The sequence below is a fragment of the Corynebacterium intestinale genome (assembly GCF_023574125.1).
In the GTDB taxonomy this organism is placed as follows: domain Bacteria; phylum Actinomycetota; class Actinomycetes; order Mycobacteriales; family Mycobacteriaceae; genus Corynebacterium; species Corynebacterium hesseae.
Map to the genome: position 1 here is coordinate 226,276 of NZ_JAMKFF010000001.1, position 57,671 is coordinate 283,946.

The following is a 57,671-nucleotide window of genomic DNA, read 5'->3' on the forward strand; positions in this document are numbered from 1 at the left end:
GTCCGGCGCGGATCACGAATGGCAGCACGCCGATCCCTGGCGCGTCCTGCGCATCCAAGGCGAGTTCGTGGATGGTTTCGATGCCCTGGCCAAGCTGCCCAAGGCGGTGACCGTCTTTGGTTCCGCTCGCACCCCGGAGGAGGATCCGAACTACCAGCTAGGTGTGGCCTTGGGTCGCCGCCTGGTAGAAGCCAAGTATGCCGTCATCACCGGCGGTGGCCCCGGCATCATGGAGGCGGCCAACCGCGGCGCGCACGAGGCCGGAGGGTTGTCTGTGGGCTTGGGCATCGAGCTTCCGCACGAGCAGGGCCTGAACCCCTACGTGGATCTGGGGCTTAACTTCCGCTATTTCTTCGCCCGCAAGACCATGTTCCTCAAGTACTCCCAGGCCTTCATCTGTCTTCCCGGCGGCATGGGCACCATGGATGAATTCTTCGAGGTCATGTGCATGGTCCAAACCGGCAAGGTGACCAACTATCCCATCGTGCTCATGGGTACTGAATACTGGTCCGGTCTGGTGGAGTGGATGAAGAAGACCCTGGCCGAGGGCGGGTTCATCAACCCCGAGGACCTCGATCTTTTCCTGGTTACCGACGATATCGATGAAGCCGTCGCCCACATCCTGGCCGCGCACAAGATCATGTCGGACAAGCGCCTGCGGGAGCAGGAGAGCAAGTGACCCAAGCGCACAACCTCGCGCGGGTCATGGCGATTGTGAACCGCACCCCAGACTCCTTCTACGACAAGGGCGCCACCTTCGAGCTCGACCCAGCAATCCAGCGCGCGGAGCAAGCGCTTGACGACGGCGCCTCCATCATCGACATCGGAGGCGTCAAGGCCGGCCCGGGTCAGCATGTCGACGCCGCCGAGGAAATCGAGCGCGTCGTGCCCACCATCGCGGAGCTGCACCGCCGCCGCTCAGAGGCGCTGATTTCCGTGGACACGTGGCGCGCTGAGGTAGCAGAAGCGGCTATCGCCGCCGGTGCTGGTCTGGTCAATGACACGTGGGCCGGCTGGGACCCCGAACTCATCGAGGTGGCTGGCCACCACAAGGTAGGCTACGTGTGCTCGCACACCGGTGGCGTCACCCCGCGCACCCGCCCGCACCGCGTGCACTTCGATGATGTGGTTGCCGATGTCATCAGCGAGACCACGCGGCTGGCCGAGCGAGCCGCCGACCTCGGTTGCCCGGAGGAGCTGACGTTTATCGACCCCACGCACGACTTCGGCAAAAACACCTTCCACGGCTTGGAGTTGCTGCGGCGCATCGACGAGATCGTGGCAACGGGCTGGCCGGTGCTCATGGCATTGTCGAACAAGGACTTTGTGGGTGAGACCCTCGACCGCGCCGTGGACCAGCGCGTCGCGGGCACGCTGGCAGCGACGGCATGGTCGGCGGCACGGGGCGTGGCGGCCTTTCGGGTCCATGAGGTGGCCCCGACTCTCGACGTCATCCGCATGACCGCCGCCATCCAGGGCCAGATAGCTCCCTTGGCCACGACGCGGGGGCTAGCCTAAGCCATGACCGACAGCGTTTCTGTGGTTATCCCTGCGCTCAACGAGGAGCGCACAGTCGCGCACGTGGTGCGTGCTTGCCTGGCGGATGATCCTCTAGAGGTCATCGTCATCGATGCAGACTCGAGCGATGAAACTGCGGCTGAGGCGCAGGCGGCAGGGGCTCAGGTGCTCAATTGGCGGGAGATCCTGCCTGAGGAGCCCCGCCCCGGCAAGGGCGAATCCCTCTGGCGCGGCGTGGCGGCAGTTGAGGGCGACATCGTCGTCTTCATCGATGCGGACCTAGAATCCGCCGCGTCCGGAATGGTCACAGCGCTCAGCGAGCCCTTCGTAGATCCGCACGTCCAGCTGGTCAAGGCCCGCTATGCGCGCAGCCTTCAAGGAAAGCCTACCGGTGGCGGGCGCGTGACCGAGCTGACCGCCAAGCCGCTTTTGCGACAGTTCTTCCCAGAGCTCGCACACATTGACCAACCACTCGGCGGCGAATACGCCTTAAGACGCGCGGCCGCCATGGAGCTGCCGTTCGTGGAAGGGTACGGGGTGGAAGCGGGGCTGCTGATAGACGTCGCCAAGCGCTATGGCCCCTATGCCCTCGCCGAGGTTGACCTGGGCACCCGCACCCACCGTAACCGACCATTGGAGGAGCTGGCCCCGATGGCCGATGTGGTTGCGCGCACCATCCTGTCCCGTGCTGGCGTGGTTGGGCCTGTTGCCCAAAGGCCACCATTGCTGGGTAGGATTTAGCGCATGATGTCCTGGATTCTTCTTATCGTTGTGCTCATTGCCCTCATCATCATCGGCACGTGGGCGTGGGGAAGCTTCGTGGGCCGGGGGCCTGTCATGGGCGCTCCCGACAACGCCGTGGATACCGATCGGGAGAATCTTCGGGCCCTCGAGGAGGGGCGCTTCGATGACCTGCGCTTTGACGTGGTTGTGCGCGGCTACCGCCAGGACCAAGTGGATGCCCTGTTGGCGGCAGTGGAGCGCCATTGGGGTGCCAAGGCGGCGTCATCGGGCGAACCTTCAGAACCTTCGGTCCAGGCCTAGGCCGAGCCTACAACGACGAGTCTGCCGCCGGCAGCCGAAAAAGAGCTAGACTAGAAGGACGTACAAAATACAGTCGAAGGAGACTCAATATGGCAGCGATGAAGCCCCGTACCACTGGTGGAGAGATGGAAGCGGTAGAGGAGTCCCGCAAGATCGTCATGCGCATTCCTTCTGACGGGGGTGGACGCATTGTTATTGAGCTCAGCAAAGAAGAAGCAGCGGAGTTGGGTTCACTCCTCGTAGCAGTTTCTAGCTAGTCTAGGGAGCATGCTTTCACATATCGTCGATATTCTGGCCGATCCCGCCGATGGCAGCGCCCTTGAGGGCGCGGATGATTTTTCCCGCCTCGTGTCGGAGACCGGCCATTCCTATGACGTGGCCAAGCAAGGCTACGTCACGTTGGCAGCTGGTGCGGGTCTGAAGCATCAAGGTGACGATGCCGCGATGGTCACCGCCCGTGAAACCTACCTGGCGATGGGGCATTTCGCGCCCTTCGTGGAGGCAGTCACTGGAGCGGTGCAAGATTCTTTGGAGAGTCAGGACGCGGCTCAGCAAGCAGGCCTCAATGAGGACACCGCCCCCTCGCTCCTGGAGGTAGGCGCTGGCACGGGTTACTACCTGGCGCACACGCTCGATTCGATCGAGGGCGCTCGCGGCGTGGGCTTGGATATCTCTACGCATGCGGCTAAGCATCTGGCAAAGTCGCACGAGCGCGTCGGCGCCGTGGTTGCGGATGTGTGGGAGCGCCTGCCCTTGAAGGATGATTCAATCCATGCCATCTCGGTGGTCTTCGCGCCGCGCAATCCGGCGGAGTTTCAGCGCGTTCTCGCACCCGGCGGGGAGGTCATCGTGTTGACCCCGCAGTCCGGTCACCTGGATGAGCTGCGAGAGCCGCTGGGAATTCTCGGCGTGGAAGAAGGCAAGGTGGATCGCCTCTACACGCAGGCGGAAGGGTTCCTTAAGCAGGCAGCGGATCCGGTCGATATTTCTTTCCCCATCGTCTTGGACAAGGCGTCCATCGCCGCGCAGGTAGGGATGAGCCCCTCGGCGCGCCACATTAGTCCGGAAGAGCTGGCAGAGCGCATGGCCTCCTTGCCGCAGACGTTGACTGTGACGGCCCACGCCCGTCTGGATCGTTTGCGCTCGGCCTAACTCATCGCTTGCGCTCGGCTTCTCATTGCCAGCCCTTGCTTTTCAGCCCCGGGGAACGGCCCTTCTTTCTTCGGAACGTCCCTTTTCTCTCCGGAACGACCCTTCGCGCTCACCGGCAGTGGGTCCGTCGGAAGTTTTTAGCTCCTCCGTGAGCGCGAAGGGCGGGGCGGCCTGTGATGCAACCACCCCTGGGCCTGTTTGCTCACTGTGATCTGGAGCTTGCGCTGACGCGCTGGCTATTTCGCTGAACCCTTGCCTCGAAGCCACCCATCGAATTCTCCCCTCGCGCTCACCAAGAGCCTCAATCAGCCGTCATGACCGCTCCCGGTGAGCGCGAAGGGCGGAAGGGGAGCGAGTGGAACTGATGAGGCATGCGCGAGAAATGATGACCGCGAGCGCAGCGGCGCAACGTGGCCACACAACACAGTGGGCCCGCACACAAAAGGAGGCCCGGTTACCCCGGGCCTCCTTCTATGATCGTCGTTCGATGCTCTTAAGAGAGCTTGGTGCCCTTCCTGTTCCAGGACTGCTCAATAATAGCCTCGCCCTCGGTGCTGACCTCGATAGCGGAGCAACCGCCCTCGAAGTAGACGCGGGAGCTCATAGCCACCAATCCACCGTCTACGAACACCTCAACGCTGGCACCGTCCTGAATGACGGTGAGGGTATCCGAATCGCCCTCGGCCAGCTTGGCCACTGCTGGCGCGGAATCCCTGAAGTAGTTGTCGAAAGCCTTCGACATGGAGCGGTCCAAACTGATTTCTTCGCCCGTGTGGCGGATGACCGCAGCGGCGTCACCGGAGCCATCCTTCAGCGTGACGGTCACGCTCGAGCCCGCCGGCACCTCCAATACACCTGTCCAAGACCGTGCGTAGTCCGAGAGCTTCACAGCATCCGGCAGCCCCTCCGCTGGAGTCTGATAGAGCACACCGCCCTGCAGCGTGACTGCACGTGGCAGTGACAAGCTATTAGCCCAGCCTTCAGCTTCCCACGTGGGGTGCTTGGTAGCGTCATCACCGCGGCCATTGCCATTGAGCAGGCCGAGGATGACGGCGCGGTCGTAGCGGCGCTCCTGCGGAATCGTTCCGGTCGTGGTGTTGGTGTTGCGTGGCCGGGAGAAGTCATGGCCATAGTCCACGCGCTGGAAACCTCGTGCCACGGTGAACACGGTGCCGTCGAGGCGGCCCACGATGTAGCCAGAAACGTCGCGGCCCTCGCGCTCTAAGGTGACGAAGAGGACATCGTAGATTTCCCTATCTACCTCGTCACGAAGGCGCACCAAGCGCGGTGACACCACCGGCGGGATGGGGGAGGTAGCCGGGACCTCGCCGTCTTCAAAGCCAGGGTCGCCGTCGAAGCTCAAGGGCCCAAGAAGAGTCCAAGATTCGCCATTGGGGCTGTCCAGAATTACCGGCATCGGGGCATCGGAATGACCGGTCAGCGCCAGCATCAGCCAGCCATCGTGTCCCTCTTCGCGGTCTTCCTTGGCCCAATCCGGGACCACGGAAGGCGAGCGGAAGCGGTCATAGTTGGTGTGGGCGCCCACGGCCTCCCCAAAGCGGACGACATCCGGATCGAGCGCAGAAGGGTCATCAGACACGATGCATTCATCGGCGTAGTCGGTATACCGCGCCAAGCGCACGCTGGTGCCCACCGAGGTCACCGAGGTGAAATAAAGGTTGAGGGCGTCCTTGCCCTCCGCCACTGAGCCTGCGCGTAGTGACAGCTCGCCACCGACGGGGGCGAGGACGTCGTCGCAGTCCAGCCACGCGAAGGCTGTTTCCTCGGAGGTGGAATGGCCCCAGCGCGCAGGCTGGCCAGCGTCAGGGCGGTACTGGTGGAACAAGTGCCAGGTATGACCGTCCCGAACGATTCCTGCGGGGGCGTCGAGGATCCCGCTATCGGGAACGAAGTGAAGTTCTGGGCGATGGTGCGTTTCTTTATGCGTCACGGCAGTCCTTCCTACATTAACGAGCGGTAAATGTCCACGGTCTGCTGCGCGATGGTGGCCCACGAGAAGTCCTCGATGGCGCGCTGGCGGCCCGCAGCACCGAAGCGTTGTGCCAGCTCTTTATCGGCAGCAACGCGGTTCACGGCGGCGGCAATATCGGCCTCAAAGGTCGCGTCGTCATCTGCGTCATAGTTGACCAAAACACCAGTTTCGCCGTCGACAACGACCTCGGGGATGCCGCCCACATTGGACGCCACCACGGCGGTGCCACAAGCCATTGCCTCAAGGTTGACGATTCCCAAAGGCTCATAAATTGAGGGGCAGACGAACACGTCGGCGCCGGAGTAGACCTGCTTAATCTCCTCGCGCGAGAGCATGTCCTTGACCCAGAACACGCCGTCACGCTGGGCGCGTAGCTCCTCCACGAGGGCCTCGGTCTCCGCCGCAATCTCCGGCGTATCGGGTGCGCCGGCACACAGCACAAGCTGAATGTCTTGGTCAAAGTTCTGGGCGGCTTTCAGCAGGTGCTTCACGCCCTTCTGTCGGGTGATCCGACCCACGAAGGCGGCGATGGGACGCTGCTTGTCGACGCCCAACTTATCCAGCACCGCCGACTCACCCGGTTGCCATACCTGGGTATCGATGCCGTTGAGGACCACGTGGACCTTGTCGGCGTCGATGCGGGGGTATGCATCCAAGATTGAGTCTTTCATTCCGGCCGACACCGCGATGACGGCGTCAGCGTACTCCATGGCGTTCTTTTCCGACCACGAGGAGATCTCATAGCCACCACCAAGCTGTTCGCGCTTCCACGGGCGGTGGGGTTCGAGCGAGTGTGCGGTGACCACGTGGGGGATGCCGTACAGGCGGCTGGCAAGGTGCCCACCCAGTCCCGTGTACCAGGTGTGGGAGTGAGCCACATCAATATCGGAGGCGGCGTTGGCCATGCGCAGCCCTGTGGAGAGTGTCTGCAGCGCGGCGTTAGCCTCCTTCAACGAGGGATCAACGCCATGCACAAACACATCCTTCTCGTCGCGCTCAGAACCCATGCAGTGAACTGAAACATCGATGATCTCGCGCATGAAGCGCGTGAGCTCTGCAACGTGGACGCCCGCTCCGCCATAAATCTCCGGCGGATACTCCTTAGAAAAAATTCCGGCTCTCATAATCGCCAGAATACGGATTATCCACAGCTCGCGCTAAACCTTGAGAGGCCATGTGACGCGTTGGCCCGCGGGGGAGGCGAGAGGCAATCAAAAGGGGGTAAAAACAAGCACTCTTCGACTGCGCGATCCAGAAAACGTCTATAGATTGGGTGATGTGAGAAGCCTTCCAAATGTCCTTGCCCTTGTCCTTGCCGGCGGTGAGGGAAAGCGCCTTTTTCCTCTGACGGAAGACCGCGCTAAGCCCGCCGTTCCGTTCGGCGGTTCCTATCGCCTGATCGATTTCGTGCTGTCCAATCTTGTCAACGCCGGATTCCTCAAGATCGCGGTGCTGACCCAGTACAAGTCCCATTCTCTGGACCGCCACATTTCCCAAGCGTGGAACCTGTCTGGACCCACCCCGCAGTACATCGCTTCCGTTCCGGCTCAGCAGCGTCGCGGTAAGCGCTGGTACAACGGTTCCGCCGATGCCATCCTGCAGTCGCTGAACCTGATTTATGACGAAAAGCCGGACTATGTCATCGTCTTCGGCGCCGACCACGTCTACCGCATGGACCCGGCCCAGATGGTGGAAGAGCACATCGCCACCGGTCTCGATTGCTCGGTAGCGGGTATCCGCGTCCCGCGCTCGGAGGCTTCCGCCTTTGGCTGCATTCAGGCGGATGGGATGGGCACGATCACGGAGTTCGTCGAGAAGCCTGCCAATCCTCCGGCGACCCCGGATGATCCGAACATGACCTATGCCTCCATGGGCAACTACGTCTTCACCACGCAGGCGCTTATCGACGCGTTGCTGGAAGACGAAAAGGATGAGGATTCCGCTCACGATATGGGCGGCAACATTATCCCTTACTTCGTGCAGCGCGATCAGGCGCACGTCTATGACTTCATGGCTAACGAAGTTCCCGGCTCTACGGAGCGTGACCATGGCTACTGGCGCGACGTCGGTACCATCGACTCCTTCTATGAGGCGCACATGGACATGATTTCGGTGCACCCAATCTTCAACCTGTACAACCGTTCGTGGCCTATCCACTCCACGGATGATTCCAACTTCCCGCCGGCGAAGTTTGTGCAGAACGGTATTGCGCAGTCCTCGATGGTGGCTCCGGGCTGCATCGTCTCCGGTGGTACGGTGCGCAACTCCGTCTTGGCTTCGGACGTACACGTGGCGGATGGGGCGACGGTGGAAGGCTCCGTCATCCTTCCCGGCGTGCGCATCGGTCGTGGCGCGGTAGTCCGCCATGCCATCCTGGATAAGAACGTGGTGGTCAGTGACGGCGCCATCATCGGTGTGGACCGCGAGCGCGATGAGGAGCGCTTCAAGGTCTCTGAAGGCGGAGTCGTGGTTGTGGGCAAGAATGTAAAGGTCTAAGTCGCGTTATTTCTGTCCTAAAGCGGGCGTGCGGGTGGTGTGATTGCCACCGTCGCGCCCGCTTTTGTGGTGCTTGGTGGGCTAGAGCTTTGTGATGAGCGTCAGGCCCGCGCCATAGGGCAGGCGGGTGACGGCGGCGCCGTCGAGGGAGCGAGCAAACTCGTCGGCCTCGCGGGCGGCGGCGGTGTCGCGGTCGGTGCGGGAGGGGTCGGCCACGGTGCCGTCGAGAAGCGCATTGGCCAACACCAAGGTGCCGTGCTGATGGAGCAGAGGCCACGCTGCCTTGAGAAGCGCAGGCATGTCGAGGGCGGGAACCTCGGCGTAAATCACCTGGTATGTGTCATTAGCCAAGCGGCCCATGATGTCGAGGGGGCGGGAAGGAAGGAAGCGCCCGCGGCTAGGGGAGTAGCCAGCATCGCGGAACGCCCGCTTGGCGCTGGCCTGGTGCTCGGCCTCTGGGTCAATGCAGGTCAAGATACCGTTGTCCGGCATCCCCGCCAACAGGTAAAGGCCCACGACAGAGGCAGCGGGGGTAATCGCCACCGCTTGGGGGCGGGAGGCGGTACCGGAAGAAACCGCGGCGAGCGTGCTGAGCAGCTGGCCGGTGGCCTCATCCGGCGAAGGCAGTCCGTACTCCTCCGCGTGGGCGCGGGCGGCGGCGAGCACCTCAGAGCTCTCGCTGGTGGATTCGATATAGGTTCGCATTGCGTCATAAGCCGTAGTAGTCACAATAGAAAACCATAGTGAACTCGCTGCAGCTGCGCGCCGAGAATCGCCCGCGATTGTCCTCTCCGTGTGGCACAAGAAGCGCATGTAAGAGGAGTGACGGATTCACAGGCTGCTCACAGTGCGCTGGCTGGAGTTTCGGCCCGCACTATAGAATGATGATCCTCATGACCACACAGCAGCGCAGTGTTGAGCCCGCTCAAAGCACTCGTGATTCTTCTTCCACCGTCAGCTCTTCCGAAAACGCAGAAGCCCAAAAGCTGACCGGAACCGCAGCGTTCGACGCTGGTCAGGGTGATATGCCCTCTTGGGGTGAACTCGTTGCCGAACATGCTGATGGTGTCTACCGTTTGGCCTACCGCCTCTCCGGTAACCAGCATGACGCTGAGGATCTTACGCAGGAGACTTTCATGCGTGTCTTCCGCTCCTTGAATAAATACCAGGCCGGAACCTTTGAGGGCTGGCTGCACCGCATTACCACGAACCTCTTCTTGGACATGGTCCGCCACCGCTCCAAAATTCGCATGGAGGCCTTGCCGGAGGATTATGAGCGTGTCCCCGGCACTGACATGACCCCGGAGCAGGCCTACTCGGTGGCTAACCTCGACCCGGCGTTGCAATCGGCACTGGATAACCTTGCGCCTGATTTTCGTGTTGCGGTGGTGCTCTGTGATGTCGTTGGCATGAGCTACGACGAAATCGCCGAAACTCTCGGTGTGAAGATGGGTACCGTGCGCTCTCGAATCCACCGCGGCCGCTCCCAGTTGCGCGCCGCATTGGAAAAGGAAGCGCAGACCAACGCGGACACCCGCAGCCTGCTGCGCACGCGCTAGACTGGGCAGCGTTTAGCCTTAGGACTGCGAAACTCGCAGCTAAGTGAAGGTTGAGAGTACGCGCTGAGTGGAGGTGACGTTGTGGTGAAGGAATCAGGGCATAAGAAGTCCTCGGGGGATCAGGATCATGGCCACTCCCTAGGCTTGTCCGGATTCTTTACTGAGGCCCAAGCCAAAGTCCGCGATAAAGCCAAGTCACGCGCGCAGCGCGCGGATACGATCGGCCACTTGGGGCCCGAGGCGGTCGTCGCCTTTGTCGATGGTGAAATGCCGGCCAAGTATGCCCACCGCGTGCGTGTTCATCTCGTGCACTGCGCGGAGTGCCGAGCGGACATTCACCACCAGCGCAATGCCGCCGAATGGATTCGGGAATGCAGCGTGGATTCCCACGTCAAGGCGCCGGATTCCCTCATGGCTAAACTTGCGGGTATTGCTAATCAGGGCGCTGGGCCTGGGCCGGACGCGGAGATGCCCGCCCATCGGCCTCGCCAAGACTTCCTTGACAAGGTGGAGATGGTTGTGCGCGCCATCCGGCATAACCAGCGGGGCTGACTTATAAGCCCCGAAGCCTTCCGCGTGCCCGTCGCCCTGTCACCATTAGCGAAGTAGTTAAGATAGTTTCGTGTTTTCCTCAATTGGTTGGGTAGAGATCCTTGTCATTGTGCTGCTGGGTCTGGTGATCATCGGCCCCGAGCGCCTGCCCGGTGTGATCATGGATGTCCGTGCGGCTATCTACGCCGCGCGCAAAGCAATTGCCAACGCTAAGGCGGAGCTCAACGGTGAGATGAGCGGTCTCGGCGCGGAGTTCGATGACCTTCGCGTACCTCTGAGCCAGGCGGCGGAGTGGACGCGCATGGGGCCGCGCGGGGTTATCACCAAGGCGCTTTTCGACGGCGACGATTCCGCCTGGGACGATTTCAACCCGAAAAAGATGGCTGAGGACATCAAGAAGAGCACCAGCCCGTATGAGCATGATGCGGACATGAACAACCAGCCCGCGAGGCAGGCTCCGGCGCAGCCAGCGCCGCAAGACAATACTGGCCGGCCGACCTTTGATTATTCGCAGGTCTACCCGGACCTGGGTGCGCAGCAGTCCCCGCGCGGCGGGACTACACCCACCGGCGAGGGCAGCTCCTCCTGGGAGGATGTCACCTAAGAACCGATTAGTTCTTGCGGGTCACGCCCAAGCCGAGCTTCTTGCCCACGAGGGAATCGGAGCGCACGGCAATGGAATCCGCCACCTTGGTGATGGCCTTTGTAGCGGGGGAGTCGGGCGCGGAGACAACGATGGGGGTTCCGGCGTCGCCGGCGGCGCGCAGGCTCGGATCGAGCGGGATGCTGGCCAGCAGGGGAACCTCGTGGCCCAGCAGCACGCTGAGGCGCTCGGATACCACCGTGCCGCCGCCGGAGCCGAAGATGTCCATGGTGGAGCCGTCCGGCATGACCATCGCGCCCATGTTCTCAATCACGCCGGCCACGCGCTGGCGCGTTTGCTGCGAGATGGAACCTGCGCGCTCGGCAACCTCGGCCGCGGCCGCCTGCGGGGTGGTCACAATCAGCAGCTCGGCGTTGGGGATGAGCTGGGCCACCGACAGGGCCACGTCACCAGTACCCGGCGGCAGGTCCAGCAGGAGCACATCCAAGTCACCCCAGAAGACGTCCGCGAGGAACTGCTGGAGGGCTCGGTGCAGCATGGGCCCGCGCCAGACGACGGGCGCGTTACCCTCCACGAACTGGCCAATGGAAATGTGCTTGATGCCGTGGGAGACGGGGGGAAGCAGCATTTCGTCGTCAAGCACCGTGGGGCCCGCCGTGGAACCCAGCAGGCTGGGCACGGAGTGGCCATAGATATCGGCGTCCACGATGCCCACCTTGAGGCCCTTGTTTACCAAGGCAGCCGCCAAGTTCACCGTGACGGAGGACTTACCCACGCCGCCCTTGCCGGAGGCCACCGCGAAGACGCGGGTGGTGGACTCAGGCTTGGCAAAGGGGATCTCCGGCTCGGCCTGTCCACCGCGCAGCTTCTGCTTGAGCTCCTTGCGCTGCTCATCGCTCATCGGTGTCATGGAGATGGTGATCTCTCCGACCCCGTCTAGTTCGGAAACGGCTGCGCGGGTATTGGACTCGATGGTGCTCTTCATCGGGCAGCCCGCGATGGTGAGATAGAGCTCGATATCCACGTCCGAGCCGGTGACGGTCACGGACTTCACCATGCCGAGCTCAGTGATGGGGCGACCGATTTCTGGGTCATCGACGCGGGTGAGCGCGTCGCGAACGGAAGATTCAGTAATAGCGCTAGTCATAACCCGCACCAGTCTAGTCACCCGTTGCTGAGGAGAGCCACACCGCGTCAGGGCAATGGGATGTGTAAAATTCAGCCAGATGCTGCGCCTGAAGCGCTGCAGCTGCACAGTAGTGACATGTTGTGGTTTATGTCCTGCTCCATGTCTGGTTTAAGAGAAAGAATGCGCCTTATTTTGATGCCCCGCCATACCTCACGTTCCCGAACCTTCTCCCGCGTTGCTGGGGTGGCATTGGTGGGGGTTGTGGGGGCGTCGCTCAGCGCCTGCTCGGGATATGAGCCCAAGCCAGACCCCAAGCCTGTTGCATCGGCGCCTATCACCATCATGATTGACCCGACATCCCATAAACAGCGTGTTTTGGCGGAAATCTACCGCCAGACCCTCCGCGATGAGGGGCGTGCGGCCACCGTTTCCCAGGAGCCAATGATGGTCCGGCGCGGCGGTGAACACGTCAGTGGGGTAAGCACGAACGGAAACTTCTTCGTTGGCTGTACGGGCGAATTTTTAAACGTCTACAACCCGGTGGAGGCCCGCGAGATTTCAAAGGACTATGTGGCCGCCAAGGATGAGGGGACGAAGGACGTGGATTTCCTGGAGCGCACCCACGTTGCGCTCATGGCGTCGATGCCTCCGGAGATGTCCGTGGTCGAGCCCGCCGGCGCTGAGGGCTGCCCAAACTCCAAGCCGGAACTGCCGCAAAACTACGTCGTGGTCTACCAGGACGGGCTTTTCAACCGCGATGAGAAACTAGAGATCGCGTCCTTTACCAAATTCCTGACGACACAGGACCTCGATGAGGTCGTTGAGGAGGTGGAGGAGTCTGAGGATTTCGAGGGCGCCGTGCGCGCCTGGATGGAGGCCAACCTCTCGCAGAACCTCAATGAGGAGGGCGACTCCAATTCCTCCGGCGGCTCGGATTTGGTCCACGAAAAATCCTAAGGGTTGTGCCTACCGCTTGATCGTGTGCTTCGCATGACGGTGGGCACGCTGTGCTTGGCGACGTCTCCCCGTGCCCTACATGCAGAAACCTAGTCCCGTCTCATAGGGTGGACGATTCAGCGAATTTTCAGCTTTTAAAATGCTGTGAACTGTCGTCAATAAATGGCTGGTAAGTAGGTATTTTTCCTTGCTTTTCTCCTCTTTGGTAGGTATTATTTTTAGCGATAACCTGTCTATTTCCTGTCTGTTCTCTCGAGTATTTGAGGGGAGAGCGCTTGGCAAGCCCTAAGACCAACGCTTTCCCGCGGGGGGCGAGGCAGAGTTTTGCATTGGAAAGGTCTATTGGAATGAATGCACAAAGCAGTAGCTCGTCGCGTCGTCGTTCTCCTCGCAGGGGAGTGGCCGCTCTCTCCGCTATTACTCTCGCGCTCAGTGGGCTAAGCGTCACGTCTTTTAATACTGTGTCCCCCGAGGCTGCAGCCGCAACACTGACCGGCGGCGTCCGTGACAAAGCCGGCGCAGTGGAGAAGGACAAGCAGAAGGCCTCGGATCTACCGGCCGGTTCGTGTGTGGTCAATGAGAATTCCCCAAGCGGCAGCCAGGCGGGTTTTAGCTGGCAGAATCTGGAACCGAGTTCGACAAGCCCCTCCAAGACCACGTGGGGGCTGAGCCTCGCCTTCGACAATTCACAGGACCGCACGTTCGCGGACTGGAGTTTTTCTAATTCTGGATTGATGGGAGGCGTCCTGAACGCAGGCTCGGTTGCCTCCATAGATGCCGGTAAGGATTTTCCTGTCAGTCCGCCGCTCCCAGTCACTGCGAAGGCCGATGAAAGCATCGCGATTACGGCTTCGCGTAATCAGAGAAACCTGAATCTTTACGCCGACCTGACTGAAGACGAGGTCAAGCAGTTCGCAGAAGCCGGTAAAGATGACCCGGTGCGCTACGCGTGGAAGGGCAACTATACAAAGGACCCTACTACACAGAGCCTTCGGGCCACTGAGGGGACCAATACTCAATTTACCGCTACCGTCAACCCGTGGCCGAGCGAGAACATCGAATGTAACCCCATTACGGTGTCGTGGGAGAGCTTTGAAAAGCACGTCATTGTTCCAGGGGAAGAGACCAAGGTCGGCCACATCAACGTTCCGGCTGTTGCTAATGGCGGCACGGACGATTCAATGTCGCGCATGCTTGTGGAGGCCTACGACGGCAACGGTACGTTCATTGGAACCACGGACCCTGCAGCCTCCGGCGGCGAGCAGAACCTCCGCATCGACGACAACGGTGACATTTACTTCACGTGGCCTGAGTACCGCGGTACCGACCTGGCAACTGACAAGAACGTGAACTTCTCCGTTCTGGCGAAGCCGCGTACCGTCGATCAGCTTCAAGCTGCTGTCGAGAATAACAATTTCGGAGGTGGTCAGGCCTTCGAAAGCTCCAACTCGCTGACGCGCTACAACAAGGCGAACGTCATCGACTCGAAGGCGTTCTCCCTGGACGACACCGAGTACCACTCCCCGAAGTACGACAAGACCGACGCCTCAATCATCTCCGGCGTCGATAGCGCTACCGGGCCGCTGGCTACTGAGCCGCAGAAGGTTACCTTCACCCAGACCCCGGACCTGATCAGGGACCTAGCGAAGAAGAAGGGCGAAAAGGGCTTCGAAGCCAAGGTCAAGCTGGACGAAAAGTACATTTTCGACGGCTGGACCGTCGAGATGGACGAGGACTACAACGTCACCGTCACCGCTCCAGAGGAGCCAAAGCCAGGCACCTTCGCTCGTCCGAAGGTTATTGTGGAGTACTCGAACGGCTCCACCGATGAGCTTGAGTTGCTCGTAGTCGTTGAACCGAACCACACCCAGGTCACCGACCTAGTGCGCCCAGGTATTTCGAAGGGCAAGGTGGGCCAGAACATTACGGCTCAGGTTGGTACCAAGTCCATCATGAAGGGCCATGGCCCGGTTCACCCCGCGAAGTTTGAGGTTGACCCGGATTCCGTTCCGGATGGCTGGACCGTTACCGTCGATGAGACCGGTAGGGTTACCGCGAAGGCGGACGAAACCGTCCCGCCGGGCAGCATCATCACCCCAAAGATCAAGGCCAGCTACCCGGATCAGACCACCGATGAGATTGAGACGCAGTTCCAAGCCATCGTGGACATCAAGATCCCCGACTATGACACGGTGACCAACAAGCCGACCGCAAAGGTGAGCCTCAAGCCGAAGCTCCCGGAGCGTGGTTTGAGCGGTAACACGAACGATGAAGCCCCGAAGCGCTACACGTTTGAAGGCGGCAAGACCGAGTACACCGTCACGGATGACAGCGGTACGTGGACCGTCAAGATCGATGAGAACACTGGTGAAATCACCACCACCATCCCACGGACAGCGCCCGAAGGATACATCCTGGACGTTCCGGTTCTTGCCTACTACGACAACACCGACAAGCCGCAGCATGTGAAGGGTAGTGTCGTCGTTTTAAAGAGCGACATCGCGCCTACCTACGACGTACAGGTCACGGGCCCGAACCAGTCTGTCGAGCACCATGTTGAGGATGCCCCGAAGGGATCGAAGTTCTCCTTTGGCAAGAACGATGATGGTTCGCCGATCACCGCGCAGGATGTTGACGGTTGGAAGTACACGATCGACCCGAAAACTGGTGTCGTGACCTCCACTCCGCCGGCAGATTCCAAGCCGGGTGAGCAGAAGACCATCACCGTCACGGTTGAAACCCCGGACGGCTCCACGCCAAAGGTGCCCGTTACCACCGTAGTGAAGCTGACTAATACCTGGGAGGCGGAACCGTCTTACCCGGTTGAGACGGTGTACCCCGGCGAGACGGCAACGCTTCCGGTTGCCCTGGAGAAGCCGGACAACGTCAACGTTGCAAAGGACAACCCTTACAAGTTGGGCAAGGTTCCGGCTGGGTGGACCGTCAGCATTGATGACAATGGACAGATCACCGCAACCGCACCTAAGGATGCCAAGCCAGGTGACCAAGTCAAGATTCCGGTTACTGTGACCTACGAGGATGGCTCCACGGATACCGCTTACGGTGTTGTGAACGTTGTTGACGTTCCGACGCGCGAAGTTCCGTTCGACGTTGAGTACAAGTACGACGACTCCATCCCTGCCGGCGAGTACAAGGTTGAAACCGAAGGCAAGGCGGGCTCGGAGAAGCAGAACAAGGACGGTAGCTGGGAGCGCACCAAGGCGCCGGTTAATGAGGTCGTTGTCGTCGGCACCAAGCCTGCCGAGAGCGCCAAGGACGTGACCTGGACGGTCCCGATTCCTTTCCCGACTGAGGTTCGCGAGAACCCGGACCTGAAGCCTGGTGAAACCCGTGTTGTCCAGGAAGGCGCGGACGGCGAGAAGACCTACACCGCTAAGTTCATCGCTAAGGGCGACAAGGCCGAGGTAGCTGAGGAAGAGACCACCAAGGAACCGGTCAAGCGCATCATTGAGTATGGCCCGGGTCTGGCCCCGAGCGAGCTGGTGACCAAGACCGAGAAGCCGATTCCGTTTGAGACCAAGGTTGTCTTCGATGACACCCTGGAAGAAGGCAAGCAGGTCGTCGATCAGAAGGGCGAGCTCGGCACTGAGGTTGAGACCTCCACGCAGAAGCTTGTCGACGGCAAGCCCTCTGGCGACCCAACCGTTACCACGGAGCGCACCAAGGAGCCGACCGAGCAGATCATCCGCGTCGGTACCAAGACCACCGGTGAGAACACCGAGACCTACAAGGCTGAGGCCCCGTACAAGGTTGTAGTGAAGTATGACCCGAACATGCCTGCTGGCGAGTCAAAGGTGACTACCAAGGGTGAGCCGGGTGAAAAGACGGTGACGATCAAGCGTGACATCGTCAACTCCAAGCCGGGCGATCCCAAGATCACCGAAGAGATCACCAAGCAGCCTGTCGACGAAGTCATCACCGTTGGCACTAAGCCGTCTGAGGCCTCTGAGAAGGTTACGTGGACCGCTCAGGTTCCATTCGATGTTGAGACCCGTCCGAACCCGGAGTTGAAGTCGGGTGAGATCAAGGTTGTTCAGAAGGGTGTGCCGGGTGAGAAGACCTACACCGCGGACTTCACCGCGAAGGGCGACCAGGCAACGGTGACCCCGGAGGAGAAGCAGACCAAGGCTCCTGTCAACGAGATCATCGAATATGGCCCAGCGCCCAAGGACACCTCTGTGGTGACTAAGGTTGAGAAGCCGGTTCCGTTTGAGACCGAGATTGTCTTCGATGACACCCTCGCAGAGGGTGAGCAGGTCGTCGACAAGCAAGGCGAGCTCGGTAGCGAGACCGTCACCTCCACTCAGAAGATCAAGGACGGCAAGCCGGATGGCGAGCCGACTGTGACCACTGAGCGCACCAAGGAGCCGAGCAACGCGGTGATCCGTGTTGGCACCAAGACCGAGGGCTCTGAGACCTCCGAGTACGAGGTCGATGTGCCGTTCGAGACCGAGTTCATCTTCGATGACACGATGGAAGCCGGTACCCAGGAGACTGTCCAAGAGGGCAAGCTGGGCAAGGACAAGGTCATCACGACGAAGACCATCGAGAATTCGAAGGTTACTGGTACGGAGACCACCACTGAGCGTGTTAGCGATCCAGTCAAGAAGATCGTCAGGATAGGCACCAAGGGTAAACCTGCATCCACGGTCATTGAATGGAATGAGCACACTCCGTTCGAGGTTGAGGTCCGCGTTAACCCTGCACTGAAGCCTGGCGAGACCAAGGTCGTCCAGCAAGGCAAGCAAGGCGAGGTTAAGCACACCGTCAAGGTGAATGCCGAGAACGGTGAGGCGACGAAGGATGAGTCCACTGAGAAGATCAGTGATCCGACCACACACATCATCGAGGTTGGTCCTGCGACCCACCACGAGACTGAGCTGACGGATAAGCACAAGGAGAGCACTCCGTTCGACACCATCATTGAGTATGACCCGAACCTGGAAGTTGGCAAGGTTGTTGAGGACCAGGCAGGCGAATTTGGTGAGAAGGAAGTAACCAAGACCTGGAAGCTCAAGGACGGCGAGCCGGAAGGCGATCCGGAGACGTCTGAGGAAGTCATTAAGGAGCCGACCCCGCGCAAGATTCGTGTGGGTTCCAAGTGCAAGTGCGAAGTGCCAACGGACGACCCGGCAGTTGCTCCCACCGACGATCCGACGGTAGAGCCAACCGAGGACCCGACCGAGGACCCAACGGAAGACCCAACCGAGGATCCGACAGTTGATCCCACCGAGGACCCGACGGTAGAGCCAACCGAGGACCCGACCGAGGACCCAACGGAAAACCCGACCGAGGACCCGACAGTTGATCCCACCGAGGACCCGACCGAGGACCCAACGGAAAACCCGACCGAGGACCCGACAGTTGATCCCACCGAGGACCCGACCGAGGACCCAACGGAAAACCCGACCGAGGACCCGACGGAAAACCCGACCGAGGATCCGACAGTTGATCCCACCGAGGACCCGACAGTTGATCCCACCGAGGACCCGACGGTAGAGCCAACGGAAGACCCAACCGAGGATCCGACGGAGGATCCGACGGAAACCCCGACCGAAGAACCGTCGGAAACCCCGACCGAAGAACCGTCGGAAACCCCGACCGAAGAACCTGAAAAGCCTGGTTTTTCTACTTCGAGCATTCCGGACCTTAGCGGCCTGTGGCCGCTCATCCCGCTGGTGATTATCCCGCCGGCACTGGCCCACTTCTTCAAGCCTCCGCACATTCCGGAGTTGCCGACGAAGCCGGTCAAGCCGGTTGAGCCGGTGAAACCGCAGCAGCCGCAGCAGCCGAAGGTGTCGAACACGGAAGCACAGCCGACGCCAACGCAGAACCAGAATGCTCAGCCGAACCAGGCCAGCCAGCCTGGTACGACCTCGAGCACTCCGGCCTCTGCTAAGAGCACCTCGTCTGGCAAGCTCGCCAACACCGGTGCCAACGTCCTAGGCCTTGTTGGTGTGGCTTTGGCGCTCATCGCTGGTGCAGCGTTGATTCTGCGTCCTAGCCGCCGCAAGGATTCCTAAGACCTAGGTTTCCTTAGGGGGCTTGGCCAGCCCCCAAGGCAGTGGTTGAGTGAACCACGAGCAAACGCCCGAGCAAAAGCTCGGGCGTTTCTTCTTGCGCAATCGCACTGCGAGGTCCAGATACGCCTTCGAAGTTCGATGCTGGCATTGAGCAAGGTTTGTCAGCTTTCGTGGTGTTGCGCCCCTCGACCGGAACTGAGCAAGATTGAGGGCCCGCTGTCCTGTCGGCCGAAACGCTGAGAACCGCCGGGGCCTTAGGACTCTTGTGTGCGTCACCCTTCGCGCTCACCGGGAGCGCTAGTGGTCGCTGATTGATGTCCCCCTGTGAGCGCGAAGGGTGGGCGGGGGAGACGTAGGCGTGTGCGGCACAGCTGTTGGGTTCCCTGCGGTCAAGAAAAAGCCCCGGCCACCACGCTCGTTGTGAGCTCGTGGTGGCCGGGGCCTTGCTCGGCGCTGTGCTGTGTGTCAGCGCTTCAGGTCATAAGCACCTTTAGATGTCGAAGGCTTCCTCCAGCAGGTTCTTCTGCTCAATCTGGTGAACCTTCGCGTTACCGGTAGCAGTCGAGGACTGCGAGCGGCGGGAAACGCGGACCATCTCCGGCATATCCGGGATGAGCTCACGCAGGTGCTCGTTGTAGAACGGCCACGGGCCCTGGTTCGCCGGCTCGTCCTGCACGAAGCGAATCTGCGTTGCATTCGGGTAAGCCTCGAAAGCCTCACGCAGACGGTTGAACGGAATCGGGTGGAGCATCTCCACGCGGACGATAGCGATATCGTCGCGGCCGTCGGCCTCCTTCTTCTTGGCCAGCTCCCAGTAGAGCTTGCCGGAGACCAACATGATGGTCTTGACCTTGTCGGTATCGCCGACCTTCTTGCCGTTGATGTCAACGAAGTTCGGGTCATTGATGACGGACTGGAACTTCTTGATCTCAGTGAAGTCCTCGACGGAGGAGGTCGCGGCCTTGTTGCGCAGCATGGACTTCGGGGTGAAGACCACGAGCGGACGCTTCATCTCACCAAGTGCCTGGCGGCGCAGCAGGTGGAAGTGGTTAGCCGGGGTCGACGGCTGAGCCACGGTCATGGAGCCCTCAGCACACAGCTGGAGGTAGCGCTCGATGCGGGCGGAGGAGTGGTCCGGGCCCTGGCCCTCATAGCCGTGGGGCAGCAGCAGGATCAGGCTGGACAGCTGGCCCCACTTGGCCTCACCGGAAGAGATGTACTCATCGATGATGGTCTGAGCACCGTTGGCGAAGTCACCGAACTGTGCCTCCCAGGCCACCACAGCATCCGGGTTACCCACGGTGTAGCCGTACTCGAAGCCCATGCCGGCGTACTCGGTTAGCGCGGAGTTGTAGACCATGAACTTACCGCCATTGCCCTTGGCCTCAGCCAGGTGTGCAACCGGGTTGTATTCCTTACCCGTGTGCGGGTCGAAGGCCACTGCATGGCGCTGGGTGAAGGTACCGCGGCGGGAATCCTCACCGGCCAGGCGCACGACCTTGCCGGAGTTGGCCAGGGAGCCAAAGGCGATGAGCTCGCCCCAACCCCAGTCGATGCCGCCTTCGCGGGAGGTCTTCTGGCGGTCCTTGGCAACCTTGCGAACACGCTTGTGGTACTCGAAGTCCTCCGGCGGGGTGCCGTAGGCATCGCCGATCTCGGCGAGTTCCTCGGCAGTGATGGAGGTATCCAGACCGCGGGTCAGCTCCTGGGAGGAGGTAATACCGGTCTGCTCCTTCGGGCCAGCCTCTTGCGCCTTCTTGTGCTCGGTGAAGACGGATTCCATCTGGTCGTGGAAGTCGCGTGCAGCTGCCTCTGCCTCTTCATCGGAGAGGTCGCCGCGGCCGATGAGCTCCTCGGTGTAGCGCTCACGGACGGACTTGTGGTCATCGATGATGTCGTAGAGCAGCGGCTGGGTCATCGACGGGTCATCAGCCTCGTTGTGGCCGCGCAGGCGGTAGCAGACGAGGTCAATGAAGACGTCCTTGCCGAAGCGGCGGCGGTACTCGGTGGCCAGCTTGCCCACCCAGACAACTGCCTCGGGGTTGTCGCCGTTGACGTGGAAGACCGGGCAGTCGAAGCCCTTGGCCAGGTCGGTGGCGTAGTGCGTGGAACGGCCGGAGTCCGGGGTGGTGGTGAAGCCAACCTGGTTGTTGACAACCACGTGGACGGTACCGCCGGTGGTGTAGCCGCGCAGCTTGGACAGGTTGATGGTTTCCTGGACCACGCCCAGGCCGGTGAAGGAAGCATCGCCGTGGAGCATGATCGGCACGACGGTGTGGCCCTCTGCGCCCTTGTCCAGGATGTCTTGCTTGGCGCGTGCGATACCTTCCATGACCGGGTCAACGGCCTCGAGGTGAGACGGGTTAGCGGCCAGAGTGACCTTGATTTCGCCGTCACCAAACATCTGCAGGTGCTCGCCCTCAGCGCCCAAGTGGTACTTCACGTCACCCGAGCCGCCGAGCTGGCCGCCCTTGTAGTTGCCGTCGAACTCACCGAAGATATCTGCCAGCGGCTTGCCCACAATGTTGAAGAGCACGTTGAGGCGGCCGCGGTGCGGCATACCGATGACGACCTCGTCGAGGTCCTGGCCAGCGGCGGTGTCCACGATGGAGTCCAGCAGGGCGATGAGGGACTCAGCGCCCTCCAAGGAGAAGCGCTTCTGGCCCACGTACTTGGTCTGCAGGAAGTTCTCGAAGGCTTCAGCCGCGTTGACCTTCTGCAGGATGTACTTCTGCTCAGAGTTGGTCGGTTTCGGCATGCCGGCCTCAATCTGCTCCTGCAGCCAGCCGCGCTCATCGCGGTCGAGGATGTGGGCGTACTCGGAGCCAACCTTGAGGGTGTAGGCGGAGCGCAGGCGGGTAACCACCTCACGCAGCGTCATGGTTTCCTTGCCACCGAAACCGCCGACGTTGAAGGTGCGGTCCAGATCCCAGATGGTCAGGCCGTGGGTAGCCAGGTCGAGGTCGCGGTGATCCGGCCAAGGCAGGCCCGGCTGCTTCCAGCCCAGCGGGTTGATGTCAGCCAGCAGGTGGCCGCGGGAGCGGTAGGCCTCGATGTACTGCATGACGCGCGTGTTCTTGTCGACGCCCGTGTTGGGGACGTCGGCAGCCCAGCGGAAGGGCTGGTAGGGAACGCCCATGGACTCGAAGAGCTCGTCCCAGAAGGCGTCGTCCAGAATGAGCTGGCCGATGGTGCGCAGGAACTCACCAGACTCAGCGCCCTGGATAACGCGGTGATCGTAGGTGGAGGTGAGGGTAACCAGGCGTCCGACGCCCAGGTCTGCCAGACGGTCTGCGGAGGTGCCGGCGAATTCAGCCGGGTAGTCCATGGAGCCGACACCGATGATGGCGCCGGAACCCTTGGTCAGGCGGGCGATGGAGTGACGGGTGCCAATGCCGCCCGGGTTGGTCAGGTTGATGGTGACGCCGGAGAAGTCATCCATCGTCAGCTTGTTCTTGCGGGAGCGGTCAACGATGTCCTGGTAGGCATCGATGAACTCGGAGAAGGTCTTGTTCTCTGCCTCCTTGATGGCAGCCACGACGAGGGCGCGGGAACCATCCTTCTGCGAGAGGTCGATGGCCAGGCCCAGGTTGACGTGCTCCGGCTGGACCACGGTGGGCTTGCCGTCCTTGATTTCGTAGCGCACGTTCATGTCCGGGTGGATCTGAACCGCCTTGACCATGGCGTAGCCCAGGATGTGGGTGAAGGAGATCTTGCCGCCGCGGGTGCGCTTGAGGTGATCGTTGATCATCGCACGGTTTTCCCACATGAGCTTGACCGGGATGTCGCGCACGGTGGTGGCGGTGGGGATCTCCAGGGACTCGTCCATGTTCTTGGCGATTGCCTTGAACATGCCCTTGAGCACGCGGGAGCCCGGCTCCGGTGCATCCTTGATGCGATCCAGCGGGGACTCGGACTTCTTCTCCGCCTTCTTTGCGGACTTAGCGGCCGCGGCAGAAGCCTTAGAGTCGCTCGGTGCCTTGGCACCCGGTGCGGCAGGGGACTTCTCTGCAGCCTGTGCCGCGCCCTTCTTTTGTGCGGGGGTGGTGGCCGGAGCGTCCGCAGCCTTGGACTGTGCGGCCGACTTCGGTGCCCCGTTGGCCTCAAAGTACTCGCGCCACTCCTTGTCTACGGAGTCCGGGTCCTTTGAGTACTGTTGAAACTGTTCGTCAATCAGCCACGCATTCGGGCCATAGATGCTCGAGTTGCTCACGGCAGATGCTCGCCTCTTTCTGTGCTTCTAAGTTTGTCTTTATTCGACTCTAGTAGGCCAATCCACGGGTGCGAAAGGCACCCCGAAAAGTGTCTTCCTTTATGATACGGGCCCTGTAAGTTTGGCCACTATCCTGGGCGCGTTTCGCGGCCTTTACTCCCCCTGCAGGGGGGAGAGTTGGGTGTTGGCATGGTCAATTACTTGGCGGCCCAATTTGCGGTTGGCGGTTGTTCCCAACACCGCGCCTACACCCATCGGCAGCAGCTTAGACACCCACGCCCACTTCAGCTTCTTGGTGGCCTGCTTCATAAACAGCTTGGTCAGACGGCCGTTGAGGCCGCTGAGGGTAGGGCCGGAAAAGCGCGAGAGAGTAGCCGCGGAGGTGACACCGGACAGCGAGGTCACATCGCCCACAAAGGTATCGACCAAGGCGCTGCCCTGGGAGCCGGTGAGCACCACCAACACGAGTGCGCGGCGGCGCTCCTTATCCCGGATGTCGTCACCGCGCAGGTGCGCCGAGGCGAGGATGTACCACGCGGCTGCTTCGAGGAAGACCAGGGATTCAGCGCCAACGGTGGCCGCGCCGGTAACGAGGCCGATACCGGGGATAGCAGCGGAGGCACCGGCGGCGGCACCCGTGCCGGTGATGATGTTCATGAAGTGCTTGTCAATGAGCGCTTGGAGCTGAGCCAGGCTGGCGTCGGAGTTGCGCTTCTTTAGACCTTCGACGTAGCTGATGATGACGGAAGACTGTACTGAGACGATCTTGTCGATGGCTCCTAAGAAACCTTGGGTAATGCGGTTGGACTCATCAACCTCCAAGGTGCCTACCGTCTCGGAAGCGCTGGCCCCTTCTTTAGATGAATCCCGGCGGCTAACAGTTTTGTTCTTTTTGTCAAAGACCTTGTCGAGCATTGTCTCACCTTAATTCTTTGCTAATGCTGATTGTGAATCTGAACTGTATGTTTACCACCGTATCGAAAAAGCTTTATTGAGCGCGTCGGCAAGCTAGCACACTAGGGTATGAGACATGAGCGAGTTTGAGCCTTCCCCTCCGCGTGAGGTCAGCGCGGCCGCGGCGCGCTTGCTTGCAGATTCCCTCCACGCCCGTGCCCGCGCCGCCCACGAGGCAGCACGCACCGCGCTTGCCGACGATCTCACGGTCCTCACCAGCGGCGGCTGGGTACGCGGCTGCATCGAAGAGGAATTGCGTACGGACCGTCCACTGAGCGCGCCCGTGCGATCGTGGCGCGGGATTCCCTTCGGCGCGGATACATCGGGCGCGAACCGTTTCATGGAACCGCGCCCTGCGCCGGCCTGGGAAGGGATCCGGGATTGCCGCGAGTTTGGCCACGTTGCCCCGCAGCCGGTCTATTCCTGGACCGACCGCATTGAAGGCGCAGAGGACTGCTTGACCCTCGATGTCGTCCGCCCGCACCATGCGGGTGGGCCCGATGCGCCGTCGGGTTCTCAGGAAGGGGAGAAGCTGCCCGTCGTGGTGTATCTGCACGGCGGCAGCTTCATCGTGGGCTCCTCCCACATGTTGATGCTGCGCGGTTTCGAGTTCGCGGCGCAGATGGGTGTGGTCTATGTGTCGGTGAACTTCCGCTTGGGCGCCTTGGGTTACCTCGACGTCCGCAGTCTTGGCGGGGAGGCCTGCGCTAACCCGGCCGTGGCGGATCAGGTCTTGGCGCTGGAGTGGGTGCGGGACAATATCGCGGCCTTCGGCGGGGACCCAGACAACGTCACGCTCATGGGGGAATCCGCCGGCGGCGCGGCGGTCCTGACGTTGATGGCTGTTCCGCGCGCCGAGGGCCTGTTCCACCGTGCGATTGCTCAATCACCACCGATCGGCATGATTCATTCGCGGGCGCAGTCGGTGTTTTGGGCCCGCGAGCTGGTCCACAAGATGGCCTTGCCGCGTGATACCACCGCGGATGATTTACGCCGCGAGGATTTCGCGGACGTGGTGCGTTCCGGTCAGTCCATGATGTGGCGCGCGGGGGAGTTACTGTATCTGAATTCCTGCTATGCGCCGACTGTCGACGGCGACCTCATCCCACAGCACCCCATCGAGGCTTTTGAGGCCGGCAACCAGCACCCCGTGCCGTTACTTGTAGGAACCAACTCCGGTGAAGCTAGTTTTGGCAAGTTCCTCTACCAGCGTCAGAGTGCGCGTGAGCGCGCAGCGCTGCGCCTGCTAGCTTCCTTCGATCCGGAGAGCGCCCCGGATGTCGTCGCGGCATACGGCGGTGCGGTCTCGCGCCGCGATTTCGGGGACTTGCTTACCGACGCTCTCTTCTGGGCCCCCACCGTCCGTGTAGCTTCGGAACATGCGCGGCGCTATCCCACGTGGATGTACCGCTTCGATTTCGCCCCTGCAGCACTGCGTTGGCTGGGCTTGGGAGCGATGCACTCGATGGAGCTCTCCAATATCTTTGGTGATCCGGGAGCATCACGCGTCTCCTTCCTCACCAGCATTGCAAAATCCTCCGAAATGGAGGACGTGACCGAGACCATGCAGGCGCAATGGGGCGAGTTCATCAGGGGAGGGGCTCCTCAGGACAACTGGCCGCAATATCGCGCCCCGCAGCGCTCGACGATGGTTTTCGATGTGGAGCCGCGCGTCGAGGAGGCACCGATGGAGGGGCGTCGCCAAGCGTGGGAGGCCTACGACATGTTGGAGTGGGGCACCGGGCGCCCGGAGATTCTGAAGGAACTGGGATTCCTGCTTGAGGGCGGCAGCTATTGAGGGCAAACGCAGGTAAGATGTGTAGGGCCTTGGCAGCAGCCTGGGTGAGACTCCCACATGGATGGATGTTTATCACATGAGCTTTTTTGAAGATATCGCCTCTGCGCTGGACGGGGAGGGCATTGAGTCCCGCGTCAATGACGATGTGATGTTCGTGCCCATCACCTCCGATTTGGAAATCCAGTTTGTGGAAATTGACCCACTTCTGCCAGCCGCCAACGTATACATCGCCGCCGCAGACGTGGACGAGGATGACGAAGACTTCGAGGCCGTTTTGGTGTCCGTGGCGTTCTCTGTGGAGGATGCGGTTGAGGCCGTATCCCGCCACATCGCCACGGACCAGGTGGTGACGGTGCTGCGTGACCTGCTGGAGGGCACCGATGAGCGCATCGCTGAGTTGGAGTTTGTCCAGGACGAATTCAACCCGAACCTCGTCGTGGCGGAGGTAGCCAATGACTCGGAACTGCGCGTGCTGGTGGAGACCATCGACGGTGTCCCGAGCGCGGTCGTGCGTTTCCTCTCCTTCGACTTTGATGAGGAAGAGCTCGATGAGCTGGAGGATGAGGCAATCAGCAAGCTCTGGGACATCGAGACTCCAGAGGACTTGAGCGAAGAAGAGCGCGTTGCCATCTTCGGCGACGCGGAAGACGTGGACGGCGCGCTAGCCCCCATCATCGAGGTTCCTGCCGAGGCCCTCGAACTGGGCACCTACACCGACTTTGACCGTCTCTTTGACGTGCTGAGCCTTGTCTCCGATCAGGCCTTGGACTGGGAAGCCCAGCTGGTTAGTATCGATGACTCCGATTTTGACGAGCCTGAGGTCTATGACATCTTCGGCGCCGACGATGAGGACGAGGACGACGTTCTTTTCGACGACGATGATGACGATGACTCCGACATCGAGGAAGGCGACGCCGACGACTAAAAGCGTCCGGGGTAGGGTAGGAGCGTACTTTTCCCTGGCGTTGAAGAGGAGCAACCAAGACAAATGCCGAATGACAAGGCATCGCTGTACCAGCGTCTGTGTGTTGGCTCCGCGCTAGTGTGTGTGGCTTTGTCTTGGATTCTGTCGTTGAATCCGGACTTTGGCCATCGGGATTTTGTCTTTTCCTCCGTGCTTTCGACCGGCGTGTGGTGCCTGAGTCTGCTCGGCGCAATTTTCTTCATTGCCGCACAGTGGCGGTCCTTGGGTAACCACGCACTGTTCAACCCTTTGCTTGCAGTGGCGGCAAACCTCCTCTTGTCGTCGTTGATCTTTAACATCAACATTCCCTTGTACCTCGACATGATGGGCACGGCTTTCATAGCAATCGTTTACGGCCCTGTCTTGGGAATGGGCACCGCAGTGTTGAGCGCTTGCCTGGCAAGTATCAATAACCCGTCGCTCTTGGCGTATTTGCCAACAGCCGTAGTGGTTGCCTATTTGTTTGGCTGGCTTGCGCGCCGTGGTGTGTTCAAACGAATGCTTGCCATGATGCTTGCTGGTACCGGGCTGGGCATTGTCGCAGGATTGTTGTCCGCCGTTTCTACGTGGTTACTTCCCAGCGATTACGGCCAGCGCGGCCCCGCTGAACTTATAGCGCTGTGGGAGCTCATACTGCACGATGAACACCCTGCCATTCTGCTTCAGAACCTGTGCTCTGACGTCATTGACAAGACGTTTACGGCGCTTGTGGTGTGCATTGCAATCCGCTTGGCGCCGAAGCCCATCCTTCGCCTTTATGACTACCCGGAGACGCGCCCAGCATTGGATCGCGTGCTGACGGAGGACAGGTTCTCGCTTTCTCTTGATGAGGAGCCGCCCAAAGGTTTTCTGGACCGGATCCAGCGCTATTTCTAGCGGCTGAGTAACTCAATCCGATAAGGCCCACCGGTATTAGGCGGCCTGACTAAACCCTTCGAAAAGGGAAAGCGGGGAATGCACCGGTGTGTAGGTGCTATCCACCAGCCACATAAACGTAGCCGCACTGCTGCTGGAAATCTCATGCACTGCGGAGACGAGTTCTTCAGGAACTAGGGCCCGCACCCACGCTTCCGCTAGTGAGGGGGCGACGGGACGGCCAGTGGGATCAGTAATGCGCACCGTAACGAGGTAGGAAGGTACGCGCTTTTCGCCATACCCCAGAACGCGGGCCTTAGCCCGCTCACCCACGCGGTGGCGCGAAATGGTAAGCGTTAGGGGGAGCGCTTCACCGCCATATATCTCTACCGGTGGCAATACCTTTGATGGCGGGCGCCACTGCGGCGTCGGCCGCGCAAGCGAGCGCGGATGACGGATGATGCTCTCTATGGAGCGAAGCGTTTCGTGGTGGTGGTAGAGGATATCCGCGGTGAGTTCACCGGTGCTGAGTATGGACGGGGACTGAACGGAAGTGTGAATGCTGCTGTAGTTCTTCATGACCCACACACTAGAAATCCACGCGGACATCACCGAACCTTTAAGGGAACGTATGTTCGATGAAACGTTCGACGATTTGACGGGGTGGGATACAGTGAATGGCGATATGAAAAATACTGCAGCTCCGCAGGTTAAGATCCCGCGGGAAATTTTGGTCCTGGTCACCGCCGGGTTCATCATCGCCTTGGGGTACGGGCTCATTGCGCCGCTGCTTCCACAGTTCATCGTCAGCTTCAACGTCTCGATGGCCGCAGCTGGCCTCGTTGTCTCCGTCTTTTCCGCCAGCCGCCTTGTCTTCGCCCCGGCCGCCGGCTTCCTCATTGACCGCGTGGGCACGCGCCGCGTTTACGTGACAGGTTTGTTCACCGTGGCGCTGACCACCGGCTTGGTGGGAATGGCGCAGGAATACTGGCAGATCGTCGCCTTGCGGGCTATCGCGGGCATTGGTTCGACGATGTTTACTGTCGCGGCGATGGGGCTCATCGTGCGCCTGGCACCGCCCAGCATCCGCGGGCGCTGTTCGGCCACCTACGCCACATCCTTTCTTCTCGGCAACGTGATTGGTCCGCTCGTGGGTGCGAGCCTTTCCTTCCTGGGCTTCCGGTGGCCCTTCTTTATTTACGGCACCGGTGTGGCCATCGCCGCGTTGGTTGTGTGGATCCTCATGCCGTCGGTCAATCGCGCCGATGAGCGCCGGCGTCAACTCCGTCCGATGCACTTGGCGGAAGCCTGGGAGGATACCGCCTACCGGGCGGTACTGACGTCGAACTTTGCCCAAGGCTGGATCAATATGGGCGTGCGCGTGGCTGTCCTCCCTCTGTTCGCAGCCGCCATTTTTGCCAACGGCGCCTCGACGTCGGGCGTCGCTCTGGCGGCCTTCGCCGCCGGCAACGCCATTGTCCTGCAGTTCTCCGGATCATGGTCCGACCGGGTCGGGCGCCGCCCGCTCATCATTGCAGGACTGGTGGGTTCCGCATTGTTCGTTGGCACGCTGGGCTTGGCGACGAACATCGTATCCCTCCTCATCCTCTCCGCCCTGTCCGGCGCGGCATCGGGCCTTATCGCTCCGTCGCAGCAAGCAGCGGTGGCGGACATCGTCGGCTCGCAGCGCTCGGGCGGACAGGTGCTGTCGACGTTCCAGATGGCGGGTGACTTCGGGCAGATTTTAGGCCCGATTTTCATCGGGCTGCTGGCGGATAGGTACGGCTTTGAGACCGCTTTCGGCTTCTGCGCAGTGGTGGCTGCGGCCGGCATTGTTGCGTGGGCATTCGGCCGCGACACCTTGGGTGAGCGGAAGATCATTCTGCGTGGGTTGCGCCGCCGCTACCACCCGCAGCGATAGAGAGCAGAATAGTCCGACTGCGAATTGCTAGCGGAGTTGTGCTGACGGAGTTTCGGGGCGGGGCTAATGCTACTTAGCTCGTGTGGCGCGCTTTCTTGCTGCATGCAGCCCAGCGTGGGGTGGTGCCAGTCTTGAAGCTGCGTTCCCTAAAACGCGTAAACCCATACACGGAAGTTTCGGAACCGGTATCTGGGCGGTTCCAGCGCTTTTGGCTACGCTCGCTCGCGGCTCCCATAACCGACCTCCATTTTTCTGCATCAAGGCAACAGAGATTAATTACTTCTTAATCTGCTAAGAAAAGATTAATTTATGGTGGTTACGGCGTCAACTTCCTGGTTTAACTCAATGTGAGGTTTAAGCCACAGTGCGCCCGGCTGCATAAAGCTGCTTGGGCATGTCACGGCGGAGGCTCCATTCGAACTGGATCGGCTTCTCACCGCTGTGCGTGACGTAATCGACGTTTCCTAGGAAGGTATATGCCGAAGCCGTATCCACCTTGTTCTTCTTATTAAAACGGGTTGCGATGATGATGTTGCCGTTGAGCTCATGGTGGTGGATGTAGCGGCGGGCCATCGCGGACTTAAGTGATGTGGTGGATTGGGATTCCCAGTGCAAACGATCCGGTGCTAGCGGGTAATCGCGGTAGTTTGTCGAAGCACTAACGTTCTCATCCTTTTGGAAAGTAACCAGGAAAAGATCAGTGTTAGAGGCATCGAAGCGGCGTACCCCTTCGCGTGGGAGGTTGGCGAGCTTGCGCAGAGAGCCGTCGTCCAAAGCACCGACGAGTTCGGCGAGGCTGTAATCCGCGTGTGTTTCCAAGACACTATTTGTCGATTTCTCTGGGATGACTCGGGAGTGGTCGAGCGTGAGCCGCATAACCTGGGTTACTTCGGCGACGAAGGTGGGGCAGGCGCGGATGATGCCCAGAGCCTGGTCAATGGTCTCCGGAATTGCCGTATTTGAATTTGCCCACAGAGCTAGCACAAGCATGGTGGCGTACCGCACCTGCTCGGGAGTCATGTCCTTTTCATAAGGCCCATCCGGAGAAACAAGGAGACTGTAGGCCGCTACGCGGTTAGGATCGTTGATGTGTAACAGCACCCGGATTCGGCTGAGCAGAAACTCTTCGTGCTCGCTCGCAGGGCCGGAGGGCAGCAGGTTCTCGTCGCGAAGCAGCGTAGTCCACGTAATGCCCTTGCGACGGTAGATGTCTTCCACGGGGACGCCTGAGCTATTTATGAAGCTTGCGAGGTCGGTCGTGCCGTAGTCAGTAATGAGTGCTCGTATCTTCTTAATGGAGTTGCGGGCTAAGCGTTTAATGTTCTTGAGAACGCGATCGGTCGTGACTCGATCCAAGGTGATGTTGGAGCCCGGCGGGGCAGTGGGGAATCCTTGCTCTACCTCTTTAGCCAGGTTCTTTCCACGAGCTGCGGTAAGAACCTTAAAGCGCTCTTCGAAATCGAACTCCTCGTGCTGGAGACCTAAGAAATCAAAGACGGTACAGGCGTTCTTTCCTTCGTTGAGGCGCAGACCTCGACCAAGCTGTTGGACAAAGAGCACCGGGCTTTGCGTCGGGCGCAGAAGCAACAGCGTGTTGACCGCTGGAATGTCGATGCCTTCGTTGAAAATATCGACCGCGAAGATGATCTTGATCGTGCCTTCGCGAAGCTGCTCGATGGCGCGACGACGCTCATCAATGTTGAGCTTGCTGCTGACCGCTAGGGCAGGGATGCCGAAAAGGCTGAATTGCTCCGCCATGTATTCGGCGTGGGCGATGGTCACACAGAAGCCAAGGGCTTTCATCTCGGAGAGATCGAAAATGCGACGGTTGAGCTCGTTGATGATGAACCTGGTGCGCTTTTCTCCGGCCTTGATATAAAACTCACTCAGCTCTGAAGCTTGGTAGTCCTTCTTTCCACGGTTCCAGGTTAGGCTCGTCAGGTCAGTAGCATCGTCGACTCCGTAGTAGTGCAACGGTGCGAGGAGCTGGAGGCGCAACGCTTCCCAGAGGCGAAGCTCATGGGCTACGCGATAGTCGAAATACTTCTGGACGTTCTCGCCGTCACCGCGCTCCGGCGTAGCCGTTAGCCCCAGGAGCTCACGCGGCTGCAAGTAGTCAAGGACTGCGCGGTAGGTCGAAGCTTCGGCGTGGTGGAACTCATCAATGACGACGACCTCAAAATGGTCCGGCGCAATCTGAGCCAGGCGCTTGCCATGCAGAGACTGGATGCTCGCGAAGACATGGTCCCACTGGGCGGGCTGTTCACCGCTTAGGAGGAGCTCGCCAAAGCCGGCAGTGCGAAGAACCTCGCGGTACGTCCGCTGGGCCTGGGTGAGAATCTCACGCCGGTGGGCAATGAAAAGTAGTCGTGGCCTTCGCCCCAGCTTCTCGCATAGGCGGCGGTAGTCAAGTGCAGCCACGACCGTCTTGCCTGTACCGGTGGCGGCAATGAGGAGGTTGCGGTGACGACCGTGAACTTCGCGCTCGGAGTCTAAAGCTTCGAGCATCTCCTCCTGATAAGGATAGGGCTCGACGCGAAGGCCCGATAGCTCGAGCTTTTCGCCGGGCTTTGATTCGAGGAATTTGGCGCTGCCTAGCGCGTCCTTGAGTCGCTCGTAGTCCTTCTCAGGTTCAAATGCTTTGAAGTGGGCATCGTACCAATAGCTGTCGAAGGTCTTGATGAACTTCTCAATGATCTCCGGCGTGGAGGAACGAGAACCTCGGACGTTCCACTCCCAGCCGTCAACAAGCGCTGAGCGCGAAAGGTTTGAGCTGCCGATGAAGGCGGTGTCGAACCCAGACCTTCGCCGGAAGAGCCAGGCCTTGGCATGCAAACGTGTGGTCTTGTGTTCGTAGCAAATGCGGACTTCAGCACCGTAATCTTCCACGAGTCGGCGCACTGCGGCTGCTTCGGTCGCGCCGCAGTAAGTGGACGTAATAACTCGCAACGGAATCTGGTGATCCCTGAGGTATTCCAATTCATCGCTGATGACCGCAATGCCCGAGCTTTTGATGAAAGCGCACAGCAGATCGACGGAGTCCGCCGTTTTAATCTCGCGAGCGATTTCAACCGACATATTTGTATCGTCCACGCTGTTGGTGAACAAAGCACTGGTGTTGAGCGGGACCTCCGGAAGCTCTGGGGCCTCCTCGAGCTCTGATCGATAGATGGCGTAGAGCAGCTGCTCTGCAGAAATGGATTCATCTTCCCCGAGGTGCTGCGCCAGTCCATTAATGAGGGCCACGCGCTCCTCGGGCTTGGTTAGCTCTGTGAGTTTTTGCTCGAGGACCTTGGCGAAATGCTGAGACACTGCCGCGGCGAAGCGCGGATTGACATCCTTCGTGGACTCGTGGGCAATGCCAGTAGCAGCCATGGGGCGAGCCCGTTTGGTCTCCTCGATCCGCTCCTGGATACGTGCGGTGACTGGGGTTTCGTAGATGCCGAAGGGCAGTAGGGAATCGGAATTCATAGGCGCGAAGAAATCAGCTCTACAGCAGGGACATCTGCGGGAGCCCAGTCGAGTTCCTGCGCCTCGTCAGGGGACACCCAACGCGTCTCGTCGTGATCACTTAGAGTCAGGTCACCGGACTCGATGGCGCACAAGAATGTGGTTAGCTCAATGGTGGCGAAATCATACTCGTACACGGTCGAGGTGACCTTGTCGCCAACGGTTGCGGTTACGGAAAGCTCTTCCTTGATCTCACGCGTGAGCGCCTGCTCCGGGGTCTCGCCCGACTCAATTTTGCCGCCCGGAAACTCCCACATGCCGGCGAGGGACTTACCAGGAGCCTTGCGGCAGGCAAGGAAGCGATTGCCGTTTGTGAAGACGGCTCCGACAACGCGAATCGGTGAACTCATGGGGACCAGTATGCCGGCTGGCCCCGGTCTTATCTAGGAATTCGCGCCCGTGGCAGCAGAAAAATGCGCAGTCACAATGTCATCAATCAACCGCGCGGCCAGCTTGGCGGTGTGGGCGTCGATGTCGAAGGTGGGGTTGAGCTCGACGACGTCGACAAGCGCCAGGCGTCCCGTGGCGGCGATGGTGAGTGCGAGTTCTCGGATGATGTTTACCGGGACGCCGAGGCCTGCGGGGGCGGAGACGCCAGGGGCTTGGTCGGCGGGCAAAACGTCCAAGTCGATGGAGAGGTGGATGGGTGTGGTGCCGGCGCAGATGTCTTCGGCGGTGTCGCGCACCTGGGCGCGGTCCATGCTGAGCAGTTCCTCGTCGAGGACGACGGTGACGCCGAGGGTGGAGGCTTCGTCGAAAAGCACCGGCGTGTTGTTGGGGCGGGAGATTCCCAGGACGGAATAGTCGAAGTCCTCGCGGCCGACCAGCTCAGAAATCTGTTTGAACGGGGTGCCGGAGGTGGGCACGTCCGCGGTGCGGAGATCGAAGTGCGCGTCCAGGTTGATGATCTGCAGTGGGCCCTGGGCGCGGAAGGCGCCGCGGTGGGAGCCGAAGGCTGTCTCGTGGCCGCCGCCGAGGATGATGGGCAGGTGCCCGGCGCGCGAGAGTGTCTCCACTGCTTCGGAGAGGCGCTCGTGGGAGCCCTCAAGGTCGGTGCCTTGGGTGGTGATCGTGCCGGCGTCGTAAAGCGGGCGCGTATGGTGCAGCGCCAGGGAACCCAGGGCGCTGCGTAGTGCGGTCGGGCCTGCAGCCGCGCCGGGGCGGCCATGGTTGCGCTCAACGCCCTCATCGGAGGCAAAACCAAGGAGTGCGACGCCGGGTTCTGCCTGGGGCTTGGCGACGTCCAGCGGGCGAACCACGCTGTGCCACCGCGCATGCTCGGGGCCCGGGCCATCGGAGCGGCCGGACCACTCGGGGGCAGGGGAGTAGGCGGGGGCATCAACGGTGTTCATGGTTATCCTTTCGCGTCTGCTTCTTGCGGGCCCGTTCCCTGTGGGGCCCGCGCGGCGGTGCGGCGGCCGGTGAGGTAGAAGATGGCTGTCATGAGGAGGATGAAGATAACGCCTGTGGCGAGTGCCGGGCGGTACTGCTCCTGCCACACCATGATGCCAAAAGTGAAGATGATGAAGGCGATAGAGAAGTATTGGCCCCAGGGCCAGAAGGGGACGGTGTATTCCAGGCTGGCGCGTTCTTCGGTGGGCATCTGGCGGCGGGAGGCCACGTGGGCCAGGAGGATCATCAACCACACGTAGATGGTGGCGAAGGTAGCCAGGGAGGCGATGATTTCGAAGACATTCTCCGGGATGAGCGCGTTGAGCGCGGTGCCGATGATCATGACGATGAGCAGGATGATCATGGTCATGACGGGAACACCCCGAGTCTTCTTCGCCATGATCTGCGGCGCGAGGTTCTGGCGTGCCAGGCCGGTAAGGACGTTGCCGGCGCCGAAGAGATCGGCGTTGATGGCGGAGACAGCCGCGGTGATGACCACGACGTTGAGGGCGGCCGCGGCCCAGGTAACACCAAGAGTGGAGAAGATTTGGACGAAGGGGCTTTCCTCGCCGGTGATGCTGCGCCAGGGGTTGATCATGAGGATGACCAGGATGGCCAGGACATAGAAGAGCAGGATGCGTACCGGGATGGTGTTGACGGCCTTCGGGACGGACTTGGCGGGATCTTCTGCCTCCGCGCTGGCGACGCCGACGATCTCCGTGCCGCCGAAGGCGAAAAGGACGAGGATGAAGGAGGCGACCATGCCGGAAATACCGTTGGGGAAGAAGCCGCCATCGTTGACCAGGTTGGCCGGGCCGGTGGTCTCCGCGGTGGAGAGGCCGAAGACGAGCACGGCCACGCCGCCTAAGATCATGGCGATGACGGCGCCGACCTTGACGATGGTGAAGGCGAATTCCAGCTCGCCGAAGGCCTTAACCGTGGCGAGGTTGGCGCCGCCGACGAGGAGGAGCGTGGCCGCAACCCAGACCCATTTGGGTGAGCCGGGGAACCAAAATTGCATATAGACGCCGATGGCGGTCAGATCCGCTAGGGCCACGATGACCATCTCGAAGGCGAACATCCAGCCGGTGATATAGCCCGCCCAGGGGCCTAGGAAGGCGCGGGCGTATTCGGCGAAGGAGCCGGTGACGGGGTGGTGTACGGACATCTCACCCAGCGCGCGCAGGAGGAAGTAGACCACGGCGCCGCCGAGGAGATAGACCAAGAGAACCGAGGGGCCGGCGGCTTGGATGGCGCCGGCGGAGCCGTAGAACAGGCCGGTGCCGATGGCTGAGCCTAAGGCGATGAAGTGCAGGTGCCGGTGTTTCAAGCCGGGGCGCTTGGCGGTGGTTTCTGCCACGGGGATGCGTCCTCCTCAGTTCCCCAATGCGGTGCTCGTTGGTTCCGGCGCCGCGGATGAAGGGGAGTGGTTGGTGCGGGTGGGTCTGGGAGTTACTTTCCTCTAGTTCAGACGTGGGGTCAATTTTGTGGTGGGGGTGACACGGTTGGGCTCTATGGCGGGGGACTCATTCCGCTTGTGGGGGTGACGTGTGTGACAAGTATGTGTGGTGCCGCTAGTATGTGGAAGACCTGCGTGTGGCTGTCGCGTGGGCACGGCTTCAAGCAACCGCCTTTTCTTGGCGTGTGCTTGATCGGCGCGATCAAGAAGTGAGCGTGTCGTGGCCGTGCTAATGACGTGTAGTTTCCACCACCGTGAGGTAGAACATGAACTCTGAAGACGCAATCGTTGACGCCTTCTACGAGAGTGACGACGACGTCCCCTCCAAGAAGGGCATCTGGCGCCTCTTTGTCTACAGCGCCATTGGCGCTTTCGTATTCTTCTTTCCCATCAGCTATGACGGAAAGAAGTCCATCCCGCTTGACCACATGGTCACCATCATCCGCACCTATGCCGATGCCTTCGTGCCCTGGTTCATCCTGGCGCTGGCGCTTTATGGCATGGTGCGCAGCATCGTGAACAAGAATTGGCGGGAGGGGCCACTGCAGGCGGTCTTTACCGCGCTCAACGTGGTGGGCCTAGTGGTCTCCTTCCTCATGGTCATTGGAACGCTGCCGGGAGTGCTGGCCAACGAGGACATCGTGCCCTTCCTGTGGAATTCCATTGCCACTCCGGTAGGCCTTATCGTGCCGATTGGCGGCGCCTTCCTCGGCCTTCTGATTGGCTATGGCCTCCTGGAATTCGTCGGCGTATTCATGCAGCCCATCATGCGCCCGCTCTGGCGCACGCCGGGGCGCTCCGCCATCGATGCGGTGGCCTCCTTCGTGGGCTCTTACTCGCTGGGAATCCTGATTACTGACCGCGTGTATCAGCGCGGCGGCTACACCGCGCGTGAGGCATCCATCATCGCGACGGGCTTCTCGACGGTCTCGGCGGCCTTCATGGTGATCGTCGCCAAGCAGCTCGATCTGATGGGCATGTGGGGCACCTACTTCGCGGTATCCCTCGTGGTGACCTTTGTGGTTACTGCAATCACTGTGTGGATTCCGCCGCTGAGCAGGATCCCTGATGAGTACGTGGACGGCGTGCAACCGGACCCCGAAAAGCCGGTCAAGGGTAACTTCATCAAGGCCGCGTGGCGCGAGGCGCTGCTGGCGCTGGACCGCGCGCCGTCCTTGGGTGCTGCCATTTGGGAGAACCTGCGCGATGGCGTGCGCATGGCGGCGGCGATCGTGCCCTCCATTATGTCCGTGGGCCTGATTGGCCTTCTGCTGGCTAACTTCACTCCACTTTTCGATTGGTTGGGCTACCTGTTCTATCCCTTCGCGTGGATTGTCCAGCTGCCGGAACCGGAGCTGGCGGGCAAGGCCGCGGCAATGGGCATTGCGGAGATGTTCCTGCCGGCGACGGCAGTGGCGGGCTCTGAGAGCATGGTGCTCAAGTTTGTCATCGGCGTGGTGGCGATTTCCGCCATCATCTTCTTCTCCGCGCTGGTGCCCTGCATCCTGGCCACCAAGATTCCGATCAAGCTGTGGCAGATTGTGGTCATCTGGTTCGAGCGCGTGGTGCTGACCATCATTATTGCGACGCCGATTGCCTTCCTGGTGACCTAAGGAAGGCTCAGTCGAGGGCTCACTAGAATGTGGGCCCATGAGTACCTCCCGAGTCCCGGCGGCGCGCAACGCGCTGGAAATCCTCCGGCTGCTGTCCACCATCGACGTGCCGATTTCCGCCGCGCGCATTCGCAGTGAGCTGAACCTGCCGCGCTCGTCCACCTACCACCTGCTCAAGGAGATGGTAGACGCGGGATTCGTGGTGCACCTCCCGGAGAACCAAACCTATGGGTTGGGGCTCGCTGCCTATTCCATGGCCGCGGCTTATGCCACGCAGCAGCCCCTCGTGAAGGCAACGCAGGGGCACCTTGAACGTATCGCTAGCACTGTGGGCGGCTCGGGGCACCTGTCGCGCTTGGCGGGTTCGGAGATCCTCTACCTCAACGAGGTGCGCGCGCCGGGGGCGCTGTCACTGGTCACGGAGAGGGGAGTGCGCCTGCAGGCACAAAAGACGGCCTCCGGGCGCGCCATGCTGGCGCTGCTACCAGAAGCGGAATGGCGGGCGGCATATTTCCCTGGTTCTCTAGGCTTCGGCGAATACAAGGACATCTTGCGCCAGGTGCGTGAGCGCGGGTGGGCCGAAGAAGTTGAGGTGGTGGCGCGGGGGCAGGCGTCGGTTGGCGTGGCGGTGGTAGACCACGTGGGCAGGCCCGCGGCGGCGCTGGCTGTGACCTTTCCCGTGGGCACCGTTGATGCCGCCGGCGCGGCGGAGAAATTACACGCGGCTGCGCAGCAGGTTGCGGCGAGGATGTACGGGCGCCGTTAGTGCGCGTGGGTGTGCGAGGTGCTTGCGCGCCGGGGAACCTGTTGTACTATGAGCGCAGCGCGTAAGGCTGTCGCGCGTATCACTATTTTTCTAAACTTGTGAAAGCAAGTACGTATTTTCGCGTGCCTTTTTACCCCCTATTGAAAGGGGTGAGGTGCGGGTAATGCAGTGACGTCGAAGGAGCCTTACATGTCCAATTCTTATCCCTCCACCGTGACCGTGGGTATCGGTGCGCTGAGCATCGAAGAGGTTGTAGCCGTAGCGCGCTATGGCGCACAGGTAGAAATTTCCGAGGATGCCCTGGCGGAAATCGCTTCCACTCGCGAGCGCGTCGAGGAGCTGGCCCAGGACCCGACTCCGGTCTACGGCATTTCTACTGGTTTCGGCGCACTGGCCCGCCGTCACATTCCGGAGGAGATGCGCGCGCAGCTGCAGCTCTCGCTCGTGCGCTCCCATGCTGCGGGCACGGGCCCGGAGGTAGAGCAAGAGGTCATCCGCGCGCTCATGTTGCTGCGCCTGTCCACCCTGTGTACTGGCCGCACCGGCGTGCGTCCAGTAGTGGCGCAAACCTATGCCGCGGTGCTCAACGCGAATATCCATCCAGTGGTCCGCGAGTACGGTTCCTTGGGCTGTTCCGGCGACTTGGCTCCGCTTGCGCACTGCGCGCTGGCGCTGTTGGGTGAGGGCGAGGTGCGCGTCGACGGCGGCGACATCATCCCTGCCGCCGAGGCCCTGGAGGCTGCCGGCATTGAGCCGCTCAAGCTGCGGGAGAAGGAAGGCCTAGCACTCATCAACGGCACCGACGGCATGCTGGGGCAGCTTTGCCTTGCTATTACAGACTTGCGTGAGCTTGCCAAGACCGCGGATATCGCTACCGCAATGACAGTGGAAGGCCTGCTGGGCACGCTTGTGGTATTCGCCGATGACCTGCAGCAGCTGCGCCCGCACCCGGGCCAGGCCGATGCCGCGGCCAATATCCTTTCGGTGGCGGAAGGCTCGGAGATTCTCGCGGCGGCCCTCGAGGACTTCAAGAAGAAGCAGGTCCAGGACGCCTATTCGGTGCGCTGCGCCCCGCAGGTGGCCGGTGGTTTCCGCGATACTTTGGCGCACACCGCCTTGGTTGCGGAGCGGGAGCTTGCTGCGGCCGTCGACAACCCGGTTGTGGCCAAGGATGGGCGCGTGGTTTCCAACGGTAACTTCCATGGCGCGCCGGTGGCCTATGCGCTGGACTTTTTGGCCATCGTTGTGGCTGACCTGGCTTCCATTTCTGAGCGCCGGACCGACCGCTTCCTCGACGTCGCTCGCAACCGCGGACTCAACGCCTTCCTGGCCGATGACCCAGGCGTGGACTCCGGCCACATGATTGCGCAGTATGCGCAGGCGGGTATCGTCTCTGAGCTCAAGCGCCTGGCCAACCCGTCCTCGGCGGATTCCATCCCGTCTTCGGCGATGCAGGAAGACCACGTCTCCATGGGCTGGTCGGGTGCCCGCAAGCTGCGCAAGGCAGTCGATGGCCTGCAGCGCGTGCTTGCCATCGAAATTCTCACCGCCGCCCGCGCTATTGATATGCGCGAGGGCCAGCCGGCCAAGGGTACTGGCGCGGTCATCGATGCTCTGCGCCAGACCGTCCAAGGCCCGGGCACCGACCGCTACCTCTCCCCGGAGATTGAGGAGACCGTGCGCCTAGTCAAGGAGGGTGCGTTGGTGGCTGCGGTAGAGGGGGCCGTCGGCACGCTGCGCTAAACACCTCCCGCCCCATGGCATGTGCCATGGGGCTTTCTCGTGCCGTCTCAATTCTAAAAGTGCAGACCTAGAAGTGCAGACCTGCTGGTCGTCGCAAAGCACTGCCGTGGCGCTGGACGACGCCACCTGCATGAATACACTTCCAGGTCTGCACTTTTGGCTGGGCACTGGATTGCAGGTAGTGCGGCGGAGGCGAAGTACGGAAGCCTATCTGTGGCGAGGCGCACAATGCTGGGTTATGAGTAGTGCATGAACAATGAACAACTCTTTAACTTCTTAGACCAGCATCTTATCGACCTTCGCAAGCTACCCAATGATGATCCCCGGTGGAAGAAGGTGCACGCCGGCAAGGTAGCCAAACTGGCGTGGTGCTTCGTACTGCCGATGATGCATTGGCACGAACTCAAGCCGTGGCAGAAGGAGACCACGAAGGCATATGTGCTCGGGTTGACCTTGCCCAAGGCAACATTAGTGGGAAAATCCGCCGCCCTTATTCAAGGAATTCCGCTGGTTGTGCCGCCGACCGAATGGGAGGCAACGTTGCCTTCGAACTCGGTACCTCCACGATCTAAAGCCACTGTCCGTTATCGCCGCATGGACTTGCGCGGTAAAGAGACGGTGGTTCACGGGATTCGCGTGTCAACCCTGGAGCGCACGGCCATTGATATTGCGCGGTTCTATGGATTTGAGGAGGGACTCGTTGCCGTCGATGACGTGCGGGCGCGCAATGTTGGCCAGTTCTGGATCAGTGAGACGCTCGGCGCTATGGGGAGAGTTAAGGGTGTTGCCGCCGCGCGGCGGGCGGTTGCTGAAAGCGTCAATTGCGCGGAGTCACCGTGGGAATCCTATGCCCGTGCCTTGATTCTTGCGGCGGACTACCCGGAGCTGCGCTGGGTCAAGGCGCAGTATGTGATTGAGAACTATCGAGCAGATCTGGTCATCAATGGGTGGCTCGTGATTGAGATTGACGGGAACGTCAAGTACAGGCACGAGGTTGAAGAGGTGATTCGCGCGGAACACCGGCGCCAGCAAGCCATCCTCAATAAGGGCTACATCGTTTTGAGGTTTAGCCCAGAACAATTAAGCGCGCGCCCCGACTACTTTCAGGAGACGGTCGGCAAGCACTTGGCACGCGGCCCGCGCTTGTAAAAGTGCAGACCTGGAAGTGCAGACCTGCTGGTCGTCGTCAAGCACTGCCTTGGCGCTTCACGACGCCCACCTGCATGAATACACTTCCAGGTCTGCACTTTTGGGTTGGGCGGAGGTATGGAGCCATTGGGTTGGTTGATGCGGGGCCGCTGCAGGGCAGCTGAATGTGCCGGAGGCGGACAGCGCGCCGCTGCAGTATTGGTCGCGTGACAGTCTTGTATCTGAGACAGCTAGGCCAAAAGTGTCCTGGCTCATGGTGCTGCGTCACAGTAACTTGTCCTGTGTGACGCTGACCAAGCCCTAAAAAGGGACAGCCCCGGGAAACCGGCCTTGGGGGTTTGGGAGGGCGTCGAAAAGCACGAGCGAAAGGAAGTCATGTCTGAACCCCGCGAAGTACGCGCCCCGCGCGGAACCGAACTGAACGCCAAGTCTTGGCAGACCGAAGCCCCGCTGCGCATGCTCATGAACAACCTCGACCCCGAGGTTGCCGAGCGCCCCGAGGACCTCGTGGTCTACGGCGGTACCGGACGCGCTGCCCGCAGCTGGGAAGCCTTCGACGCCATCGTGGAGTCCCTCAAGGACCTCGAATCCGATGAGACCCTGCTGGTGCAGTCCGGCAAGCCGGTGGGTATCTGGAAGACCAACGAGTGGGCACCGCGCGTGCTCATTGCGAATTCCAACCTGGTCGGTGACTGGGCCAATTGGGAGCACTTCCGCAAGCTCGAGGACGAGGGCCTGATGATGTACGGCCAGATGACGGCCGGTTCCTGGATTTACATCGCTACCCAGGGCATCCTGCAGGGTACTTTTGAGACCTTTGCGGCCGTGGCCAAGAAGCGCTTCAACGGCACGCTCGCCGGCACCTTCACCCTGACCGGTGGCTGCGGCGGCATGGGCGGCGCGCAGCCGCTGTCCGTTACTTTGAACGGCGGCGCCTGCCTCATCGTTGATGTTGATGAGACCCGCCTGAAGCGCCGCCAGTCCAAGCGCTACCTCGATGAGGTCGTCACCGACCTGGACGAGGCCCTCAAGCTGGTGCTCGACGCCAAGGAGAACAAGAAGCCTCTGTCCGTGGGTCTGGTGGGCAATGCCGCCGAGGTCTTCCCAGAGGTGCTGCGCCGCCAGCGTGCGGGCGAGTTCACCGTGGACATCGTTACGGACCAGACCTCCGCGCACGACCCGCTGAGCTACCTGCCCACCGAAATCACCGTCGAGGATTGGCACAACGAGGCCAAGGCGGATCCGACCACCTTCACGAAGAAGGCCCGCGAGGCCATGGCCGCCCAGGTCCAGGCCATGGTGGAATTCCAGGACGAGGGCGCCGAGGTCTTCGACTACGGCAACTCCATCCGCGACGAGGCCCGCAAGGCCGGCTACCAGCGCGCTTTCGAGTTCCCGGGTTTCGTCCCGGCCTATATCCGCCCGCTCTTCTGCGAGGGTCTCGGCCCCTTCCGCTGGGCAGCGCTTTCCGGCGACCCGGAGGACATCAAGGTTACCGACCAGGCGCTCAAGGAGCTCTTCCCGGACAACGAGCATTTGCACAACTGGCTTGATGCCGCTGAGGAGTACGTGGAGTTCGAGGGCCTGCCGGCGCGTATTTGCTGGCTGGGCTACAACGAGCGCCACAAGGCTGGCCTGCTCTTCAATGACTTGGTCAAGGAAGGCAAGATCAAGGCCCCGATCGTCATCGGCCGCGATCACCTGGACTCCGGCTCCGTGGCCTCCCCGTACCGCGAGACCGAGGCCATGCTCGACGGCACCGATGCCGTGGCTGACTGGCCGCTGCTCAACGCCATGACCGCTGTTTCCTCAGGCGCCACCTGGGTATCCATCCACCACGGCGGTGGCGTGGGCATGGGCCGCTCCATCCACGCGGGCCAGGTCACCGTCGCCGATGGCACCGAGCTGGCCGCCGCCAAGCTGCGCGCGGTGCTCACCAATGACCCGGGCATGGGCGTTATCCGCCACGTGGATTCCGGTTACACTCGCGCCAAGGAAGTCGCCGACGAGCGCGGCGTGCGTATCCCGATGGAATTCAAGGCCCGCGACTAGACACGAGAGGAAAAGAAGATCATGTCCACCCTGTTTACTGGAATCTCAGAGCTGCGCACGGTGTCGGAGGCAGGCACGCTTGCCGACGCCTCACTCATCGCCAACACCGACGGCACCATCGCCTGGATCGGACCGGCCTCCGAGGCGCCAGCCGCGGACGAGAAGGTCGATCTTGGCGGCCGCGCAGTTCTGCCGGGCTGGGTGGATTCCCATACCCACATGATCTTCGACGGCGACCGCTCCGCCGAGTTCGAAGCCCGCATGGCGGGCGAGTCCTATCAGGCCGGCGGCATCGCCGTGACTATGGACGCGACCCGCTCGGCGGGGGAGGAGCGCTTGGAGAAGCTTCTGGTGGAGCGCATCGCCGCCGCCCGCCGCGGAGGAACGACGACGCTGGAGACGAAGACCGGCTACGGCCTCAACACCGCCTCCGAGGTTGAGGCCGCTCGCGTGGCGGCCCGCCACGTCGATGACGTGACCTTCCTTGGCGCGCACCTCGTGCCGCCGGGAGCGGAGGCCGAAACCTACCTCGATGAGGTTGTGGGCCCCATGCTCGACGGGGTGGCGGAGCACGTACAGTGGATCGACGTCTTCTGCGAGCGCGGTGCTTTCGATGAGGAGCAGTCGCGCCGCGTGCTGGAAGCGGGTAAGGCCCGCGGATTGGGTGTGCGCGTGCACGGTAACCAGCTCGGTGAGGGCCCTGGCGTAGCACTCGCGGTGGAGCTGGGTGCTGCCTCCGTGGATCACGTCAACTACCTCAGCGATGCCGATGTTGAGGCGCTGGCGTCTTCGGATACGGTGGCTACCTTGTTGCCTGCTTGCGACCTTTCGACGCGTGAGCCGCTGGCACCGGGCCGCAAGCTTATTGATGCCGGCGCGACCGTCGCCATCGCCTCCAATCTCAACCCAGGTACGTCCTATACGTCCTCGATGAACTTCTGCATCACGACGGCCGTGCTCCAGCAGCACCTGACCCTGGATGAGGCCATCGCCGCCGGCACGTTGGGCGGCGCCACCGCGCTGCGCCGCCAGGATGTCGGTGAGGGCAAGGACGCGAAGGGCCGCCCGGCCAAGGGGTCGCTGGTGGTCGGAGCTGCCGCGGACCTGCACGTGCTCGATGCCCCGAGCGCTATCCACCTGGCCTACCGCCCGGGCATGCCGATGACCTGGAAGACCTTCGTGGGTGGCCGCGAAGTCTAGGCCGGGGCAAAGGCACCATTTGAGGGGCACCTTATAAAGAAACCGACATGCATTGACGTGGGGTTTTAGATTTCGGAAGCCGCAAATGGTGCCTTTGGGTTTGGTACCTTCGGTCTTTTCGGGCCTTCGCGGACGGGGACTAAGTGTGATTCAAAGGGCTGGGTCAAAGGGGGCTGAGTTAAAGGGCATTGGCTGAAGTTCGAGGTGCCGGGGTGCCGCGTCGGGAAGAGACAGGTCGTGGGGAGAAATAGCTAATCTCACCTCAGTGCCGTACTCTGGTTTGAGCAATGAGCATTACCGATAACGCCACCGGCGGCGTCAACGAGCCGGAAGAATTCAATAAGTCGGAATCTCAGGAAAACTCGCAAGGTGGCGAAGCATTGGACGCTTCGCAGGTGTCGAACCATGACACCGGGGCTGCGAATAACCCTGAGGACACCGGCGCTGAAGAAGCTTCAGCCAACGACAACTCCCAGGGTTTTGCACACCTCGGCCTTCCCGAAGACGTTCAGGAAGCCGTGTCCAAGGTGGGCTTTACCAAGCCATCCCCGATTCAGGAAGAAACCATCCCGATCCTCATGGAGGGCCGCGACGTCGTCGGCCTCGCCCAGACGGGTACGGGTAAGACCGCAGCCTTTGCACTGCCGGTGCTCTCCCAGATCGATACAGAAGCCCGCTATCCGCAGGCCCTTGTCCTTGCGCCTACGCGCGAGCTGGCCCTCCAGGTTGCGGACTCCTTCCAATCCTTCGCCGACCACTTGGGTCGCATCGAAGTTCTGCCTATTTACGGTGGCCAGGCCTATGGCATCCAGCTCTCCGGGCTGCGCCGTGGTGCCCAGATCATTGTGGGTACCCCGGGCCGTGTCATCGACCACCTGGAGAAGGGCTCCCTGGATATCTCCCAGTTGCGCTTCCTCGTCCTCGATGAGGCAGACGAGATGCTCAACATGGGCTTCCAGGAAGACGTTGAGCGCATTCTTGAGGACACCCCAGAGGACAAGCAGGTTGCACTCTTCTCGGCCACGATGCCGAACTCCATCCGCCGCCTGTCCAAGCAGTACCTCAACAACCCTGCCGAAATCACGGTGAAGTCGGAGCGCCGCACCAACGACAACATCACGCAGCGCTTCCTCCTGACGCCGCACCGCCACAAGATGGATGCCTTCACTCGCATCCTCGAGGTCATTGACTACGACGCCATCATCGTCTTCTGCCGCACGAAGCATGCCACGGAGGATGTCGCTGACAGCCTCAAGGAGGCCGGCTACAACGCCGCTGCCATTAACGGCGATATCGCGCAGCAGCAGCGTGAGCGTACCGTCGATCAGCTCAAGGATGGCCGCCTGGACATCCTGGTGGCTACCGACGTTGCTGCCCGCGGCCTCGACGTCGACCGCATCACCCACGTGGTCAACTACGACATCCCGAATGACACCGAGTCCTACGTGCACCGCATTGGCCGTACCGGCCGTGCTGGCCGCACTGGCGAGGCCATCCTGTTCGTCACCCCGCGTGAGCGCCGCATGCTGCGCTCCATCGAGCGCGTGACCAACGCCCGCCTGGAGGAGATGGATCTCCCGACCGCGGATGAGGTCAATGCCAAGCGCAAGGAGAAGTTCTTCGCGGCCATCGGCGCCTCCCAGCAGGACAAGCAGTTCGACTTCTTCCGCGACATGGTGCGCGAATACTCCGCGGCAGAGAACGTGGCGATGGATGACATCGCGGCCTCCCTGGCTGTGCAGCTGCAGGGCGGAACGGACTTCCTGCTCAAGGAGCGCCCGGTGTCCAAGAAGGACCGCCGCGAGCGCGATCGCTTTGAGCGCGATGGCCGCGGGCGTGACCGCGATCGTGATGGCCGCGGGCGCGACCGTGGTGGCCGCGACCGTGACCGCGGCCCGCGCCGCCCGGACGGGGACTTTGAGACGTACCGGTTGGACGTCGGCAAGCGCCAAGGCGTGCGCCCCGGCGCCATCGTGGGTGCGTTGGCCAACGAAGGTGGCCTGACCTCCAAGGACTTCGGCCGCATCACCATCGCCGTGGGCCACACCCTGGTGGACCTGCCGAAGAACCTGGACCCGGCGGTGCTGGACCGTCTCAAGGACACACGCATTTCCGGCCAGCTCATCAAGATCCAGAAGGATACCGGACGCCCGCCGCGCCGGAACTTCGACGATGACCGCGGCCGCGGCGGTTACGGCGGGCGCGGACGTGGTGGACGCGGTGATCGTGGCGGATACCGCGACCGTGATCGCGGTGGACGCGGCCGTGATCGTGGTGGACGCCGCGGCGGCTGGCGCGACTAGCCTCCGCTCGGCGCCGCAGCGGCGTTAGATCCAGAAACCTCCCAAGCTCATAAGAGCCTGGGAGGTTTCGCTATTGGGGCCTAAACCCGAAGGATTAGACGTACATCAGGATGGCGCACACAACCCACAGCAGGTTGAAGATGCCGGAGAACATAGCCAGCTGCTTCTTTAGCTTGGCCACATCGGCGCTGCCCGGGGCAGCAATCGCGGACATGGCCTGGTTCTGCTTCGGGATGACCACGACGAGCAGGATAACCCAGGCGATGACAGCCAGAAGAAGAGCGATGTGGAACTGGACCTGGGACTTGTAGGTATTGAGGTCAGTAAGGAAGACAGCTAGACCAATGACCGGAACAATAGCGGAGATATAGCCATACGTCGAGGTGATCTTGTTGAGGACACCGGCGGCACCAGCCGCAGAAGCATCACCGGAGGCCGCCTTTGCCAGCTGGCCGGGGAAGGCGGAGGTGGAGATACACACAGTACCGACCAACAAAATAGCGGTGAAGGCGTGGAGGAAGATGAGCAAGCTAGTCATGGGAGGGTGCTTATACCTTTCTGTACGGGGCTTTTCCCTGCGAGAGTCTAACGGCGCGGTGAGATGAAATCGAATCGACACTGGTGGCGCATGACCACGTAGTCGCGGGAGGGCAGCGGTAGTTGGTATTTTCGGGCCACTGCGGCAAGCCGCTGCGAGTAGTCGCAACGGTCGGCGGGCGGGAGCCAATCGGCCGGCAGAGAATCGGACTTGGCCTGGTTGAGGTTGCGGGCGGTGGCGACGAGGTTGAGCGGATCGTTGGCAAAGGCCATCTTCTTATCCGGCGGCCAAACTGATGCCCCAAGGTCCCAGGCCGCCGCGAGCGGGAAGACGTGGTCAACTTCCACGCGGTCCGGCGCGGGCGCGCGGGCATAGGGATCGTAGAGGGCCCCGTCGATAGTCTGCGCGGCCTTGACGTTGTCCCGTGTTCCAGGTGCCCATCCGCCGAAGTCTTCCCGTTCATAGCCGGGGACCTGCACGCGCGCGGGCACGGTTGCCACGCCCAGGTCTGGGCCGGGGAGGAGGTGATAGCCGCCGTAGACAACAGTTGCCACGGAGAGGAAGCCTATATAGGCCGTGCGCAGGTTCATGGACTTTTAGACTGCGCGGGGGTGCTCGCGGTTCCCGTATGAGCAGGAAGCCTGTGAGCGCACAGGGAGGGCTACATGGATGCAGTCAAAAGGCATTTCCCAGAAGGCATCAGTAAGAAGGTTTCTTTGGGGGGTAAAGACACCCTTTAAAGGCTCGGACACGGCGTTCTCGAAGCAAAGGCACCTTTTGGGAAATGCCTTTTGAGTAGCGACCATGTAGAGCCATCCGATCCAATCACAAGCGAAACCCCGCCACAGCAGTAACTGGACTGCTGGAGCGGGGTTCGCGCGTGAGGGGAGAGGGGGAGAGGCCTACTTCTGAACCTGCTCCGCTGCCTCCTCGAAGTCCAAGTCATCGTTCTTCTCAACGAGCTTGGCCAGGCGGGATGCCTCCTCGAACTCCTGGGTGACCTTCTCATCCGGAGCCTTGGTGGCCAGGGAAACGCCGACAGTCACGAGCAGAGCGGAGATGAAGCCCGGTACCAGCTCGTAGAGGGTATCGCCCAGCGGGCTCATGCCCCAGCCAATCGCAACGACAGCACCGGTGATCATGCCGGCGATGGCGCCGGTGGAGTTGAGTCGCTTCCAATACAGCGACAGCAGCACCAGCGGGCCGAAGGCGGAGCCGAAGCCGGCCCAGGCGAAGCCGACCAGACCCAGAATCGAATCCGACGGGTTGATGGCCAACACGGCAGCGATGACGGCGATGGCCACGACAGCGGTACGGGACAGGTTGATCAGGACGTTCTGGCTCGGCTTTTTCTTGGCGAAGATGAGGTAGAGATCCTCAATGAGGGAGGTGGAGACCACGAGCATCTGGGAGGACATCGTGGACATGATGGCTGCCAGAACGGCGGTCAGGACCAGACCTGCGAAGAGCGGGTGGAACATAACCTGTGCCATGTCCAGGAAGATGGTCTCGTAGTTCTCCTGGTCAGTGATGGAGTGGCTGGTCTCAGTGAAGAAAACCGTGCCGGAGAGCGCGACGAAAATAGCGCCGATGAGCGAGATACCCATCCAGCTCACACCGTAGAAGCGGCCCGCGCGGGCGTCGGAAGGCTTACGCAGCGCCATGAAGCGCACGATGATGTGCGGCTGGCCAAAGTAGCCCAAGCCCCAGGCCAGGTTGCCGATGATGACGGCGGCAGACACACCAGAGAACAAGGAGAAGTAGTCAGGGTTCTCAATTACACCACCGGTGGCGTACGGGTTCTCAGCGGCGAAGCTGAAAATCTCGCCCGGGTTGTCCAAGGAGAAGAGCACCATGATCGGCACGATGATGAGAGAGGCGAACATGAGCAGGCCCTGGACGGTATCGGTGTAGGACACCGCGAGGAAACCGCCGACGAAGGTGTAGAAGACCGTCACGGCAGCCACGACGAGCATGCCGACCATGTAGTCACCGCCGAAGCTGGACTCGAAGTAGCGGCCGCCGGCCACCATGCCGGAGGAGACATAGAAGGTGAAGAAGAAGATGATGATCGCCGCCGCGATAATGCGCAGCAAGCGCGACTTATCGTGCAGGCGGTTCTCAAAGAAGGAGGGAACGGTAATCGAGTTGCCGGCGATCTCGGAGTAGGAACGCAGACGCGGCGCGACCCACTTCCAGTTGGCCCAAGCGCCGATGAGAAGGCCGATGGCCATCCATAGCTCGGACATGCCGGTCAGGAACAATGCGCCGGGCAGGCCCATAAGCAGCCAGCCGGACATATCGGAGGCGCCGGCGGATAGGGCGGCTACGAACGGGTGAAGGCCGCGGCCGGCGAGAACGTAGTCGTCGTACTCATCCGTCTGCTTGTAGCTCCAGAAGCCGATGGCGGCCATGGCAAGCAGGTAGATGATCATCGCAACGACATACCAAGTGGAGTCTTGCACTGATCTCTCCTTGAGATTGAGATTAAGAATAGGACTCATCCACGCTAACGAGGCAAAAGGCCCTACCCAACTGAAATTCGGCACCTTGACCAGTATTTGGTTACCTTGGTCACAGCTTAATGCACGGTCTTACTGGTGTTACGCCGTTATGTAACGAGACTGTAACAATTGCGTATTTGGGCAGGAATCGGGAACTTTCTGCAACCCTTTCCCCACAAAGGTGTGCTGCTAAACTGGCCCCTATGGCTTCTTACCTGCTGCATGGCCTCTGGCTGCCCGTCTCCGGCCTGAGTCTATGGATCGAACAGGTCGAAGGGCACAAGATCGTCATGCCCTCAACAGTCCCGGAGGGAACCTTTCCGGATGTGGTCGATACCATCTTGAGCAAGAAGACCTTCCGGAACCGAGCGCGCGTCTCCCTCCGCACACCGAAGGGCAAGGACGTCTCCCTCATGGTCCCCATGGCCATGTTCGCCCCGGATGAGGCAGTGGAAACACTGGCCAAACTGGAATACCTCGATACCGATAGCCAGGCGGTTTCGGCGGAACAGCGTGCAGCTATTGCGCCGGACCTCCTGTGGCTCATCCGCGCCTATCGCGGCCTGTACCGTTTCGTCCGTGCCGGCCGCGTGACCATCCGCCTGTCGTATCAGGCGGGTGAGTGGTACCCGATGTGGCAACTGGCTTCTGGCTTGGGCGAGCGCAGCTGGCTGGCAGAGATGCTAGCCTCCGCGCCCGGCATCCTCTCCATTAATAACCGGGCGCTCTCGGATGATTTGGCCGACGAGCTCACGCACTGGATTGCCTATACCCAATTGCGCCCGCAGATCGATGCCCCACGCGCCGCGCCCTGGCATGAATTCGCGCAGGCCTTGCTGAAAACCGCGCCGGTCAAGAAGGGGCGCGCCCAGCTGCTTCGTGGGCTCAATGAGTGGAAAGACTCTATTACTTCTGTCGACCTCCAGCTCGTCTTCCTCGTGGAGGAACCGCCAAATAGTACTGACTCCGTCGAGGACGCAGCGTGGCCTATCCGCTTGCTGGTGCGCTCCGGTACGGATTCGCCGCTGCCGGTGCGGCAGGACCAGTTGGATCGGGGGAGCGTCGAGAAGCTGCGTGAGGCCCGTCGCCATGCCTTCGACGTGGCTCCGCGGCTGAAGTACAACTCCGCCCCGGCGAGCCGGAATGCGGGGGATTGGGACGTCTACCTGACCACCGAGCAGCTCGTGGATTTTGTTACCCACGACGCCGCCGCCCTGCGCAAGGCCGGTTTCACCGTGCTGCTGCCCAAGTCCTGGTCCCACATGGAGACCAAGGCCAAGCTGGAAACCACGGAGGTCCGTGATCCGGCCGATGCCGCCACCAAGGCGCACATTGGTATGGAGAAGCTGTTCAGCTATGACTGGAAGCTCTCGGTGGGTGACACGCAGCTTACCGACGCCGAAATGCAAGAGCTCATCACTTCTAAGTCCGGGCTGATTCGTTTGCGCGGCGAGTGGGTCATGGCGGATACCCAGGCTCTCAACAAGATCTCGCAGTACATGCGCGAGTTGGCGGACACAGCCCGCAAGCGTGCTCTGAAGGAGCTGGAGCAGCTCGCTGCGACCGCGGAGATGGCCCGTCAGCTGGAGCAGCCTGGTTGGGAAGAGCTGGTGGCCGAGGTGGAGCGCCGCCGCAAGGAATTCAACGAGGGCGAGCAAGAAGAAGCGGTAACGCTTGCAGACTTGCGCGAGATGGCCTTGAAGTCCATGGCGGAGGACCCCGTGGCCTTCACCGGATCCGAGTGGCATACCTCGCTGCTCGGTGGGCTGGATAGTACGGCACCCGACCGCGTGGACATCCCCGATACGGTCCATGCCGAGCTGCGCGAGTATCAGCGCCGCGGTGTGGACTGGCTGTACTGGATGTCCCGCAACAACATCGGCGCGGTGCTGGCAGATGACATGGGTTTGGGCAAGACCCTGCAGCTGCTGTCTTTGCTGGCGGTGGAAAAGGCTGCCCAGGAGACAGATGGGGAAGCGGAGGCGTGGAAGCCAACCCTCGTCGTCGCGCCGACCTCCGTGGTGGGCAACTGGGCTAGGGAAGCTACGCGCTTCGTGCCGGACTTTAAGGTCATGGTGCAACACGGCACTGGGCGCCTGAAGGGCGAGGAATTGGTCAGCGCAGCTCAGGAGGCCGATATCGTCATTACCTCCTATGGCACGGTCAGCCGTGACTTTTTGACCTTGAGCAAGGTGGAGTGGGACCGCGTGGTCCTCGATGAGGCTCAAGCGATCAAGAACGCCTCCACGCGCTCCTCCAAGGCGGTGCGCGCCATCCCGTCACGTCACCGCGTAGCGCTGACCGGCACACCGATTGAGAACCGCCTGTCGGAGATGCGCTCCATCCTGGACTATTGCAACCCGGGAATCTTGGGCTCCGCCTCCTTCTTCCGCAACCACTTTGCCAAGGCCATCGAGCGCGAGGGCAGCGATGTTATGGCGGAGCGCCTGCGCCTTCTCACCGGTCCGTTCATCCTGCGCCGCCTTAAGACGGATCCGAATATCATCGATGACCTGCCGGAAAAGTCCGAGCAGATCATCACCGTGCGCATGACCGATGAGCAGGCAGCACTCTACAAGGCCCTGGTCAATGACGTGGAGCAGGCCCTGGCGAAGAAAAAGGAGGGCATCTCGCGCCGCGGCCTCATCCTGGCATCACTGACGCGCATCAAGCAGATCTGCAACCACCCGGCGCACTTCTTGGCCGATGGTAGCCCCGTCACCATCAAGGGCAAGCACCGCTCCGGCAAGGTGGAGGAGCTCATGCGGATCATCGACCAGGCCATCGAATCTCAGGAGCGCGTACTGATCTTCACCCAGTACAAGGCCTTCGGCGACGTTCTCCAGCCTTACCTCTCTGAACAACTGGGCTGCGAGATTCCCTTCCTCCATGGCGGGGTCAGCAAAAACCGGCGCGATCAGATGGTGGAGGAATTCCAGGCCGATAACGGGGCGCCTGTCATGCTGCTCTCGCTCAAGGCGGGCGGTACCGGGCTGAACCTCACGGCGGCGTCGATTGTCGTGCACATGGACCGCTGGTGGAATCCGGCTGTGGAGAACCAAGCCACGGACCGTGCCTTCCGCATCGGCCAGCAGCGCAACGTGCAGGTGTACAAGATGATTACCGCCGGTACCTTGGAGGAATCCATCCAAGACATCCTCGACGGCAAGACACAGCTGGCCGGTGCCGTCGTGGGCGAGGGCGAGGGCTGGCTCACCGAACTGAGCCCCGAGCAGCTGGCGGATCTCATGAGCTATAGGGAGCAGGAGAAGTAAATGGCACCGAAGAATCCTGAAGACAATAACGTCATCTACGCCAACTTCGGCACCCGCAAGCGCGTGAGCACGCCGGAAGAGGTCAACCGCGTCGACCGCGTGCGAACCATGCAGCCGGCGGCCACGCGCCTGCTCAACTTTGTGAATCAGCAGACGGATTCCGGCCGCATCCGCCGCGGGCGCCAGTACGCCACGGAGGGGCATGTCGTGGGCCTCGACGTGCGCAATGGTGCTGTGCACGGCAAGGTTGCGGGCTCCCAGAATGAGCCTTTCGCGGTGCTCATCCAGGTTCCCTACCGCAACAACGAGGATATCGGGCGGCTGTCGGAGATGTTCGCACGCACCCCCAACTCCGTGGCGAAGGCCAGGGAGGGCATGCTTGCCGACGCCTCCCTCGACATCCTCATCGCCGAATACCCCGACGACCTCCGTTTCTCTTGCACCTGTCCCGACCCGGAGTACGTGTGCAAGCACGTCGTGGCGGTGGCGGACCGACTGGCAGCCCGCATGGACGCTGACCCATCCGTTATCTTCGCCCTGCGCGGACTTGATTTTGCGCGCCTAGAGCAAGCGGTCATGGAGCAGGCCAAGTCGGCCTCGGAGGACTCTTATTCCGCTTCCGCGGCCTCTGAAATCTCGGCCGAGGAGCGCAATGCCTTGTTCTGGGAGGGGCGAGAATTGCCGCCCTTGCCGGAGCCGAAAACCGCTCCCGCCGTCGATGATTCCGACCCGGAGTTGCTGCGCAAGGCCATGAGGTCTGTCAGCCATACGAACATAGATTTGCTTCGGGCCGTCTCCGATGTCGAGGACCTTTACTATCATCTGACGCACTAGACATTGCCACCCCAGGGGAGAGGCTCAAGCGCCAGCCCTGGACCACGTTGTAGGGAGTTTGCATGGCCGCGGTTACGTTCATCCACACCTCAGATTTCCAGCTGGGAATGACACGCTGGTTTTTAAGTCCCGCCGCGCAGTCGCGCTTTGATGATGACCGCGAAGCAGCGGTCCTGCGGCTAGGGGAGTTGGCCACCGAGACAGGGGCGGAGTTCATCGTCGTGGCCGGTGATGTGTTTGAGCACAACTCCTTGAGCAAATCTACGCTGCTGCGCGCCAAGGACATGTTCAAGCGCCTGCCGGTGCCGGTCTACCTGCTGCCCGGCAACCACGATCCTCTCGTGGCGGATTCCATCTTCTTCAACTCCTTTGCGGATAACGTGCACGTCATCGCGGATTCAGAGCCCATCGAGGTGCGCCCAGGCGTGGAAATCGTCGGCGCTCCCTACCTGTCCAAGCGGGCTAATTATGACCTGGTGCGCCGCGCGCTGGAGCCGCTGCAGCCTGTTGACGAAGGCGCGGTACGCATCGCGGTGGGGCATGGCCAGGTGGAGTCCCGCGCGGGCGAGGGCGAGGACTCGGACGCCGATACGATTGACCTCTCCTTCGTGGAGGAGTGCCTGGATAAAGGCGTTATTGATTATCTGGCCTTGGGGGATACGCACTCCACGGAATCGCTGGGCCGTACCGGCAAGGTGTGGTTCTCCGGCAGCCCAGAGACTACGGCCTTCGACGATAGGGAGCGGGACTCGGGCAACGCCTTGGTGGTGACCGTTGAGGGGGAGCGGGTGGACGTCGCCAAGCACCGCGTCGGTCGTTGGGACTTCCGGGCGATTGATGCGGACGTTGACTCACTCGAGGAGGTCGAAAGCTTCCTTGCGGAGCTCGAGGCCGTGCCGGAGAAGATCCGTACCGCGGTGAAATACAGCCTGCGTGGCACCGTGGGCTTGAGCGCGCAGGCTCGTCTGGAGCAGGGGCTGGCGGAGCTGGAGGAGGTTTTTGCCTCCCTCAAGCCGCGCGAGAGGACGATGGATCTGCATCTGGCGCCCTCCGAAGAAGAGCTCAGCGAGTTGAGTTTGAGCGGTTATGCCGCGGATGCCCTGGCGGAGCTGCTTGAGGACTTAGATGATCCCACCGCCCGCGACGCCGCCAACCTGCTGTTCCGCCTCAGCGCGAAGGGAGCTTAATCATGATGCAGCTACATTCTGTTGAACTCAATAATGTCCGGGGCGTGGATCACCTGGAGGTCAAGGACCTCCCAGAAACCGGTGTGGTGGTCATCGGCGGGCCGAACGAGGCTGGCAAATCCACATTGGTGGAGTCTATTGATTTTGTGCTGACGCAAAAACACACCGCCAACTCTAAGGCGGTGAGGGCGCTGCAGCCCGCCGGCCGCGATGTGGGGCCCGAGGTCACGCTGGAGGCCACCGTGGGGCCCTATCATTTCCGCATTCACAAGCGGTGGGTGAAAAAGCGCACCTCGGAGCTGCATGTGTTCTCCCCGCGCCCGGGCCAGTGGACTGGTGCGGAAGCGGATGGGGAGCTGGAGCGCATTCTCAGTGAGCATATGGACCGCGCGCTTGTCGACGCCCTCTTCGTCCGCCAAAACGATAGCCACGAGGGCATCGCCGCCGTGGGCATTCCTTCCCTTACTGCGGCACTAGAGGAGCAGACCGGGGCGAATGCCGTGGCGGAAGACTCCGAGCTGCTCACGCGCATCGAGGCGGAGTACAAGGAGTATTTCACCGCGAAGACGGACAAGCCGGCGGGGGACTATAAGGCCGCGATCGCCACGCTGTCAGAGGCGGAGGAGGAGCACGCGAAGGCTGAGTCCGCGCTACGAGAGCTCGACGGTGTGGTGGAGCGTTATGAAGCCGCTGAGCTGAAGAAGGCCGAGGCCGAAGCGGCTTTGCCGGAGGCCGTAGAAGAGTGCGAGCGCCGTGACAGCGAACTAGTCGCCGCCCGGGCCGCCCAGGAGAAGGTCACCGCGCAGGAGGCAGCAGTGACCCGGGCAGCGGAAGCTGTGACGCGCGCGGAGGAGGAATCGGCGCGGCGCAAGGCTGTGATTGCTGAGCACTCCGCAGCGGTTGAAGCGGCCGAGCGTGCCGCAACTGCGGTTAGCGAAGCCCGCGAGCGCGCCGAGGAAGAGTCTGCCGCCCGCACGAAACTAGAGGAAGAACGCGCCGAGGTTCATGAGTGCTACGAGGCCGTGCGCGAGGAGCGCCAGCGCGCTCGCCGCGCGCAGCGGCGCGCAGAACGTGAGGCCTTGGGCACCCGCCTCGAAGCGTTGACCAAGCTGGAAGAGACCTTGGCGTCGCGCCGCCGTGTGTTGGCTGCCGCTCCAGACGTACCAAACTTGAAAGCATTGGAAGACGCGGCTCGTGAGGTCACTGTCCAGGAGCGCCTGCGAGCGGCGGCTGCTGCCAAGCTGTACTTTTCCGGGAATGGCTCCGTCGCCGTCGATGGCGAGGAACGCTCTCTGGAGAGCGGTGAAGAACTCGCGGTCGAGCTGCGTGAGGGCACGACCCTTCAGGTAGGCGAGGTTACCGCCCGCTATGCCGCCGGTGCCGGCGAAAGCGGCGAGGAAGGCGTAGAGCAGGCTCGCGCTGAGCTCGCGCGCCTGCTGGAGGATGCCGGGTGCGAAGACCTCGAGTCGGCCCGTGCCGCTCACGAGAAACACGCCAAACTCGCATCCGCCGCGGATTCCGCGGCGCGCGAACTGGCTGCTGCGTTGGGAGGGGAGGACCTCGGTGAATTGCGTGCTCGTTTTGAGGCCGGCGCAGAAGAGGCTGAGGACGTCGAGGGCGCTGAGGAGGCCGCGGAACCGCGAGAGCTAGACGTGGTGGAGCAGGAGGAAGAAGAGCTACGCAGGAAGCTCGATGAACTCGACCGCGCTGTGGCACCCTACCGTGAGAACAAGGCTGGCGCGGCATTAGAGGTAGCCACCGTGCGCGCGGAGGAGGCAACCGCGCAGCGCGATGCCAAGGCCGCAGCCGTGGAGGCCGCCCGTGCTCAACTCAGTGATGCCGACGTGACCACGGCTATCGAGGCAGCACAGGCCAAGCTGCAGGAAGAAAGAGCAGTGCTGGCGGAGATGTCCGCGGTAGACGTGGACACCGCCGAACATCTAGCCAAGGGAGCGCGTACACACGTGGATTCCCTGAAAGCAGCGGTGAATGCAGCGGTCGGTGACATGCGCGAGTTCCGAGGACTCATCGATATGCATTCCGGTGCGGCTGAGGATGCGGAGAAAGCCGCCGCCGAGCTCGAGGTTGCTCGTGAGCGCCACGCCGCTATCGAGCGTCGCGCGGAGGCTGCGCGTTATCTGCGCACACTCATGCTGCGCCACCGTGACGCCGCGCGCCAGCGCTATGCCGCGCCGTTTGTCACAGCGCTCAATAGCTTGGCGCGAACAGTCTTCGGTGGGGATGTGGACTTCGAGCTGTCGGAAGAGCTCAAGGTCGAAGCTCGCAGCCGCGACGGTGAGACCGTGTCTTTTGACGCGCTCTCTGGCGGTGCCAAAGAGCAGTTGAGCATCCTGACGCGCTTCGCCATAGCTCAGCTGGTGTCCGATGAACCG

Annotated in this window: 41 protein-coding genes (2 of these 41 only partly in view); 27 read left to right on the forward strand and 14 right to left on the reverse strand. The window is 61.4% G+C overall.

Translation table 11 applies throughout. The annotated features are described in order from the left end of the window. The 6 genes from M5J06_RS01075 to M5J06_RS01100 all read left to right on the forward strand — a co-directional run. A protein-coding gene (locus M5J06_RS01075; RefSeq protein WP_250223750.1) for an LOG family protein crosses the window boundary here: on the forward strand, nucleotides 1-679 show its 3' portion. The gene continues 92 nt to the left of window position 1, outside the view; only the last 679 of its 771 coding nucleotides appear in the window; its start codon lies beyond the left edge, outside the window; its stop codon occupies nucleotides 677-679. A 26-nt stretch (nucleotides 680-705) separates the two neighbouring features. Continuing rightward, nucleotides 706-1,518, forward strand: coding sequence for a dihydropteroate synthase (folP, locus tag M5J06_RS01080; protein ID WP_154762078.1), 813 nt, complete (start codon nucleotides 706-708; stop codon nucleotides 1,516-1,518). 3 nt (nucleotides 1,519-1,521) lie between these two features. Beyond that, nucleotides 1,522-2,259, forward strand: coding sequence for a glucosyl-3-phosphoglycerate synthase (locus M5J06_RS01085; protein ID WP_250223751.1), 738 nt, complete (start codon nucleotides 1,522-1,524; stop codon nucleotides 2,257-2,259). A 3-nt stretch (nucleotides 2,260-2,262) separates the two neighbouring features. After that, the gene (locus M5J06_RS01090) at nucleotides 2,263-2,562 is read left to right on the forward strand and encodes a DivIVA domain-containing protein (protein ID WP_101736287.1); all 300 of its coding nucleotides are present in this window, start codon (nucleotides 2,263-2,265) and stop codon (nucleotides 2,560-2,562) included. Between the two features lie 89 nt (nucleotides 2,563-2,651). Further along, on the forward strand, nucleotides 2,652-2,819 hold the full coding sequence (locus tag M5J06_RS01095; protein WP_010187237.1) for a DUF3117 domain-containing protein: 168 nt from the start codon (nucleotides 2,652-2,654) through the stop codon (nucleotides 2,817-2,819). A gap of 10 nt (nucleotides 2,820-2,829) precedes the next feature. Further along, entirely contained in the window at nucleotides 2,830-3,714 is an 885-nt protein-coding gene (locus tag M5J06_RS01100) for a methyltransferase domain-containing protein (RefSeq protein WP_070530398.1), read from the forward strand. 493 nt (nucleotides 3,715-4,207) lie between these two features. Here the strand turns inward: M5J06_RS01100 and M5J06_RS01105 are convergent, their stop codons facing one another. Continuing rightward, nucleotides 4,208-5,665, reverse strand: coding sequence for a GH32 C-terminal domain-containing protein (locus M5J06_RS01105; protein ID WP_144675968.1), 1,458 nt, complete (start codon nucleotides 5,663-5,665; stop codon nucleotides 4,208-4,210). 11 nt (nucleotides 5,666-5,676) lie between these two features. Continuing rightward, nucleotides 5,677-6,831: a glycogen synthase gene (gene glgA / locus M5J06_RS01110; RefSeq protein ID WP_070624808.1), complete on the reverse strand. Its 1,155-nt coding sequence runs from the start codon at nucleotides 6,829-6,831 to the stop codon at nucleotides 5,677-5,679. A gap of 154 nt (nucleotides 6,832-6,985) precedes the next feature. On the opposite strand from glgA, the gene glgC reads away from it, so the two are divergent. Beyond that, nucleotides 6,986-8,203, forward strand: a complete 1,218-nt coding sequence (glgC, locus tag M5J06_RS01115) for a glucose-1-phosphate adenylyltransferase (RefSeq protein WP_250223752.1) — start codon at nucleotides 6,986-6,988, stop codon at nucleotides 8,201-8,203. An 81-nt stretch (nucleotides 8,204-8,284) separates the two neighbouring features. Here the strand turns inward: glgC and M5J06_RS01120 are convergent, their stop codons facing one another. Next, nucleotides 8,285-8,932 (reverse strand): O-methyltransferase, encoded by a 648-nt coding sequence (locus M5J06_RS01120; RefSeq protein ID WP_250223753.1) that lies wholly within the window; start codon nucleotides 8,930-8,932, stop codon nucleotides 8,285-8,287. 164 nt (nucleotides 8,933-9,096) lie between these two features. Here M5J06_RS01120 and sigE point away from each other — a divergent pair, with 164 nt between their 5' ends. From sigE to M5J06_RS01135, 3 genes are all read left to right on the forward strand, one after another. Continuing rightward, nucleotides 9,097-9,762: an RNA polymerase sigma factor SigE gene (gene sigE / locus M5J06_RS01125; protein WP_154762030.1), complete on the forward strand. Its 666-nt coding sequence runs from the start codon at nucleotides 9,097-9,099 to the stop codon at nucleotides 9,760-9,762. Between the two features lie 81 nt (nucleotides 9,763-9,843). After that, nucleotides 9,844-10,314: an anti-sigma factor family protein gene (locus M5J06_RS01130; protein WP_250223754.1), complete on the forward strand. Its 471-nt coding sequence runs from the start codon at nucleotides 9,844-9,846 to the stop codon at nucleotides 10,312-10,314. Nucleotides 10,315-10,384: 70 nt separating this feature from the next. Further along, nucleotides 10,385-10,918, forward strand: coding sequence for a twin-arginine translocase TatA/TatE family subunit (locus M5J06_RS01135; RefSeq protein WP_250223755.1), 534 nt, complete (start codon nucleotides 10,385-10,387; stop codon nucleotides 10,916-10,918). Nucleotides 10,919-10,925: 7 nt separating this feature from the next. On the opposite strand, the gene M5J06_RS01140 is transcribed toward M5J06_RS01135, so the two are convergent. After that, the gene (locus M5J06_RS01140; RefSeq protein ID WP_250223756.1) at nucleotides 10,926-12,065 is read right to left on the reverse strand and encodes an Mrp/NBP35 family ATP-binding protein; all 1,140 of its coding nucleotides are present in this window, start codon (nucleotides 12,063-12,065) and stop codon (nucleotides 10,926-10,928) included. Between the two features lie 162 nt (nucleotides 12,066-12,227). On the opposite strand from M5J06_RS01140, the gene M5J06_RS01145 reads away from it, so the two are divergent. After that, complete coding sequence (locus M5J06_RS01145; RefSeq protein WP_250223757.1) at nucleotides 12,228-13,004, forward strand: hypothetical protein; 777 nt, start codon at nucleotides 12,228-12,230, stop codon at nucleotides 13,002-13,004. Nucleotides 13,005-13,351: 347 nt separating this feature from the next. After that, entirely contained in the window at nucleotides 13,352-19,048 is a 5,697-nt protein-coding gene (locus tag M5J06_RS01150) for a G5 domain-containing protein (RefSeq protein WP_250223758.1), read from the forward strand. 490 nt (nucleotides 19,049-19,538) lie between these two features. On the opposite strand, the gene M5J06_RS01155 is transcribed toward M5J06_RS01150, so the two are convergent. Both M5J06_RS01155 and M5J06_RS01160 read right to left on the reverse strand, forming a co-directional pair. Next, complete coding sequence (locus M5J06_RS01155; protein WP_250223759.1) at nucleotides 19,539-23,261, reverse strand: multifunctional oxoglutarate decarboxylase/oxoglutarate dehydrogenase thiamine pyrophosphate-binding subunit/dihydrolipoyllysine-residue succinyltransferase subunit; 3,723 nt, start codon at nucleotides 23,259-23,261, stop codon at nucleotides 19,539-19,541. Between the two features lie 153 nt (nucleotides 23,262-23,414). Next, on the reverse strand, nucleotides 23,415-24,176 hold the full coding sequence (locus tag M5J06_RS01160) for a hypothetical protein (RefSeq protein WP_250223760.1): 762 nt from the start codon (nucleotides 24,174-24,176) through the stop codon (nucleotides 23,415-23,417). 115 nt (nucleotides 24,177-24,291) lie between these two features. On the opposite strand from M5J06_RS01160, the gene M5J06_RS01165 reads away from it, so the two are divergent. The 3 genes from M5J06_RS01165 (at nucleotide 24,292) to M5J06_RS01175 (ending at nucleotide 27,853) form a co-directional block, all read left to right on the forward strand. Further along, nucleotides 24,292-26,013, forward strand: a complete 1,722-nt coding sequence (locus tag M5J06_RS01165) for a carboxylesterase/lipase family protein (RefSeq protein WP_250223761.1) — start codon at nucleotides 24,292-24,294, stop codon at nucleotides 26,011-26,013. 76 nt (nucleotides 26,014-26,089) lie between these two features. Then, a complete protein-coding gene (locus M5J06_RS01170; RefSeq protein ID WP_144675958.1) occupies nucleotides 26,090-26,938 on the forward strand; it encodes a DNA primase in 849 nt (282 codons plus the stop codon). Between the two features lie 63 nt (nucleotides 26,939-27,001). Next, complete coding sequence (locus M5J06_RS01175; protein ID WP_250223762.1) at nucleotides 27,002-27,853, forward strand: hypothetical protein; 852 nt, start codon at nucleotides 27,002-27,004, stop codon at nucleotides 27,851-27,853. A 36-nt stretch (nucleotides 27,854-27,889) separates the two neighbouring features. On the opposite strand, the gene M5J06_RS01180 is transcribed toward M5J06_RS01175, so the two are convergent. Continuing rightward, on the reverse strand, nucleotides 27,890-28,411 hold the full coding sequence (locus tag M5J06_RS01180; RefSeq protein WP_250223763.1) for a hypothetical protein: 522 nt from the start codon (nucleotides 28,409-28,411) through the stop codon (nucleotides 27,890-27,892). A gap of 106 nt (nucleotides 28,412-28,517) precedes the next feature. On the opposite strand from M5J06_RS01180, the gene M5J06_RS01185 reads away from it, so the two are divergent. Continuing rightward, the gene (locus M5J06_RS01185; RefSeq protein WP_250223921.1) at nucleotides 28,518-29,753 is read left to right on the forward strand and encodes an MFS transporter; all 1,236 of its coding nucleotides are present in this window, start codon (nucleotides 28,518-28,520) and stop codon (nucleotides 29,751-29,753) included. A 354-nt stretch (nucleotides 29,754-30,107) separates the two neighbouring features. On the opposite strand, the gene M5J06_RS01190 is transcribed toward M5J06_RS01185, so the two are convergent. The 4 genes from M5J06_RS01190 to M5J06_RS01205 are packed head-to-tail and all read right to left on the reverse strand — an operon-like array spanning nucleotide 30,108 to nucleotide 36,015. Then, on the reverse strand, nucleotides 30,108-33,224 hold the full coding sequence (locus M5J06_RS01190; protein WP_250223764.1) for a DUF3427 domain-containing protein: 3,117 nt from the start codon (nucleotides 33,222-33,224) through the stop codon (nucleotides 30,108-30,110). After that, complete coding sequence (locus M5J06_RS01195) at nucleotides 33,221-33,613, reverse strand: (deoxy)nucleoside triphosphate pyrophosphohydrolase (protein ID WP_250223765.1); 393 nt, start codon at nucleotides 33,611-33,613, stop codon at nucleotides 33,221-33,223. The genes M5J06_RS01190 and M5J06_RS01195 overlap by 4 nt, the downstream gene beginning before the upstream one ends. Nucleotides 33,614-33,646: 33 nt before the next feature. After that, nucleotides 33,647-34,615 (reverse strand): formimidoylglutamase, encoded by a 969-nt coding sequence (gene hutG / locus M5J06_RS01200; RefSeq protein WP_250223766.1) that lies wholly within the window; start codon nucleotides 34,613-34,615, stop codon nucleotides 33,647-33,649. A 2-nt stretch (nucleotides 34,616-34,617) separates the two neighbouring features. Next, on the reverse strand, nucleotides 34,618-36,015 hold the full coding sequence (locus M5J06_RS01205) for an amino acid permease (protein WP_250223767.1): 1,398 nt from the start codon (nucleotides 36,013-36,015) through the stop codon (nucleotides 34,618-34,620). Between the two features lie 365 nt (nucleotides 36,016-36,380). Between M5J06_RS01205 and M5J06_RS01210 the strand changes: the two genes are divergently transcribed. The 7 genes from M5J06_RS01210 (at nucleotide 36,381) to M5J06_RS01240 (ending at nucleotide 46,940) form a co-directional block, all read left to right on the forward strand. Next, on the forward strand, nucleotides 36,381-37,727 hold the full coding sequence (locus tag M5J06_RS01210; RefSeq protein WP_144269026.1) for a YjiH family protein: 1,347 nt from the start codon (nucleotides 36,381-36,383) through the stop codon (nucleotides 37,725-37,727). Between the two features lie 37 nt (nucleotides 37,728-37,764). Continuing rightward, nucleotides 37,765-38,493 (forward strand): IclR family transcriptional regulator, encoded by a 729-nt coding sequence (locus M5J06_RS01215; protein ID WP_144675946.1) that lies wholly within the window; start codon nucleotides 37,765-37,767, stop codon nucleotides 38,491-38,493. A gap of 189 nt (nucleotides 38,494-38,682) precedes the next feature. Then, entirely contained in the window at nucleotides 38,683-40,236 is a 1,554-nt protein-coding gene (gene hutH, locus M5J06_RS01220) for a histidine ammonia-lyase (RefSeq protein ID WP_250223768.1), read from the forward strand. Between the two features lie 249 nt (nucleotides 40,237-40,485). Next, nucleotides 40,486-41,385, forward strand: coding sequence for an endonuclease domain-containing protein (locus tag M5J06_RS01225; RefSeq protein ID WP_250223769.1), 900 nt, complete (start codon nucleotides 40,486-40,488; stop codon nucleotides 41,383-41,385). Nucleotides 41,386-41,760: 375 nt separating this feature from the next. Continuing rightward, nucleotides 41,761-43,437, forward strand: a complete 1,677-nt coding sequence (gene hutU, locus M5J06_RS01230) for a urocanate hydratase (RefSeq protein WP_070531219.1) — start codon at nucleotides 41,761-41,763, stop codon at nucleotides 43,435-43,437. Between the two features lie 21 nt (nucleotides 43,438-43,458). Further along, on the forward strand, nucleotides 43,459-44,637 hold the full coding sequence (gene hutI / locus M5J06_RS01235; protein WP_250223770.1) for an imidazolonepropionase: 1,179 nt from the start codon (nucleotides 43,459-43,461) through the stop codon (nucleotides 44,635-44,637). Nucleotides 44,638-44,924: 287 nt separating this feature from the next. After that, nucleotides 44,925-46,940 carry a DEAD/DEAH box helicase gene (locus M5J06_RS01240; RefSeq protein WP_250223771.1) on the forward strand — a complete coding sequence of 672 codons (2,016 nt, stop codon included), beginning with the start codon at nucleotides 44,925-44,927 and terminating at the stop codon, nucleotides 46,938-46,940. Nucleotides 46,941-47,034: 94 nt separating this feature from the next. Here the strand turns inward: M5J06_RS01240 and M5J06_RS01245 are convergent, their stop codons facing one another. The 3 genes from M5J06_RS01245 to putP all read right to left on the reverse strand — a co-directional run bounded on the left by M5J06_RS01245 (nucleotide 47,035) and on the right by putP (nucleotide 49,943). Beyond that, a complete protein-coding gene (locus M5J06_RS01245) occupies nucleotides 47,035-47,478 on the reverse strand; it encodes a DUF2269 domain-containing protein (RefSeq protein WP_070531213.1) in 444 nt (147 codons plus the stop codon). A 47-nt stretch (nucleotides 47,479-47,525) separates the two neighbouring features. Further along, the gene (locus tag M5J06_RS01250; RefSeq protein ID WP_070531210.1) at nucleotides 47,526-48,068 is read right to left on the reverse strand and encodes an HNH endonuclease family protein; all 543 of its coding nucleotides are present in this window, start codon (nucleotides 48,066-48,068) and stop codon (nucleotides 47,526-47,528) included. A gap of 312 nt (nucleotides 48,069-48,380) precedes the next feature. Next, nucleotides 48,381-49,943, reverse strand: a complete 1,563-nt coding sequence (gene putP, locus M5J06_RS01255) for a sodium/proline symporter PutP (protein ID WP_070524987.1) — start codon at nucleotides 49,941-49,943, stop codon at nucleotides 48,381-48,383. 242 nt (nucleotides 49,944-50,185) lie between these two features. Here putP and M5J06_RS01260 point away from each other — a divergent pair, with 242 nt between their 5' ends. The 4 genes from M5J06_RS01260 to M5J06_RS01275 all read left to right on the forward strand — a co-directional run. Further along, the gene (locus M5J06_RS01260; RefSeq protein WP_250223772.1) at nucleotides 50,186-53,257 is read left to right on the forward strand and encodes a DEAD/DEAH box helicase; all 3,072 of its coding nucleotides are present in this window, start codon (nucleotides 50,186-50,188) and stop codon (nucleotides 53,255-53,257) included. After that, nucleotides 53,258-54,091, forward strand: a complete 834-nt coding sequence (locus M5J06_RS01265; RefSeq protein ID WP_070562974.1) for an SWIM zinc finger family protein — start codon at nucleotides 53,258-53,260, stop codon at nucleotides 54,089-54,091. Between the two features lie 62 nt (nucleotides 54,092-54,153). After that, nucleotides 54,154-55,278, forward strand: coding sequence for a metallophosphoesterase family protein (locus M5J06_RS01270; RefSeq protein WP_250223773.1), 1,125 nt, complete (start codon nucleotides 54,154-54,156; stop codon nucleotides 55,276-55,278). Nucleotides 55,279-55,280: 2 nt separating this feature from the next. Beyond that, nucleotides 55,281-57,671: the 5' portion of an AAA family ATPase gene (locus M5J06_RS01275; protein WP_250223774.1), read on the forward strand. It continues 183 nt past the right edge of the window; only the first 2,391 of its 2,574 coding nucleotides appear in the window; its start codon is at nucleotides 55,281-55,283; the stop codon falls past the right edge of the window.

Bases quoted from the DNA above. Each gene is read 5' to 3' on its own strand.
- folP (WP_154762078.1), top strand. From the start codon at position 706: ATGGCGATTGTGAACCGCACCCCAGACTCCTTCTACGACAAGGGCGCC.
- M5J06_RS01085 (WP_250223751.1), top strand. From the start codon at position 1,522: ATGACCGACAGCGTTTCTGTGGTTATCCCTGCGCTCAACGAGGAGCGC.
- M5J06_RS01090 (WP_101736287.1), top strand. From the start codon at position 2,263: ATGATGTCCTGGATTCTTCTTATCGTTGTGCTCATTGCCCTCATCATC.
- M5J06_RS01095 (WP_010187237.1), top strand. From the start codon at position 2,652: ATGGCAGCGATGAAGCCCCGTACCACTGGTGGAGAGATGGAAGCGGTA.
- M5J06_RS01100 (WP_070530398.1), top strand. From the start codon at position 2,830: ATGCTTTCACATATCGTCGATATTCTGGCCGATCCCGCCGATGGCAGC.
- glgA (WP_070624808.1), bottom strand. From the start codon at position 6,831: ATGAGAGCCGGAATTTTTTCTAAGGAGTATCCGCCGGAGATTTATGGC.
- sigE (WP_154762030.1), top strand. From the start codon at position 9,097: ATGACCACACAGCAGCGCAGTGTTGAGCCCGCTCAAAGCACTCGTGAT.
- M5J06_RS01140 (WP_250223756.1), bottom strand. From the start codon at position 12,065: ATGACTAGCGCTATTACTGAATCTTCCGTTCGCGACGCGCTCACCCGC.
- M5J06_RS01145 (WP_250223757.1), top strand. From the start codon at position 12,228: ATGCGCCTTATTTTGATGCCCCGCCATACCTCACGTTCCCGAACCTTC.
- M5J06_RS01150 (WP_250223758.1), top strand. From the start codon at position 13,352: ATGAATGCACAAAGCAGTAGCTCGTCGCGTCGTCGTTCTCCTCGCAGG.
- M5J06_RS01160 (WP_250223760.1), bottom strand. From the start codon at position 24,176: ATGCTCGACAAGGTCTTTGACAAAAAGAACAAAACTGTTAGCCGCCGG.
- M5J06_RS01165 (WP_250223761.1), top strand. From the start codon at position 24,292: ATGAGCGAGTTTGAGCCTTCCCCTCCGCGTGAGGTCAGCGCGGCCGCG.
- M5J06_RS01170 (WP_144675958.1), top strand. From the start codon at position 26,090: ATGAGCTTTTTTGAAGATATCGCCTCTGCGCTGGACGGGGAGGGCATT.
- M5J06_RS01175 (WP_250223762.1), top strand. From the start codon at position 27,002: ATGCCGAATGACAAGGCATCGCTGTACCAGCGTCTGTGTGTTGGCTCC.
- M5J06_RS01180 (WP_250223763.1), bottom strand. From the start codon at position 28,411: ATGAAGAACTACAGCAGCATTCACACTTCCGTTCAGTCCCCGTCCATA.
- M5J06_RS01185 (WP_250223921.1), top strand. From the start codon at position 28,518: ATGAAAAATACTGCAGCTCCGCAGGTTAAGATCCCGCGGGAAATTTTG.
- M5J06_RS01190 (WP_250223764.1), bottom strand. From the start codon at position 33,224: ATGAATTCCGATTCCCTACTGCCCTTCGGCATCTACGAAACCCCAGTC.
- M5J06_RS01195 (WP_250223765.1), bottom strand. From the start codon at position 33,613: ATGAGTTCACCGATTCGCGTTGTCGGAGCCGTCTTCACAAACGGCAAT.
- hutG (WP_250223766.1), bottom strand. From the start codon at position 34,615: ATGAACACCGTTGATGCCCCCGCCTACTCCCCTGCCCCCGAGTGGTCC.
- M5J06_RS01210 (WP_144269026.1), top strand. From the start codon at position 36,381: ATGAACTCTGAAGACGCAATCGTTGACGCCTTCTACGAGAGTGACGAC.
- M5J06_RS01215 (WP_144675946.1), top strand. From the start codon at position 37,765: ATGAGTACCTCCCGAGTCCCGGCGGCGCGCAACGCGCTGGAAATCCTC.
- hutH (WP_250223768.1), top strand. From the start codon at position 38,683: ATGTCCAATTCTTATCCCTCCACCGTGACCGTGGGTATCGGTGCGCTG.
- M5J06_RS01225 (WP_250223769.1), top strand. From the start codon at position 40,486: ATGAACAATGAACAACTCTTTAACTTCTTAGACCAGCATCTTATCGAC.
- hutU (WP_070531219.1), top strand. From the start codon at position 41,761: ATGTCTGAACCCCGCGAAGTACGCGCCCCGCGCGGAACCGAACTGAAC.
- hutI (WP_250223770.1), top strand. From the start codon at position 43,459: ATGTCCACCCTGTTTACTGGAATCTCAGAGCTGCGCACGGTGTCGGAG.
- M5J06_RS01240 (WP_250223771.1), top strand. From the start codon at position 44,925: ATGAGCATTACCGATAACGCCACCGGCGGCGTCAACGAGCCGGAAGAA.
- M5J06_RS01245 (WP_070531213.1), bottom strand. From the start codon at position 47,478: ATGACTAGCTTGCTCATCTTCCTCCACGCCTTCACCGCTATTTTGTTG.
- M5J06_RS01250 (WP_070531210.1), bottom strand. From the start codon at position 48,068: ATGAACCTGCGCACGGCCTATATAGGCTTCCTCTCCGTGGCAACTGTT.
- M5J06_RS01260 (WP_250223772.1), top strand. From the start codon at position 50,186: ATGGCTTCTTACCTGCTGCATGGCCTCTGGCTGCCCGTCTCCGGCCTG.
- M5J06_RS01265 (WP_070562974.1), top strand. From the start codon at position 53,258: ATGGCACCGAAGAATCCTGAAGACAATAACGTCATCTACGCCAACTTC.
- M5J06_RS01270 (WP_250223773.1), top strand. From the start codon at position 54,154: ATGGCCGCGGTTACGTTCATCCACACCTCAGATTTCCAGCTGGGAATG.